43 protein-coding genes, 1 tRNA gene and 3 pseudogenes (1 of these 47 cut by a window edge) are annotated in these 57,671 nt (G+C 45.7%); 16 read left to right on the top strand and 31 right to left on the bottom strand.

Translation table 11 applies throughout. From position 1 onward, the window contains the following. Window positions 1-138 precede the first annotated feature (138 nt). Window positions 139-2,337, top strand: a complete 2,199-nt coding sequence (locus OSC7112_RS09680) for a transglycosylase SLT domain-containing protein (RefSeq protein ID WP_015175729.1) — start codon at window positions 139-141, stop codon at window positions 2,335-2,337. 189 nt (window positions 2,338-2,526) lie between these two features. Here the strand turns inward: OSC7112_RS09680 and OSC7112_RS09675 are convergent, their stop codons facing one another. After that, complete coding sequence (locus tag OSC7112_RS09675) at window positions 2,527-3,024, bottom strand: pentapeptide repeat-containing protein (RefSeq protein ID WP_015175728.1); 498 nt, start codon at window positions 3,022-3,024, stop codon at window positions 2,527-2,529. Between the two features lie 109 nt (window positions 3,025-3,133). Between OSC7112_RS09675 and OSC7112_RS09670 the strand changes: the two genes are divergently transcribed. Further along, window positions 3,134-3,502, top strand: a complete 369-nt coding sequence (locus tag OSC7112_RS09670; protein ID WP_015175727.1) for a phage holin family protein — start codon at window positions 3,134-3,136, stop codon at window positions 3,500-3,502. Between the two features lie 4 nt (window positions 3,503-3,506). Here the strand turns inward: OSC7112_RS09670 and OSC7112_RS09665 are convergent, their stop codons facing one another. Next, entirely contained in the window at window positions 3,507-4,337 is an 831-nt protein-coding gene (locus tag OSC7112_RS09665; RefSeq protein ID WP_015175726.1) for a cobalamin biosynthesis protein, read from the bottom strand. Between the two features lie 563 nt (window positions 4,338-4,900). Continuing rightward, window positions 4,901-5,110 (bottom strand): annotated as a pseudogene (locus tag OSC7112_RS09660) (TetR/AcrR family transcriptional regulator); the annotation flags it as partial. Window positions 5,111-5,185: 75 nt separating this feature from the next. Here OSC7112_RS09660 and OSC7112_RS09655 point away from each other — a divergent pair. After that, complete coding sequence (locus tag OSC7112_RS09655) at window positions 5,186-5,548, top strand: hypothetical protein (RefSeq protein WP_015175725.1); 363 nt, start codon at window positions 5,186-5,188, stop codon at window positions 5,546-5,548. Window positions 5,549-5,556: 8 nt separating this feature from the next. Here OSC7112_RS09655 and OSC7112_RS09650 read toward each other — a convergent pair whose 3' ends face one another. Beyond that, on the bottom strand, window positions 5,557-6,078 hold the full coding sequence (locus tag OSC7112_RS09650) for a GNAT family N-acetyltransferase (protein WP_015175724.1): 522 nt from the start codon (window positions 6,076-6,078) through the stop codon (window positions 5,557-5,559). 24 nt (window positions 6,079-6,102) lie between these two features. Continuing rightward, the gene (locus tag OSC7112_RS09645; RefSeq protein ID WP_015175723.1) at window positions 6,103-6,720 is read right to left on the bottom strand and encodes a TetR/AcrR family transcriptional regulator; all 618 of its coding nucleotides are present in this window, start codon (window positions 6,718-6,720) and stop codon (window positions 6,103-6,105) included. A gap of 388 nt (window positions 6,721-7,108) precedes the next feature. Here OSC7112_RS09645 and OSC7112_RS09640 point away from each other — a divergent pair, with 388 nt between their 5' ends. After that, window positions 7,109-8,704, top strand: a complete 1,596-nt coding sequence (locus tag OSC7112_RS09640) for a M16 family metallopeptidase (RefSeq protein WP_015175722.1) — start codon at window positions 7,109-7,111, stop codon at window positions 8,702-8,704. Window positions 8,705-8,840: 136 nt separating this feature from the next. Further along, window positions 8,841-10,322 carry a M16 family metallopeptidase gene (locus tag OSC7112_RS09635; RefSeq protein WP_015175721.1) on the top strand — a complete coding sequence of 494 codons (1,482 nt, stop codon included), beginning with the start codon at window positions 8,841-8,843 and terminating at the stop codon, window positions 10,320-10,322. Window positions 10,323-10,441: 119 nt separating this feature from the next. On the opposite strand, the gene OSC7112_RS09630 is transcribed toward OSC7112_RS09635, so the two are convergent. The 4 genes from OSC7112_RS09630 to OSC7112_RS09615 all read right to left on the bottom strand — a co-directional run bounded on the left by OSC7112_RS09630 (window position 10,442) and on the right by OSC7112_RS09615 (window position 13,665). Continuing rightward, complete coding sequence (locus tag OSC7112_RS09630) at window positions 10,442-10,795, bottom strand: hypothetical protein (protein ID WP_015175720.1); 354 nt, start codon at window positions 10,793-10,795, stop codon at window positions 10,442-10,444. Window positions 10,796-10,905: 110 nt separating this feature from the next. Then, entirely contained in the window at window positions 10,906-11,652 is a 747-nt protein-coding gene (locus OSC7112_RS09625; RefSeq protein ID WP_015175719.1) for a Uma2 family endonuclease, read from the bottom strand. A gap of 124 nt (window positions 11,653-11,776) precedes the next feature. Beyond that, window positions 11,777-13,168 carry an asparagine--tRNA ligase gene (gene asnS / locus OSC7112_RS09620; RefSeq protein ID WP_015175718.1) on the bottom strand — a complete coding sequence of 464 codons (1,392 nt, stop codon included), beginning with the start codon at window positions 13,166-13,168 and terminating at the stop codon, window positions 11,777-11,779. 131 nt (window positions 13,169-13,299) lie between these two features. After that, complete coding sequence (locus OSC7112_RS09615; protein WP_015175717.1) at window positions 13,300-13,665, bottom strand: sll0565 family protein; 366 nt, start codon at window positions 13,663-13,665, stop codon at window positions 13,300-13,302. 118 nt (window positions 13,666-13,783) lie between these two features. On the opposite strand from OSC7112_RS09615, the gene OSC7112_RS09610 reads away from it, so the two are divergent. Continuing rightward, window positions 13,784-14,059 (top strand): DUF6439 family protein, encoded by a 276-nt coding sequence (locus OSC7112_RS09610; protein WP_015175716.1) that lies wholly within the window; start codon window positions 13,784-13,786, stop codon window positions 14,057-14,059. An 11-nt stretch (window positions 14,060-14,070) separates the two neighbouring features. On the opposite strand, the pseudogene OSC7112_RS09605 reads toward OSC7112_RS09610, so the two are convergent. Both OSC7112_RS09605 and OSC7112_RS09600 read right to left on the bottom strand, forming a co-directional pair. Continuing rightward, window positions 14,071-15,283, bottom strand: a pseudogene (locus tag OSC7112_RS09605) (RNA-guided endonuclease InsQ/TnpB family protein). A gap of 451 nt (window positions 15,284-15,734) precedes the next feature. Further along, window positions 15,735-16,223 (bottom strand): ATP-binding protein, encoded by a 489-nt coding sequence (locus tag OSC7112_RS09600; RefSeq protein ID WP_015175715.1) that lies wholly within the window; start codon window positions 16,221-16,223, stop codon window positions 15,735-15,737. A gap of 697 nt (window positions 16,224-16,920) precedes the next feature. Here OSC7112_RS09600 and OSC7112_RS09595 point away from each other — a divergent pair. Together OSC7112_RS09595 and OSC7112_RS09590 are read left to right on the top strand one after the other, a co-directional pair. After that, window positions 16,921-17,814, top strand: coding sequence for an alpha/beta fold hydrolase (locus tag OSC7112_RS09595; RefSeq protein ID WP_015175714.1), 894 nt, complete (start codon window positions 16,921-16,923; stop codon window positions 17,812-17,814). Window positions 17,815-17,957: 143 nt separating this feature from the next. Next, window positions 17,958-18,944 (top strand): aldo/keto reductase, encoded by a 987-nt coding sequence (locus tag OSC7112_RS09590; RefSeq protein ID WP_015175713.1) that lies wholly within the window; start codon window positions 17,958-17,960, stop codon window positions 18,942-18,944. 539 nt (window positions 18,945-19,483) lie between these two features. On the opposite strand, the gene OSC7112_RS39550 is transcribed toward OSC7112_RS09590, so the two are convergent. Both OSC7112_RS39550 and OSC7112_RS09585 read right to left on the bottom strand, forming a co-directional pair. Beyond that, window positions 19,484-19,624 carry a hypothetical protein gene (locus tag OSC7112_RS39550; protein WP_190274357.1) on the bottom strand — a complete coding sequence of 47 codons (141 nt, stop codon included), beginning with the start codon at window positions 19,622-19,624 and terminating at the stop codon, window positions 19,484-19,486. 122 nt (window positions 19,625-19,746) lie between these two features. Next, window positions 19,747-21,438: a transglutaminase-like domain-containing protein gene (locus OSC7112_RS09585; protein WP_015175712.1), complete on the bottom strand. Its 1,692-nt coding sequence runs from the start codon at window positions 21,436-21,438 to the stop codon at window positions 19,747-19,749. Between the two features lie 422 nt (window positions 21,439-21,860). Between OSC7112_RS09585 and OSC7112_RS09580 the strand changes: the two genes are divergently transcribed. Next, the gene (locus OSC7112_RS09580) at window positions 21,861-22,730 is read left to right on the top strand and encodes a DUF928 domain-containing protein (RefSeq protein WP_015175711.1); all 870 of its coding nucleotides are present in this window, start codon (window positions 21,861-21,863) and stop codon (window positions 22,728-22,730) included. A 303-nt stretch (window positions 22,731-23,033) separates the two neighbouring features. Then, window positions 23,034-25,193: a ShlB/FhaC/HecB family hemolysin secretion/activation protein gene (locus OSC7112_RS09570; RefSeq protein WP_015175710.1), complete on the top strand. Its 2,160-nt coding sequence runs from the start codon at window positions 23,034-23,036 to the stop codon at window positions 25,191-25,193. A gap of 171 nt (window positions 25,194-25,364) precedes the next feature. On the opposite strand, the gene OSC7112_RS09565 is transcribed toward OSC7112_RS09570, so the two are convergent. After that, window positions 25,365-25,763 carry an alr0857 family protein gene (locus OSC7112_RS09565; RefSeq protein ID WP_015175709.1) on the bottom strand — a complete coding sequence of 133 codons (399 nt, stop codon included), beginning with the start codon at window positions 25,761-25,763 and terminating at the stop codon, window positions 25,365-25,367. 260 nt (window positions 25,764-26,023) lie between these two features. Continuing rightward, window positions 26,024-26,581, bottom strand: a complete 558-nt coding sequence (locus OSC7112_RS09560) for an HNH endonuclease (RefSeq protein WP_015175708.1) — start codon at window positions 26,579-26,581, stop codon at window positions 26,024-26,026. A 570-nt stretch (window positions 26,582-27,151) separates the two neighbouring features. On the opposite strand from OSC7112_RS09560, the gene OSC7112_RS09555 reads away from it, so the two are divergent. Together OSC7112_RS09555 and OSC7112_RS09550 are read left to right on the top strand one after the other, a co-directional pair. After that, window positions 27,152-27,487 carry a ribbon-helix-helix domain-containing protein gene (locus OSC7112_RS09555; protein WP_015175707.1) on the top strand — a complete coding sequence of 112 codons (336 nt, stop codon included), beginning with the start codon at window positions 27,152-27,154 and terminating at the stop codon, window positions 27,485-27,487. A 760-nt stretch (window positions 27,488-28,247) separates the two neighbouring features. Beyond that, complete coding sequence (locus OSC7112_RS09550; RefSeq protein ID WP_015175706.1) at window positions 28,248-29,597, top strand: D-alanyl-D-alanine carboxypeptidase; 1,350 nt, start codon at window positions 28,248-28,250, stop codon at window positions 29,595-29,597. A 353-nt stretch (window positions 29,598-29,950) separates the two neighbouring features. On the opposite strand, the gene OSC7112_RS09545 is transcribed toward OSC7112_RS09550, so the two are convergent. Continuing rightward, window positions 29,951-31,057 (bottom strand): N-acetylmuramoyl-L-alanine amidase-like domain-containing protein, encoded by a 1,107-nt coding sequence (locus OSC7112_RS09545; RefSeq protein WP_223300802.1) that lies wholly within the window; start codon window positions 31,055-31,057, stop codon window positions 29,951-29,953. 521 nt (window positions 31,058-31,578) lie between these two features. On the opposite strand from OSC7112_RS09545, the gene OSC7112_RS09540 reads away from it, so the two are divergent. Then, complete coding sequence (locus OSC7112_RS09540; RefSeq protein WP_223300801.1) at window positions 31,579-32,736, top strand: serine hydrolase; 1,158 nt, start codon at window positions 31,579-31,581, stop codon at window positions 32,734-32,736. A gap of 465 nt (window positions 32,737-33,201) precedes the next feature. Here OSC7112_RS09540 and OSC7112_RS09530 read toward each other — a convergent pair. Both OSC7112_RS09530 and OSC7112_RS09525 read right to left on the bottom strand, forming a co-directional pair. After that, a tRNA-Gln gene (locus OSC7112_RS09530) sits at window positions 33,202-33,273 on the bottom strand. A 101-nt stretch (window positions 33,274-33,374) separates the two neighbouring features. After that, window positions 33,375-36,179, bottom strand: a complete 2,805-nt coding sequence (locus OSC7112_RS09525) for a GAF domain-containing protein (protein WP_015175703.1) — start codon at window positions 36,177-36,179, stop codon at window positions 33,375-33,377. Window positions 36,180-36,922: 743 nt separating this feature from the next. On the opposite strand from OSC7112_RS09525, the gene OSC7112_RS09520 reads away from it, so the two are divergent. Continuing rightward, complete coding sequence (locus OSC7112_RS09520) at window positions 36,923-37,309, top strand: response regulator (protein ID WP_015175702.1); 387 nt, start codon at window positions 36,923-36,925, stop codon at window positions 37,307-37,309. Window positions 37,310-37,457: 148 nt separating this feature from the next. Here the strand turns inward: OSC7112_RS09520 and cheB are convergent, their stop codons facing one another. Continuing rightward, a complete protein-coding gene (gene cheB / locus OSC7112_RS09515) occupies window positions 37,458-38,543 on the bottom strand; it encodes a chemotaxis-specific protein-glutamate methyltransferase CheB (RefSeq protein ID WP_015175701.1) in 1,086 nt (361 codons plus the stop codon). Window positions 38,544-38,557: 14 nt separating this feature from the next. Here cheB and OSC7112_RS09510 point away from each other — a divergent pair, with 14 nt between their 5' ends. Next, window positions 38,558-38,788 (top strand): hypothetical protein, encoded by a 231-nt coding sequence (locus OSC7112_RS09510; RefSeq protein ID WP_015175700.1) that lies wholly within the window; start codon window positions 38,558-38,560, stop codon window positions 38,786-38,788. 49 nt (window positions 38,789-38,837) lie between these two features. On the opposite strand, the gene OSC7112_RS09505 is transcribed toward OSC7112_RS09510, so the two are convergent. From OSC7112_RS09505 to OSC7112_RS09465, 9 genes are all read right to left on the bottom strand, one after another. Then, complete coding sequence (locus OSC7112_RS09505) at window positions 38,838-41,333, bottom strand: hybrid sensor histidine kinase/response regulator (protein ID WP_190274421.1); 2,496 nt, start codon at window positions 41,331-41,333, stop codon at window positions 38,838-38,840. 104 nt (window positions 41,334-41,437) lie between these two features. Next, window positions 41,438-43,321 carry a methyl-accepting chemotaxis protein gene (locus OSC7112_RS09500; protein WP_015175698.1) on the bottom strand — a complete coding sequence of 628 codons (1,884 nt, stop codon included), beginning with the start codon at window positions 43,319-43,321 and terminating at the stop codon, window positions 41,438-41,440. Window positions 43,322-43,648: 327 nt separating this feature from the next. Continuing rightward, a complete protein-coding gene (locus OSC7112_RS09495; RefSeq protein ID WP_015175697.1) occupies window positions 43,649-45,109 on the bottom strand; it encodes a methyl-accepting chemotaxis protein in 1,461 nt (486 codons plus the stop codon). Window positions 45,110-45,538: 429 nt separating this feature from the next. Continuing rightward, window positions 45,539-46,669: a chemotaxis protein CheW gene (locus OSC7112_RS09490; RefSeq protein WP_015175696.1), complete on the bottom strand. Its 1,131-nt coding sequence runs from the start codon at window positions 46,667-46,669 to the stop codon at window positions 45,539-45,541. A gap of 3 nt (window positions 46,670-46,672) precedes the next feature. Continuing rightward, complete coding sequence (locus OSC7112_RS09485; RefSeq protein ID WP_223300800.1) at window positions 46,673-48,265, bottom strand: CheR family methyltransferase; 1,593 nt, start codon at window positions 48,263-48,265, stop codon at window positions 46,673-46,675. 473 nt (window positions 48,266-48,738) lie between these two features. Further along, complete coding sequence (locus tag OSC7112_RS09480) at window positions 48,739-50,505, bottom strand: R3H domain-containing nucleic acid-binding protein (RefSeq protein WP_015175694.1); 1,767 nt, start codon at window positions 50,503-50,505, stop codon at window positions 48,739-48,741. A gap of 170 nt (window positions 50,506-50,675) precedes the next feature. Further along, window positions 50,676-51,827, bottom strand: a complete 1,152-nt coding sequence (gene ldpA, locus OSC7112_RS09475) for a circadian clock protein LdpA (protein WP_015175693.1) — start codon at window positions 51,825-51,827, stop codon at window positions 50,676-50,678. A gap of 275 nt (window positions 51,828-52,102) precedes the next feature. Then, window positions 52,103-53,479 (bottom strand): O-antigen ligase family protein, encoded by a 1,377-nt coding sequence (locus tag OSC7112_RS09470; RefSeq protein ID WP_015175692.1) that lies wholly within the window; start codon window positions 53,477-53,479, stop codon window positions 52,103-52,105. A gap of 87 nt (window positions 53,480-53,566) precedes the next feature. Further along, window positions 53,567-53,944 (bottom strand): PEP-CTERM sorting domain-containing protein, encoded by a 378-nt coding sequence (locus OSC7112_RS09465; protein ID WP_223300799.1) that lies wholly within the window; start codon window positions 53,942-53,944, stop codon window positions 53,567-53,569. Between the two features lie 309 nt (window positions 53,945-54,253). Here OSC7112_RS09465 and OSC7112_RS09455 point away from each other — a divergent pair. Then, window positions 54,254-55,320 (top strand): annotated as a pseudogene (locus tag OSC7112_RS09455) (ISKra4 family transposase). A gap of 25 nt (window positions 55,321-55,345) precedes the next feature. On the opposite strand, the gene OSC7112_RS09450 reads toward OSC7112_RS09455, so the two are convergent. The 3 genes from OSC7112_RS09450 to OSC7112_RS40880 form a co-directional block, all read right to left on the bottom strand. Then, window positions 55,346-56,446 (bottom strand): hypothetical protein, encoded by a 1,101-nt coding sequence (locus OSC7112_RS09450; RefSeq protein ID WP_015175691.1) that lies wholly within the window; start codon window positions 56,444-56,446, stop codon window positions 55,346-55,348. 80 nt (window positions 56,447-56,526) lie between these two features. Then, window positions 56,527-57,165 carry a hypothetical protein gene (locus OSC7112_RS34430; protein WP_015175690.1) on the bottom strand — a complete coding sequence of 213 codons (639 nt, stop codon included), beginning with the start codon at window positions 57,163-57,165 and terminating at the stop codon, window positions 56,527-56,529. A gap of 499 nt (window positions 57,166-57,664) precedes the next feature. Continuing rightward, a protein-coding gene (locus OSC7112_RS40880) for a hypothetical protein (protein WP_015175689.1) crosses the window boundary here: on the bottom strand, window positions 57,665-57,671 show its end. 1,604 nt of this gene lie beyond the right edge of the window; only the last 7 of its 1,611 coding nucleotides appear in the window; its start codon lies beyond the right edge, outside the window; it ends in the stop codon at window positions 57,665-57,667.

The following is a 57,671-nucleotide window of genomic DNA, read 5'->3' as shown; positions in this document are numbered from 1 at the left end:
GTCCGTTTTTGCCCCACTATTAACATTTATTTCTCGTTGAACGGGCATCCTGTCTGTGATGGCGTGGAACACCCATCCTGCCTGTGATGGCTTTTGACAAACGATCGGTTATCTATTGTTATTCTCTTAAATTTTCCCATGCTAAAACGACGCCCGGCCCGATTTTCTGTTTTAATCAGCGTTTCAGTTTGCGTTATTGCGATCGGCTCTTTGGTTGCTGCGATGAAATGGATGGGTTTTGGCTCGTTCCAGAAGGCCCAGCAGCCCCTGAATGCAGCGAATTCCGAATCGCAAGTCAAGATGCTGGTATCGCTGTCACCGAGCGAGCGATCGGCGAAATTAGTTGAACTCGCAACCAGTCAGGCTGCAAGTACGAACCCGCAGCAGGAAATCTCCCCTCAAAGCCGCGCCCGCTACCTGCTTGCCAGCGATTTAATCCAGCAAGGAAATGCGGCCAAAGCATTAAAGTTATTGGACAAATTAGAGCAAGAATATCCGGTTTTAGCTGCTCACATTGCCCTAAAAAGGGCCCAAGCTTACCAATTAAGCGGCGACAAAGGCAAAGCCCAAAAAGCTTGGCAGGAACTGCTCAAAAACTATCCGAGCGACCCGGTAGCAGCGGAAGCTTTATATGTTTTAGGCAAGTCAAAACCCGAATATTGGCAACAGGCAATTACTGAATTTCCCGGTCATCCCCGCAGCGTAGAAATTGCCATCCGCAAGTTAAAAGAAAATCCCAATCAGCCGCAGTTGATGCTGCTCGTAGCAAAACACGGTCATTATGTCAAAGATTACGGGACAATTTTGGAACAACTGGTGCAGCGAAACAGCGCCGCTTTGAAACCGGAAGATTGGGAAGAAATTGCCTTTGGCTATTGGGAAAAACAAGATTATGGCAAAGGAGCTATTGCTTACGGGAAAGCTCCCCGCAACGCCAAAAATCTTTACCGCAAAGCTCGCGGTTTGTGGCTGGAGGGAAAAATACCGGAATCGAGAATTGCCTATCAAGAATTAGTGCGCGAGTTTCCCGATGCCGAAGATACTGGTTTGGGTTTAATTCGGCTGTCGCGGCTGAGCGAACCGAAAGAAGCGATCGTTTTGCTCGATCGAGTTATTAGCAAATTCCCCAATTATGCCGCCGAAGCTTTGTTAGATAAATCCCAACTTCTCGACAAAGCACGCAGCGGTCAATCCGCCTCAGAAACCCGGAAGTTGCTCTTGACAAAATACAATAATTCTGATAAAGCAGGCGAATTGCGGTGGACGATCGCCCAGCAGTTTGCCAAAGGCGGAGATTTAAAATCAGCTTGGCAGTGGGCGAGAGAATTAACCACCCACAATCCCGACAGCGAACAAGCTCCAGAAGCAGCATTTTGGGTCGGAAAATGGGCACAGCAACTCGGCCGCCAACAAGACGCCAAGACTGCATTTGAGTACACTATATTACGCTATCCCGAATCATATTTTGCGTGGCGATCGGCTGTACTTCTCGGCTGGCCAGTCGGCGACTTTACCACAGTCCGAGATTTGTCTCCCAATGTAGTGCGGCCGCCTCAGCGCCCCGAACCAACTGCTGGTTCTCCTGCTTTGAAAGAACTCTATCAATTAGGTCAAGATAGAGACGCTTGGACGCTGTGGCAAATAGAATTTATCGACCGCGTAGAACCAAGTATTGCCGAACAGTTTACCGACGGTTTAATGCGAGTAGCAGTCGGAGACAATTTAGACGGTTTGTGGATGGTTGGTAGTTTGCGGCAGCGCGATAAACCAGATGATAGAACCCAATACCTGGAGCTCAGACAGCAACCGATTTATTGGCAAGCACTTTATCCTTTTCCTTACTTAGAAACCATTGTCAAATGGTCGCAAGAACGCAAAATAAATCCAGTATTAGTAACAGCATTAATCCGGCAAGAATCTCGGTTTATGCCCGCCATCAAATCATCAGTTGGCGCCACTGGTTTAATGCAAGTAATGCCGGAAACAGCAGCTTGGGTTGCTGATAAAATCAGTCTCAAAAAGTATTCATTGGAGAATGTGGACGACAACGTTAAACTCGGTACGTGGTATTTGGATCACACTCACGACGAGTACAAGAATAACTCGATGTTAGCTGTGGCGAGTTACAATGCCGGGCCGAATGCAGTATCAGATTGGTTGAAGAGGTTTGATTTTAGTGACCCGGATGCTTTTGCGGAAAAGATTCCGTTTCCTGAAACGAAAGGATACGTGAAATCGGTGTTTGAGAATTACTGGAATTATCTGCGGATTTACAATCCAGAAGTTAATCAGTTAATGAGCGAGCATTATGCGGCTGCTCAGAAAAAAGCCAAGTGAATTATTCGCGGTGTGGGGGCGGGTTTATCTAAATTGCTGGTAATCGTTATATCTTTTTGGTGGAACCCGCCCCTACAAAATATGGTTTCGTAGGGGCGGGTTCCACCAACCATAATCTCCCCAAACAAACAATCTCAAAAACCCGCCCCCACCCAACAAACAATCATCAGTAATTGACCGGAGATGATATCAGCGGCATCCCAAAGAATCGCGAGTAGAAATCCCAGTTTGAGAATTAATCCCGGTTGCCTTTGTACACAATTCTTTAACTTGCGATCCGTCCATAATTGCGTCGGTAAAGTCAGCGCCGGTGATATCAACTCCGTCAAAAGTAGAACGAAGCAAAATCGTTTCCGCTAAAATTGCATCGCTTAAATCGGCATTAGTAAATTTAACTTGATCTATCATTGCATTAGTTAAATTGGCGCCGTGCAAATTCGCCTGAGTCATTACCGAAGCGCTCATAATTGCTCCCCGCAAATCGGCATTAGAAAAATTAGTCAAGTCCATATTAGCGTTAGAAAACTCAGCGGCCCGCAGCATTTGACCGGAAAAATCGCGTCTTGTCAGTTCGGCATTGCTAAAGGACAGCGGAGGAGCGTAATATTTAGATTGAGCCAGGGCTGGCCGCGGGAAGATGAAGATAGTTAACGCGAATAGCAATGCAGCTAGTTGCCGGAGTTTCATAAGTCTGATATTCTTGCAAGGTGGGTATTTCGTAGTGTATCCCGAACTTTGGTCGATCGACTAAACAGTTACAATCTTAATTAAGAGTGATGGAGATGAAAAAAAACATATGCTAAGTTTTTTCTTAACTTGGATAGTAGCAGCGGTTTCGCTGGTCATTACAGCTTACATTGTACCAGGTATTTCGGTGGTGAGCTTTCCGGCGGCGATGCTGGCTGCTGTTGTTATCGGATTGGTGAACGCGGTTGTCAGACCGATTCTTACATTGCTGACGCTGCCTTTGACCATTATTACTTTAGGTTTGTTTTTGTTTGTTGTGAATGCAATTTCGCTTTCCCTGGCTTCGTGGTTGGCGGGTGCGTTCAGTATCGGCTTTGTGGTTAACGGTTTTTGGCCGGCTTTGTTTGGTTCCATTGTGCTGTCATTCGTTTCTGGGTTAATCGGTCGATTTGTGAATGCCAATACTTTGGCTCAGTAATACATTATTCCAGATACTCGATCGGGCAAACTGCAACCGCTACTGTTACCGCAGAACCCGCCCTAACCCCTCCTTTTGAAAGGGGGGGATTTTTGCTGCGAAATATTTGTTTAGGGACTAAAAGCTTTTCACGGGCGGGCAGGATGCCCACCCCACAAGCAGATTCACTCTTCGCTTCACAGGCATCTTGCCTGTTGTTGAGAATTGTGGCACAGGCATCTTGCCTGTTATCGAGCATGGTACAAGATATCAGTTCGATCGCACAAAGTGCTGCGGCTTCTGCTACGCTGGGCGTGCCGACTTCTTTGAGTGCAATATTTGAAGGATTGGGGACTTCTACGGAACTTAAAATGTCAGCCGCAAAGGTTTGTAACGGCCAATTTCGCGCTTGACAAAGTTCCAGCAAGCCGACTTCACCTGCTTTAGTGTCTATTGTAGCAATCCCTGCGATCGCACTTTCCGCTAAATGATAAGCACGGCATACTTGTTTAATCGCAGTTTCGATTAATTCTCGCCCTGTTCCGCGTTCGCAACCTATCCCTATCCACAACACTCTCGGATGCCACTGAACTTTTGGCAAAGCAGATTCCGGCGAAAATCTTCTCTGGGTGAAACTAATCCAAATTCGGGCTTTGATAGTTGATATATTTTCCCCCTCCCAATACAAAGAATGTTTTTCTGGCAGACTGTTTTGCCACAAAGTAGAACCAACTTCTTGAATTACTTCGACAGTTTCCCCTCTAGCAATAGCCGCCGCCACTCCTGTCCAGTCACCTTCGCCCCGCCTCCAACCGCTGGGAATGTCTAGCATATCTAAAGTCAATTCATCGCTCATTATTCAGTTATCTATTCTGTAATTTAACTGCAACCGCAATCTTAAAAAAAGATTAACACTCTGTTTAGTGAAAATTTGGTATAATTTTACACAAAATGCAAAAAAAAACACATTTAAGATAGTAGAACTGCACCAGTTACTATTAGGTTTTGAAAGCAACCTCAAATGGGAAGGAGTGACAAAAAAATAGATATAGCGCCGGGAAGTTGGGTGAGCGATGTGACAGCATCAGTTAATCTGACACATCTAGCATAATAGCTAGTTGAATTGGAATCTAAGTTGCAGTGGTAATCGGGGAATACTCATTAGAAATAGCCTCAGCATCGTTGGTATAAGAATGTCTGGAAGCATCGATTGTTCAATAAGCATCAAGTTTATTGATGGAACTTGAAACCATACAAATTCTGAAGCTGTGACCGAGGAATGGCAGAACTATCTGCTGGATAATTGGTACAGCAAATGCACAAATTTAAGGAGTAGTTTAGACGAGTAAAATCCTTTAGATATGCGTTTCCAGGATCGAATTTTTTCTAATTACTAATGACTAATTGTTCATCTTTAATTCAAACCCCATTCACAAAAATATCAGCGAGTCCTTCAGCCATTACCTGCATTTGCTGCGGTGAAGCGTTCGGTTCCATCATCGTATTTTGGCTGAAGCCCGCGACTGCAAACATTCCCAAAAATATCTGAGCGACAATCTTCGGCTTCATCTTTCGATAAACTCGTTTTTCCATCGCCGTTTCAAAAAAAGCCTCAGCCACATCCCTCATTATCAAGAACCAACAGTCTAAATGAATAAAATTTGTACAAAAATAGCACAAACTGCAAACAAGACCAAATTTCATATGGTAGAACTAAACCAATTACTGTTAGAGTTTCAAGCCCATCTAAGCAGTGACGCAGTGACGGAAGAATGGAAAGAACGTCGCGACTGTTGGATGAGCGAGGTGTCAGCAGCAAGTGACGAAAAACACCTAGCAAAATTGCTAGTTGAATTAGAATCAAATTTTCAGCGAGAAGCGGTACAAAGTCTCTGGAAAATGATCCGTGAAAGTTGGGTAGAAGAATGTCATATAGCATCGACGCTGGAAGAAGTATCAAGTCTATTGCTGGAACTTGAAAGCAATACTACTTGGGAAGTAGTGACGGATGAATGGCAGGATAATCGGGAGAAGTGGGTGCAAAAGATGTACGAATTTATAGAGTAATAATTCACTTAATCAAAATCCACTTTCATGGTGAATGATGTCCCTCCTGTGCGGTTGATTGTCTCGCTGCCATCAATTACTTTAAATCCCGATCGCTCGTACAAACTCAGGGCTCGATTCGAGCTTCTGACACTCAGGGATACCGATCGATAAGAGGCTTTTGCTGCTGACAGCAAACGAGCCAGCAACTGCGTTCCTACACCCTGATTTCTATATTCTGGAAGAACGGCGATCGCCAATTCCGGGGTAGTATCGTCAACCCAGCCAAAGCCCTTGTCATCCTCTGCAAACAAACGCAGCCAGGCGGCTCCTACTGGCTGGCTGCCGTTCAATTCCATTGCTGCGAAGCCCAAATCGCTTGCACGTCCCCAATTCTGAACATATTTCGCAATTAAAGGATGATTGACAACTGCTTGCACCGTTGATTCACCTTCTTCTGCCATGTGCGCCGCTTCATACAGCATTTGCCACAAAAAAGGCTCGTCTTCCTGCGTTAGCGGCCGAATAGAATAGTGCAAAACTTTGCTCATAACAAGTTTTCCCTGTTGCCCTAATTATTCATCTTTCTGTAAAACCCCATTCAGAAAAATATCAGCGAGTCCTTCGGCCATTTCCTGCATTTCCTGCACAGAAGCATTCGGCTCCATAATCGTATTTTGACTGAAACCCGCGACTGCAAACATTCCCAAAAATACCTGAGCGACAATCTTCGGATTCATCTTCCGATAAACTCCTTTTTCCATCGCTGTTTCAAAAAAAGCCTCAGCAACATTGGTCATTTTTCCGATGACTTCCAACTGAATGCGATCGCGCAAATCCGGGTGAAATTGCGCCTCCAAAAAACACACCCGCATCATGTCGCTATTCTCGCGGATATTCAGCATCCGTCGGCGCATCACCTGAGCCACTGCTTTGTAACTGCCCATCTCGCTTAATTCAGTCAGCAAATCCGTCAGCAACTCTACCCATCCTTCCGTCGCCACCTCAATCAAAATCGCTTTTTTATTATCAAAATGCCGAAATAGCGTACCCTCGGCAACCCCCGCCGCGGCTGCTAAATCGCGAGTTGTCGTGCCGTCGTATCCGCTGCGGGCAAACAACCGCTGAGCGGCTTGTAAAATTCGCTTCTTGGTTTCTGTTTCAGAAGGAGGAGACTGATTAAAAATTCGCATGGCTTTGCAATCGGTAATTTGCGACTTGGAACTACGGGTTCGGGACTGAATGGCTAAATAATGTTAAGTTTTAAGTTGTGCGTGACTTTAATCTTAAACTGGAAGTGACGCAACAGATCGCTTATGCCCCCAAAAATCTTGATGCTTAAAAAGCATCTCTTGTGATTCGGCATAAACTTCTTGCCGTTTGACAATCCAAAATCTAAAATCTAAAATCTAAAATCCCATGACCCTTTTTGAGATTTGCTGTATCAGCCTAACATCTGCGGCGCAACAGATCGCTTATGCCTCCAAAAATCTTTATCCTGAGAAAAGAATCCCTGGCTACCGAGCACAAACATTTGTTTGTTTGACAATCCAAAATCTAAAATCTAAAATCTAAAATCGAATGACCCCGCAGTTCCAAAAACCCCGTGAAGCGAAGCTATCCCGTAGGGAATCGCCCGATCGCCAAACTCGATTCATCGCCTCCCTGCTGGCCGCTGTACTGCTGTGGTGGGGCCTTTCTCCCGAAATCGCCCTCGCCCGCCCCAACCCCGCTAGCGGCTCCCAAACAGTCTCTGTTCAACCGTCGCTCGATCGAGTAATCAGCCAAGTCAGCGAATTTAAGCTCGACAACGGCATGACATTCATCGTGCTCGAAAGGCCCAGAGCGCCCGTAGCATCATTTCTGATTCACGCCGATGTGGGTGGGGCAAACGAACCCGACGGCAAAACCGGAGTCGCTCACTATCTCGAACATTTAGCCTTCAAAGGCACGCCAAAAATCGGCACTACCGACTACAAAGCTGAAAAGCCGCTGCTAGAGAAACAAGACCAACTCTTCGAGCAAATGCAAGCAGCCAAGACCAGCGGCAAAACTGAAGAAGTCGCCCAATTAAAAGCAGAATTTGACAAAGTTGAAGCCGAAGCTTCGCAATTTGTCAAGCGCAACGAACTCGGCAAAATAGTCGAACAAGCAGGCGGAGTCGGACTAAATGCCGCTACTACCACCGACGCCACAATGTATTTTTACAGCCTCCCAGCTAACAAATTAGAACTGTGGATGTCGCTGGAATCCGAGCGATTTCTAGAACCAGTATTTCGGGAGTTTTACAAAGAAAAACAGGTAATTTTAGAAGAGCGCAGGCTGCGAACCGAGAATTCTCCGATCGGACAAATGGTTGAAGTTTTTGCCAACAAAGCTTTCTCTGTTCATCCCTACCGCCGCCCGGTAATTGGCTACACTGAAGACATTAAAAACCTCAGCCGCAGCGACGTGCAGAAGTTTTTTGAGACTCACTACGTCCCCAGCAAGCTGACTGTGGCGGTGGTAGGAGACGTGAAAGCTTCGGAGGTGAAGCGACTCGCTCAAATTTATTTCGGCCGTTACAAGGCTTCGCCAGCGCCTGCAGAATTGCAGATTGTCGAACCTCCCCAAACGCAAACTCAGGAAGTCACGCTTAAATTAAAAACTCAACCTTGGTATTTGGAAGGATACCACCGGCCGGCGATGAATCATCCCGACAATGCGATTTATGAAATGATTGGTTCTTTGCTCAGCGATGGCCGCACTTCTCGGCTTTACAAATCTTTGGTAGAACAACAGCAATTGGCGCTCGCGGCTCAAGGTTTCAGCGGTTATCCGGGGGACAAGTATCCGAATTTGATGTTATTTTACGCTCAAACTGCTCCGGGCCGCACGGTTGATGAAGTAGCCTCCGCTTTGAGCAAGGAAATCGATCGCCTGAAAACTGAGCCGGTTTCTGATTTGGAATTGGAGCGAGTGAAAACTCAGGCGAGAGCCGATTTGTTGCGATCGCTCAATTCTAATATGGGCATGGCATTTTCGCTGCTGGACTATCAAGTAAACACCGGTTCGTGGCGAAATTTGTTCAAGGAATTGGATGCGATCGCGGCTGTTACTCCCGCTGACATTCAGCGTGTCTCTCAGGCAACTTTCCGTCCGGAAAATCGCACGATTGGTAAGCTTTTGCCGCTGTAAAGAAGTCAGTTGTCAGTTGTCAGTTGACTGTTGACTGTTGACTGTTGTCAGTTGTCAGTTGTCAGTGGTGAGCAAACAGCAAACAGCCAACAGCGAACAGTCAACATTTGTCAGAATGTATAACTTAGGAGAAAGAATGAAAAGGACTAAATTGAGACTGAAAAAAGTAAAGTTATTTCTGCTATCGCTTTGCTTTTTTACTGTTTCACTGGGCACGTTTAATTTGTTACCTTCCTTGGCGGCGGCACCCAAACACTACGACGAATTAACATTTCCCCCGCTGTCAGAAATTAAACTGCCTAAATACACTCGCTTCGAGCTGAAAAATGGCATCCGGGTGTATCTGATGGAAGACAGGGAACTCCCTTTAGTCGGGGGAACGGCTCTATTTCGCACTGGCGAGCGTTTTGAACCTGCCGATAAAATTGGATTGGGAGGTTTGACGGGAGAAGTCATGCGAACTGGTGGCACTAGCCGGCATACGGCTGATGAATTAAATCAGTTGCTAGAACAGCGAGCAGCTTCGGTAGAAACGGGGATTGATGTTGCTTCTGGTACCGCTAATTTTAGTGCTTTAGCTGAAGATGTGGAACCCGTGTTTGACTTATTTGCGGAAGTGATTCGGGAGCCAATATTTGCTCAGGAAAAGTTGGATTTAGCGAAGAATCAAACTCAAGGTGCGATCGCCCGCCGCAATGACGATCCTAACGGTATTACCGGCCGCGAGTTTCAAAAATTAATTTACGGCGATCGCAGTCCTTACGCGCGCACGGTAGAATACAAAACCCTCGCCAATATTTCCCGCGACGATTTGGTGAGTTTCTACCAGAAATATTTCCACCCCAAGAATATGATTTTGGGTATTTCTGGCGACTTTGACACAGCTAAAATGCGATCGCTCGTCGAGCAAAAATTTGGCAACTGGCAACCGAATCTAAGTGCTGAAGTGCCTGCGCTACCAACCGTATCGCCAGCAAAGGGCGACGGCGTATTTTTGGTAAATCAGCCGCAATTAAGCCAAAGTTACGTGCAGATGGGACATTTGGGCGGAATGCTCAGCAGTCCCGATTACGGTGCTTTGGACGTAATGAACGGGGTTCTCAACGGTTTCGGCGGTCGTTTGTTTAATAACGTGCGATCGCGCCAAGGCTTAGCTTATTCAGTATACGCGGCTTGGAGTCCGAGATATGACTATCCGGGGGTGTTTGTCGCTGGAGGCCAAACGCGATCGGACGCGACAGTACCGTTTATCCAGGCAATTCGCACAGAGATCGATCGTATCCGCACCGAACCAATTACCCCGGAAGAATTAGCTTTTGCTAAAGATTCCACCCTGAATTCTTTCATCTTTAAATTTGAAAATCCCAGTCAAACTTTGTCGCGATTAATTCGCTACGAATACTACGGTTATCCCGAAGATTTCATTTTTCGCTACCGCCGCAGCATCGAAGCAGCAACAATTGCCGACGTGCAGCGCGTAGCCAAGACTTACTTGAAACCGGAGAATTTGATAACATTAGTAGTGGGAAATACTGCGGCAATTCAACCGCCGTTATCGAGTTTAGGAAATTCGGTAAAAGTGCAATCTCTTGATATCACTATTCCCTCGGCGACTTGACGATGATTCGTGTGACGCACCTGACTATTGTGTGGTGCGTCACTGTGAGATTGTCACTCTAATTTGTTAATTTTTGATGGCGACACACCCTACGACTATCTTGCTGAAGAACTCGATTACTAAAGCTCTGGAATCCCAAAACTACCTAACTGACTAGAGTTTGTCACATCAACCCGTACTTGAAATTGAATTATTGAAGGTTTGACTGTAATTTTTTTCGGCATACCAAAATCTTTATTTGGCTGGATTACCTCACACGGAGCGAAACGGACTGCTTCGTGAACATCAATGATCGTTCCTAAAAAATCGCCTTCTGGAGTGTTATAAAATTCAATGGATCGCCCCTCAACAGGAGGATAAGGCATAAGCGTAGAAAATGAACCGAAACCAACCTCTTTATTTACACAAATTAGAATAGACCAAAGGTATACTCCAAACTCAGTCCCACAGATCACTGTATCTGATGAACTCATTATTATCCCCTCATTTAAAATGGACAAGGTAGCAAATATTATATTCTATGCCTACCATCCTAAAGCTGATCGCCCAGTTGAAAAACTCGGCTGACAGATATCCCGCCCTTTCAGGCCAGCCGATCGGGATCGACACCCAACTCCCGCAACTTTGCAGCCAATACCTCCGCCCGCTGGCGTTCCTGTTCTGCCCGCTGGCGTTCCTGTTGGGCCTGTTCCGAACTCCACAGCAGCAAATTTCCCTGCGAATCCCACCAGCGCAGCCAATTCATAGTTTGCCCCAGCCGTTCCCCCGGCCAAATCCCCAGCCACAAATCCAACTCTGGAATCCGCACCCGTCCCTCAGCATCAGCAGCCTGCGTTTCATAGGCTCCATTTTGCAGATACCGCACTTCCAGCTTGGGCTCGTAGGGGTCGTAAGTAACATAGGTGGGCACTTGCAGAATCTGTTCGTAGAAGTAGAGCTTGCCGTAGGGAGGAGTCGATCGCACCGACAGTTCGCCGTAATCTTCATTAGACAAAAACTCCATCACCACCGATACCGGCGCACCCTCCAGATTCGGCGTGTAACTGCGGCGAATCGTGCCCTCTGCGACTCGATGCACTTGCGGCACGTAAAACCAATCCGGTGCTTTGACTACAGTCTGCTTATTTACTGTCGCTACCAGTCCAAAATTGGAACCGATTAGGGCGATCGGCCCAATGCGTCCCGCGGCTCCCAGAGCATCGGTGAGAGCGGCCGCAAGGGGTGGTTGTTGAATATTTTCCACGGGATCGTCCGGTAATACAAAGTCGGCGGGTAAGGCTTCCCAGGTGACAGTTGGTGCTTTGGAACTCGACGGGATTTGAAGAACCATTAGCTCATACCATTTTAGATTTTAGATTTTAGATTTTAGATTGGAAAAGAAGGTGTTTGTAGTGAGGATTAAAGTCCTCCTAAAACTCGCTCGGATTTTAGTCCTCACTACGAACAATATTCAACTAAAAATCTATGCTCAAAGGCGCTCTCGGAAACGGAATCACATCCCGAATATTCCCCATTCCCGTCATAAACTGCACTAACCGCTCAAATCCCAAACCAAACCCAGCGTGAGGCACAGTACCGTAGCGGCGCAAATCCAAATACCACCACAATTCCTCCTTATTCATACCCTGCGCTTCCATGCGCCGCTCCAACACATCCAGCCTTTCTTCCCGCTGCGAACCGCCGATAATTTCCCCAATATTAGGAGCCAAAACATCCATTGCTCGCACCGTTTTCTCGTCCTCGTTTAAACGCATATAAAATGCTTTAATCCCGACGGGATAATCGCTGACAATTGTCGGCTTTTTAAACAAATCCTCAGCCAAGTAACGCTCGTGCTCCGACTGCAAATCCAAGCCCCAACTTACTGGAAAATCAAACTTTTTGTCGGCTTTTTCCAAAAGTGCGATCGCCTCGGTATAAGTAATCCGCTCGAACTGATTGTTAATGATATTTTCAGCAGTCGCCAAAACCGTCTTATCAATGCGCTCGTTGAAAAACTCCATATCTTCCGGGCAATGCTCCAAAACGTATTTAAAAATATACTTTAAAAACGCCTCAGCCAAATCCATATCTCCCTGCAAATCGCAGAAAGCCATTTCCGGTTCAATCATCCAAAACTCAGCTAAATGTCGCGAAGTATTAGAATTTTCGGCTCTGAAAGTCGGGCCAAAAGTGTAAACATTTCCGAAAGCCATCGCCATAACTTCCGCTTCCAACTGGCCGCTAACTGTTAAATAGGCGCGCTTGCCAAAAAAGTCTTTAGCATAATCAACCTCTTGCGAATCAGTGCGCGGCACATTCTTTAAATCAAAGTTGGTAACGGCGAACATTTCCCCCGCCCCTTCGCAGTCGCTAGCCGCAATAATCGGAGTGTGAACCCACAAAAAACCGCGTTCTTGAAAAAATTGGTGTACCGCCGCCGAACAAGCATTGCGGACTCGAAAGACAGCACCGTGGGTGTTTGTGCGCGGCCGCAAATGGGCGATTGTCCGCAAAAATTCAAAGGAATGGCGCTTTTTTTGCAGCGGATAAGTTTGCGGGTCTGCATCGCCGTAAACTTGCACTTGTGAGGCTTTCAACTCAATTCGCTGTCCTTTCGCCGGAGACGCTACCAGCACTCCCGACACTTCTAAAGATGCACCTGTATTCAGTTGTTTGAGTACATTTTCAAAGTCTGGCAAATCTGAATTTATGACTACTTGCAAGTTAGCCATCGCCGAACCGTCGTTCACTTCGACAAAGGCAAATTCTTTCAATTCGCGCTTAGTGCGAACCCAGCCTTGAACAGTTACAGTTTCGTCGGGTTCACCTGCGCGCAAAATTGCTGCTATTCGTTGAGTTGTCATATCCACTCCTGTTTATTTAATATTTTGCACCATATTGATCTCTTTTCTCGGACTCTGCGCCCTCTGTGGAACAGGCGTCCCGCCTGTGAATTTCTGCGGTTCATTAAAAAAATCAAAAATCCCAACATAATTCAACCTGCATAGGATTTCAAAATCCAACCGAGCAAAATGCCAAGCCCCCCAAACCGAACTGCTTGCCAAAAAGGTTGTTTTATGCTTCCCCAAGAAAACAGGCTGCTTTCTAAATTCAACTCGATAGTTTCCAATTCTTGCTCAATTTCCCGCAATTCTTTTTTGAGTTGCGGCAATGGATTTCGGCGTCCCGACTGGCGGATTTCTTCGCGCCGATGGCCGAGTTCGACTTGGCGCTGTCGATCGACCTGAATTTGAGTGTACCGTTCTTTGACTGCGGCGAGCGATCGCTCAACTGCTGCGATCGCTTCAACAAACTCACTTTCTTGCTCTTCCCGATTTAACTCTGACGGCTGTTGAGGCATTTCGATCTGCAAACCTGACAATAATAATCAAAAAAACCGATTTCCAATTAAGTTGTTATTATATGCAGTATATTTTTTAAATTCAGAAACGGCAGCCAAATTCGTATAATTGCCAATTATGCTTGAAACTACACAAACAACCCAAACTGTCAACCTCAACGAGCTGAGCACGGTAGAACTAGCCCAAGCTCTAGCTGCGCGCCTCGCCATCTCCGAAAAAGATTGGCACCGCCTCAAAGCCAACCGTTCCGCGCGGGCCTGCGAGCAAGCTGCGGCCGCTTTGGTCTTTTTGCTCAAACAACAGCCCGAAGAAGCTCTCCCGCGCTTAAACCAAGCAGCAGGATGGCTGGATCGATCGATATCGGCTCCTCCCTGTCCCACCCACGGCAATTGACACTCTCCTGGCTAAAGCCGAGGAGATTCTTGATTCGCAGAATCGACTTGCCGGTGCAGAATTACTTCAACATCGGTAGCGGTCAATTCTCCACAAGCGTTCGGATCTAAGATCCAAGTTCCGACGTGCCCCGCCGTACTCAATCCCCGACTCAGGATATTTTTAGCTGCGTTCCAGTCACGATCTAATACGCATCCACACCGACAAGCGTGGGTTCGCGTTGAGAGACTTTTCTTAACAATTGTTCCGCAACTAGAGCATTCTTGACTTGTTCCGTTAGCTGGTACGGCAATCGTAATTCTTCCGAATACTTTGCCAAAATATTCCAACCAAATTCGGAACGTATACCAAGAAGCGTCGTTAATCGATTTTGCCAGACAGTGATTCTTCACCATATTTTTAATCCTCAAATCTTCGTAGACTACACAGTCGTTAGACTGGATGACGCATCTTGCCAACTTCACGGCAAAATCTTTACGCTGTCTGCTTATTTTGAGGTGGCGCTTCCCTAGAATCGCTCTAGCTTTTTTTCTGTTTTGCGAACCCTTGACTCGTTTTGAAACTCGTTTTTGGGCTTTTTTCAACCTGCGTTCTCCCTGGCGGAGGAAACGCGGGTTATCAACTGCAACGCCATGAGAATCCGTGTAGAACTCTTTGAGTCCCACGTCTAATCCGATGGTCTTTCCGGTAAAACTCAATTTCTTCAGAACGGTCAACTTGCACGCAAAGCTGCACGTAATATCCATCTGCTCGCCTTACCAAGCGTACTCGTTTGATTTGACTGCGCTGGTAGAAATGCAAGTCGCGGGTTCCTTTTAATTTAAGTTTGCCGATTCCTTTTTTATCGGTAAAAGTGATTGATTTCCGGTCGTCTGCCAGACGCCAGCCCGTAGTTTTGTACTCTACCGAGCGGTTGTGTTTCTGGAATTGCGGGAATCCTTTTTTTCCTGGGACTTTCTTTTTACAGTTGTCGTAGAATCGTGAAATCGCCGACCACGCTCTTTCTGAACTCGATTGTCTGGCCATGCTGTTTAAGTCGTCGCAAAACGGGAATTCCTTCGCTAGAATGGCGCTGTATTTATTCAAGTCGTATTTGTTGACTTTTTCGTTTTCCATCCAAAACCGCAGTGCTTTGTTGCGGATGAACTGCACCGTTCTAATTGCTTCGTCTACAGCGTCAAATTGCTGTTTTTTCCCGTATGCCTTGAACTCAAAAACTAACATGACTTCGACCTCATCACGATAGTCTTATGCTACCAGAGTCGGCTTAACATCCCTCTAGTTGTTCACAAAGATTTACATGGTTTTACTTGACAGCGCCATCCTGAGAGCTCAGAAAATAGACTGGGAGGCTAAAGCCTCTTTGTCCCTTTCATCCCCGGACTAAAGTCGCGGGGTTTTCAGGGTATTATTTATAATACGGCCAATAATTTTGAGCGTTGAGTCTTGAGTTGGGACTTAATTAGTGGTTCAAAACTTAGACAATCGCGCCGCTCGATCGAGCAGCGCGATTGTGAGATCAAAAGATTTATACTTTTTGAACTCAAAACTCACATTTTGCATTACGATCAGCTATCAATAGCCAGAGCGTTCAAATTCTCACTCCAAACTTCAGCCCGACAACGAAAAAATTTCCCGGTCTAGCTGAGGTGAAAACTGCTGCCAAATATCGGTGCTAGCGCAAGCGAGGCAGTCGGTAACGACTGGGAAGTTCTTTGCACAGCCGTAACTCTGTACCTTGAGAATTCCACTCTACCCGATCGAATATTTGGTAAAGAATAAACAATCCCCTACCACATTCCTGTTCTACATGGGGTAGTCCAGAGTTATCTGCAACGTCCTCTGCTAGGAGACTGTCGCAATCATCAGTATAAAGGTTGCAACTGCAAGGGGCATTAAAGCCAGAACCTTCATCCGATATCACCCACCAATATTGGTTTTGGACGATCGAAAAACGGACTCCAACAGTTTTACCGGGATCTAATTTGTTTCCATGCTTAGCAGCATTTACCAAAGCTTCTTGAAGCCCCAACCGCAATTCCGCTTGCCAGTAATCTGGCACCTCTGCTAGGAGCAGATCCAAAATAGGACAAAGGTATAGAGTAGAAGCGAAGCTAATCGTAATCCAATTGCGTCCGACGGGACGAGGTGAAATAGCAATCACTCAGAAAACTCCCTAACTTTCAGGTGGATAAAGTTCACACCCTGCATAGTTGGCTCCCTAGTATTCAAAATGCTAATTAATTGAGCTGCGCTGCTCTACTTCTATCTTAGAGTATCAAAGCAGTTAAGAACAGCAAACAACGTCACAAAATATTCTGCGATTCTGAGAAACTGCTGCAGAGAACCATCGGTAATTTTACTTATAACTTCTTCCAGCAGCCAGATTTTTGATGTCGGCTTTTGCCAACTAGCAACCAAACGGCTAGCTGTATCCCCGAAGCCGTCAACACCTGTTTAACAAACGATCCCCACCTGAAACAACTCGAAAATAACTATAAAAAAGTCGATCCCTTTACCTTCGCCAACCAGGTTCGACCCTCGCAGCCCCTGGGCAAGCGCCATCGCCCAGAACTTGCTCAGACCGTTACACAGCAAAATCATCATACCTAGGTATGTTGCAGCCAAAACCCGATTTATTTTCCCAAATGCGATCGGGCAAAATATCTCCCATTGCTGCGCCCCTCACAAAACCAAGATTCGTTACAAAACTTATTAATCCTGAGTGCGGGAGCTCGCGAAATCTCAACTCGCCCAAATAGACCAATCCTTTGCTGGCGAAACTCCGGGGCCTTCGTCAAACTATATAAATCTGAATGTCGCGATACAATAGTTAAAGTAAATAATTATTTCTTTACATTATGCAAACAAGCCCAGCCATCACCGCAGCCCCCATAGCCGGCACTTACTGGCAGTGGCGGGGGCATTCAGTGTACTACGTTAGATCCGGCGATCGGCATCCACAACGCCCTCCCCTGCTGTTAATTCACGGTTTTGGCGCTTCCACAGACCACTGGCGCAAAAATATCAGCGGTCTGAGCAAAGACTTTGAAGTGTGGGCGATCGACCTTTTGGGATTCGGGCGATCGGCAAAACCCGAATTGCAGTACAGCGGCGACCTCTGGCGCGACCAACTCCACGACTTTATCACGAACATCATCGGCCGGCCCGCCGTACTAGCCGGCAACTCCCTCGGAGGCTACGCCGCCTTGTGTGTAGCAGCCGGGCGCCCCGAATCAGCAGCCGGACTCATATTAATCAACAGCGCCGGCCCCTTCAGCGAACCGCAGCCCGCACCCGAAGCCCCGCCCTTGCAAAAAGCTATATCTGCAGTAGCTAAAACCTTATTTCAGCAAGATTGGGCAAGTTTTCTGCTGTTCCAGTACGTGCGCCAGCGATCGACAATTCGGAAAACCCTAGAAAAAGTTTATCTCGACCAAAGCGCCGTCACAGACCAATTAGTAGAAGAAATTTACCTTCCCTCCTGCGATCCCGGTGCCCCCAAAGTATTCGCCTCCGTATTCCGAACACCCCAAGGCGAAAAAATTGACGTATTGCTGAGTCAATTAAACTGCCGGTTGCTAATGCTGTGGGGAGAAGGCGATCCGTGGATGAATTCCACAGAAAGAAGCGCTAAATTTCGCAAACACTATCCGCAGTTGACAGAACACTTTATCAAAGCCGGTCACTGTCCCCACGACGAAGTACCAGAACAGATAAACGAACTGATTCGCGCCTGGATAATTGACCAATAGTCGATCGGCACATAGATCATTTTCCCCCGGCCATCTCCTCCCTTGGATAGGGGGAAATTATCCGATTTGCAGTAAAATTTTATGTATTGTGCCAACACAAACGCGGTTAATTTCTGCTCAAATGTTCTGAGGAGACGGAAACCATGACCGGCAAAAAGACTCGCCGCAATTTTATATTGAGCAGTATAGCCGTTGCCAGCAGCATTGCAGGTGCTAAGGCGATCGAACAGCAGGATCGGGAAATCGCAGCCGCACCCAATAACCAGGCTGCAGCCACAGTAAAAATGCCAGAACGACTGTTAGGCAAAACAGGTGTGAAAGTGCCGATTTTCGGTTTGGGTGGGGCCGGACAAACACCGCTGTCGCAGCCGGGAAGAGAAACAGAAGCGGCGGCGCAAATTGAACGCGCGATCGAACTAGGCATTCGCTATTTTGACACGGCGGCCGAGTACGGGCCCAGCGAAGAAAACTTAGGCAAAGTTTTGCCCAAACATCGATCGCGCATATTCCTAGCCACAAAAACCTCCGCCAGAGACAGAGATGGCGCGTGGAGAGACTTAGAGAAATCGCTCAAAAGATTGAAAACCGATCGGCTAGACTTGTGGCAACTCCACCACGTCTCATTCCAAACAGAATTAGACCAAATTTTCAGTGCCAAAGGAGCAATAAAGGCGATCGAAGAAGCCAAACAGCAAAAAATAATTCGTTTTTCCGGCATCACCGGACATCACGAACCTGCTATCATTGTGCAAGGCTGGGAGCGCTATCCTTTCGACACAACATTAATCTCCCTCAACGCCGCCGAAAAACATCACCCGCGCTCCTTTGTTACCAGCGCTTTACCAATTGCCAAAGCTAAAAACATCGGCGTCATAGCCATGAAAATACCAGCTTACGGCAAATTATTTCAGAACGGTGTTTTAGATGGAATGCACCAAGCAATGGGCTACACGCTTTCACTTCCCGGCGTGCACTGCTGCGTCATCGCCGCCGACTCAATAAAGCAATTAGAAGAAAACTTCAAAGTCGCCCAAGCATTCCAACCCCTGAACACAACAGAAATGGCAGCACTTGAAAAACGCACCGCCGCCGCTTGGCAAGAAAATACCTTTTTCCGACAGTGGACTTAAAATACCAACTCCAAAATCCTTTTTTTCCTGTGTGTTCGTTGTGGTGTGTTTATGGTGGCGCGGGCGTCTCGCCCGTGAATCATCTTATGTGCGATCGAACAAATGCAATCCAATTGTTTGGCAGTGAGGAGTTGAACCCCGATCAAACTACTAGAACTCAAGTCCTCACTGCAAACCTACAACGTTTATGTTACCGAACTTGCTTTTACCTGCGGTGAAAATATAGCAACCGCCAACCCGATTAAGCTGTTCAGTCTTTAAATTGTCTGTCAAAAAAAATCAAAGTCTTGTGGAGTGGGCGTCCCGCCCGCCCTGAATCTACAATTTAAATGCGTAACAGCTTAGGAGATTTTAAATTGCTGAAACCATTGCGATTATTCCTTATTCCTTATTCCTGACATCCGTTACATCCGACGAAAGCGAATCCGTTGCCGAACTTCCTTCTTGCTTCTGCTATATTTAAAATCACAAAACAACGCGACTCAACCAGGTCGCGTTGTTCAATATCATAAGAAATGCACTTTGTCAACAGCAAATAGCTACTTTTTATTGCGTCTAGCCTTATCTAACCGCCTGCGATCGCGCCACTCAACCGCCGTTAAATAAGCGACCCCGCCAGTCACGGTTAGCAGCAGTACAAAGGCCACTAAAACGAGAAAATTAGCAATCGAAAATTCCACAACCCCTCTTCCTCTGATTTTACATTTTCTACTTTCGATTTTAGATTAAAAATGTTAACAATTAACAGTTGAATTTTGACTGCTAACAGTTAAAAATTAACAGTTCACTGTTAACACTCGATTCAAACTGCTGGCAACTCTTCCAAAATTGTAAACCTCACATGATTAATTGCCAGACTCCCCACGGAAACCTCCTCCTTATTTAAAGGAAGACCTCCGCTGGTGAGACTTTGAAACCGAATTCCCTTGCCGATTTCTACGTGATACCAAGCCAAACCCATAAAAAATCGCAACGGATAAGGGCCTCTGTCTTGAATGTCATCAGGATTAGATTCCATCGGCACCCAGCCAAAACCCGGAATGTAAAATTCCAGCCAAACGTGATTGAAATCCGGCTCCAGCGACACCCCTTTTCTGTCAGCAAAAGCCGGGCACTTGTAGCGGCCGATCGTGCGGCAAGCAATCCCGTTTAACCTAGCCAAAGCTAACAAAACTCCCACGTATTCGCCGCAGGAACCGATACCGCGCCTCAGCACAATATCGGGAGTGTCAATGTGAGGCCTAATCCCGTAAGAAAGTTGGTCGTAAACAAAATTGCGAATGCTCAGCAATTGCCTGAGAATGTTAGTTTCCGAGCCAATGGCAGCCACAGCAGCCGATCGCACAATATCCGTATCCATCGCCAAATTATCATTATCCACCAAATACTTAGCTGCAAACTCCGGCGACAGCTTGGGAATCTTTTCGACATCCCGAGGCGACAACTGATACTTAATCGATCGAACTTCTAACAAAGCCTTCCAGCCAAAAATTCGGCGTTCCCCCTTAAGCAGCCGATCGAACTTAAACACCGCCACCCGTTCCCCTTCCTGAATTTCCTCAGTAAAAGGCATTCCGATCGGCGTAACTTTCCTTACCTTTTGCCGGTGAGTTTGCGAAGGCAAAGCAATCCGCCACTCCAAATTTTCGATTTCTACCTCATCGAGGGGAGACAGTTCCTCCACATAAGACATTTCCATCAAAAAACCGTTTGACAGAGCGTAGCGGTCAGCTTCATTGTAGTGAAAAGACAAAGGCTGAATAAAAGTGCGATCGCGCTTCGTCAACTGAAAAGGATCTTCCGAATTCGGGTCGTCCCGGATGTAAAGTTCATCTCCAGCATAAGCCACGTACAGAACCTCCTCCCCAGTTTCCACATCCTTGTGAAAAGCCAAACCAGAAGGCGATTCAAAGGGAGTCAAAACGCTAAATTTAATCTCCCCTGTTCCCCGTTCCAAACAGTAAACAGTTTGCTCAGTCTTATCGCAAACCCAAATTTCCTCATCCCGAACTGTGATATTTTCCACCCCAATACCCGGAGCGTAAAACCGAGTAATTTCGCGACCAGTTTTCAGGTCAAAAACCAGAATCGAGTTTAATCTTTGGCAAGTCACATAAAGCGTAGATTTCCACACAGCAATCCCGTCAGCAGGATAAGAAAGCGAAACAAAATGTTCCGGCTTGAGTTCAGCGATCGCCCCGTCCCGAATTGCGCCCCGACAGCAACAAACATCCTCATCCCGCGCAAACCACAGAGTATCTTCCGAAATAGCCAGCCCCGTTGCGCCGGCAAACTTAGCCGTGTGATAAGGATTCAAAACAGTAGTGTTGTCACTTTCTCGATCGATCTCCAATAGCAGCCCTTCGGCGCGATCGACAGCGAACAACCTATTTCCTAAAAAAGCAATGCCGTGCAGTGCCAAGACTCCGATGGGTCTTACCATCTGCAGCCTCGAAGGCTGTTTGTCCGAAAGAACAGGTGAATCGAGATTCATGCTAAATTTCTTGCCGCTATTGTACAGAAAACCTGATTTGTAACTTGTAGCCGATCGCTTGAGGTTCACCAGCAAAATTGCCGAGTTTCCTGATATCCAGGATTGACGCATCAACCGGGTGTTTTTACGAAAAGACCCGTTGTAGCCTCTTGCTAGAGTTAAAAGACCCCGAATATTAGTCTTTGTCAAAGTTGGCTTTAACAAGCTCAACCCAACCTGCTGTCGTGAATAGAAGTAAGTATAACTACTAAGCTACCACGGACAAACGCGACAGAGAATTCTATGTTGAGCAGAGCGACCCAAATAATCGTATCTGCCTGAAGATATAAATTAAGTACAACAGATTACTATATCCGTCAAAACCTTGGATAGAATAAAACCGTGCGATAAAGTTCCTAGGTTCATCAGAAGGCAGGTTCGTCATGGCTTTGAAGTCTGCTCTAAATATCGGTGCTCTTTCCTTAATTCTGTCTTTAGAGGCAGTTGCCGCCGGTAGTTTTTTAATACCAGCAGAGGCTCTCAACAGCCCCGCAAATATTGTCCAGCGCCCCTCACGACCGCAGCTACCGCTCAACTGGCAAACAGTTCAACCCCCTGAACCCAGCGGAAGCAGACCGAACATTCAGTTAACGGGAGCCGCGTGGAATAGCTTTCAACCGCCGGAGGACGGAGTACCCGGAAGGAGGGAAGGGGGAGGAACCCGCGGCTTAAAATGCCCCGCGGCCACAACTGCCTTAACTGCCTTGATTCCCCAATCAACTATGGGGCAAACCATATCAGCAAAGCCAACATTTTTCTACTATCTTCCCGTAGCCCTCGACAAAACAGTTCAGTTTGAGTTAGCAGACGAAAGGGACAAAACACTATACAAAAAAAGTTTTCGCCTGGTAACTAGCCGTGCAGGTGTAGTTAGCGTCAGCCTCGGCTCCGACGACAACTCGCCAGCCCTGGAAGTTGGCAAAAACTATCAATGGTACTTTACTATCAAATGCAACCCAAAAAATACAACCGATGATGTTCTCGTTTCCGGGTGGATCAACCGCACTGCACTCGCCCCAACCGTGAAAATAGAGTTGGATCGATCGTCCGACAGCCTAGCCAAACTCAGCATATTTGCCCAACAAGGTCTCTGGTACGAGTACCTGGCAACTCTCGCTCAATTGCGTATCGAGTCTCCCAGCGATGCCAGTTTAGCGCTCAAGTGGTCAGCAGTGCTCAACTCAGTCGAACTCGGCAAAATAGCCCAAGAACCCTTAGTCACCAGTGAGTTAACACCCATAACCAAAAAATAATTCGACACCCGTTTCAAACAAGAATGCAACCGTAGCCCCGTGCCCCAAACCCCGATCCCCATAAGTCATTGCCAAATCTAAAATCTAAAATCTAAAATGGTATGACTTCTGGAGCAAGTATCAAAAACCCGGTTTCGATTGCGGTATTTGACAGCGCTACAGATGATTTTTGCCGGCTCCGGGTTTTTTTGTCGATCCTCCTCAATAAATTAAAATTTTTGTGCTCATAAGCCGTTCTGCCTCGCTTGCCTCTTGAGGGCCCGACTGGGGAAATTTTTATTGTTAAATTGCGCTCAATACTAAATGATAAACTGGCAGAGTCAAGCAGCATACCAACTTATTTTAGACAAAATATTAATTATGCGCCCGAGTGCAAATATTGCAATATTTCGGTTGGCGATTTCACTTCTGACTGGGTTGCCGATCGCTTGCTTTTATGCCAATAAAGCTATATCCCAAACTTCCGATATTTCTCAGTTGCCCGTCGCCGCTGACAACTCAGCAGATCCGGGCAATCAAGTATTAGCACTGCAAAAACTGGAAATCAAGCAGGATGAAACAGCAACAAACTTAAATCAGCTTCCCAATGCGATCGAGACCAACCCTGAACCAGAAACACCATCGAACCCCGCCGAGAACAGCCAAGAAGGCTGTTCCACAATCGATGAAACTGCTTGTGGTGCGGGCATCTTGCCCGCAGCCAAAAATCTGGTTGACAGCGATCCCCAATGTCAGAACCCGCTAGATTGTAATTTTTTAGCCCAAAACCCGCAGACGCCGCCGGGAAACCTCCCGCCCGACTTAAACCGCGATCGAGTACCAGATCCGCTGTTACCGTCGCCGCCGACTCAGCCAGATCCAAATCGCGATCGATTTCTGCAACCGGCCCCCCAGCCTTCCCCAGAACCTCCCCAAGTACCGCCAACAGTAGCGCCTAGCCCCCCGTCGCCAGTTCCCCCAACCCTGCCGAATACACCAATTGAGGTGCAGAAAATTCAAGTAGTTGGCAGCACAATTTTAAGCCAAGACGAAATTAATGCCTTAGTCAACCCGTTAGAAGGCCGTTCTACCACCCTACAACAGCTCAAACAAATCGCCGACAAAATTACCGAAATTTACCTCAACCGTGGCTACATCACTTCGAGAGCAGTCTTGCCGCCCCAAACTATCACCGCAGGGGTAGTCCAAATTCAAGTTATCGAAGGCAAGCTAGCCCGAATTGAGGTAGAAGGAACTAAAAGATTGCATCCAAGTTACATCCGCAGCCGGATTCGACTCGGTGCCGGAATGCCTTTAAGCACAGCTTCCTTAGAAGACCAACTCCGGCTGCTGCGAGTCGATCCTTTATTTGACAATGTAGAAGCCAGTCTGCGGGCTGGGGATAGTGAAGGCGAGAGCATTCTGATCGTCCGAGTCTCGGAAGCTAATCCGTTTCAATCTACTTTCAGCATTGACAATTACTCGCCTCCCAGTGTCGGTTCCGAAAGATTGGGAGTTAGTCTGCGCCACCGCAATATAACAGGAAATGGCGACGAACTGGCGGCGGCTTATTACCGATCGCTCGGCGATTCAGACGTGTTTGATTTCAGCTATCGCGTGCCGCTAAATGCGATGAACGGCACTTTGCAATTGAGGGCGGCACCGAACCGCAACAGTATCGTACAACCACCTTTTGACACTTTTGACATTTCGGGAAAATCGCATTTATTTGAAGTTAGTTACCGCCAGCCGCTGCGGAGAACGCCGATCGAAGAATTTGCCTTGTCTGCGGGTTTTACTTATCAGACAGGCAGAACTTTTCTCGGTGGCGACCCGGTTTCTTTTGGCATCCGCCCGGAGTCCAAGGGTGTCAGCACTACGAGCGCAATTAAGCTGGGACAGGACTACATTCGGCGCGACCCGCAGGGGGCTTGGGCAGTGCGATCGCAATTTACGATCGGCACTAGCTTGTTTGATGCTACTCAATACGAAGGTTCCGATCCCGACGGACAATTTTTGAGCTGGCTGGGTCAAGTGCAGCGAGTACAGCGATTGAATGACAAACATTTATTAATTTTGCAGGCAGACTTGCAGTTGTCAGCTAATAGTTTGTTGCCTTCCCAGCAATTTGTAATTGGCGGCGGACAATCTTTGCGAGGCTACCGCCAAAATGTCCGTTCTGGCGATAACGGCTTCAGAGTTTCCCTCGAAGATCGGATTACTTTGCAGCGCGATGCTTCGGGAAATCCTAAACTACAATTAGCTCCATTTTTCGATGCGGGTACTGTATGGAACGTTGCGAACAATCCTAATAAATTAACCAATCAGACATTTTTAGCAGGTGTGGGTTTAGGGTTACTCTGGGAACCGATACAGCGGGTGAACCTGCGCGTAGATTACGCTTTTCCTTTGGTGGGAATTAGCGATCGGGGTGACAATCTGCAAGATAAGGGAATTTACTTCAACATAATTTATACGCCCTAAAACGAGCGATTTGCTGCTCTACTAAACATATAAATTGTCTGTTATGGCAGAGGGGAGATGGGAAGAGTGGGGGAGTGGGAAATGAAGAAAATATTTCCTTCTTCCTTCTTCCTTCTTCCCTCTTCCCTCTTCCCTCTTCCCTCTTTCCTCTTCCTTGTTCAACATCCGATATTAATCGCCGATTTCCCCGACAACCTCCGCAGCAGCCTGAGTTTCGAGCCAGAGTTTGAGCAGCAATAACTCCGCCCGATCGCCCAACACAGTCGCAAACACGCCGTCAGCCCCCTCAGACGTGCTAGAAATCCACGTACCGCGCAGAGTTACTTCTACAAAGTCAGCATCAGCAACACAAAGCTCGATCGCATCGTTGTCGTTTCGGCGGGCCTCGGATTCCAACAGAGGCAGCGCCGGCAAATTCGCGGGCAGCAAAAATGCCGCAGTGCTCGGTTCGACGCTGATGCTTTGACCAACTCGCATAGCCAGCACAACTCGCAGCGCCACTAACTGTTCGGGAGATTGAGCCAAACGCTCGAGGTTAAAGCCCGTTTCAGTGTAAGTCAACTTCAGCATATTGACAGCCCTAAATTTGGAATTAAAAGTTGAAAATTGGTAATTGAAAATTGGTAATCGGGAATTGGGCATCGGGCATTGCGAATTGGGCATCGGGCATTGCGAATTGGGCATCGGGCATTGCGAATTGGGCATCGGGCATTGGGAATCAAAAGTTTGCTATTCCGACCTAAAATCCTTTTCAATTACAGGACTTAATTAGCTATTAACTATTAGCTATTAGCTATTACCAATTACCAATTACCTGTTTGCCCCATGCCCTATTCCCCATGCCCCATGCCGGATGCCCTATTCCCCATGCCCTGTTCCCCAATTTGATATTCGTGCCAAAACAGTTCGGCAAAAGCAACAGTGGGGTGTATGGGGGCCTTCGGCTTAGTTCGCAGAGACATTCCAGCTTCTACGGGAGTTCGATCGCCCTTACGGGAGTTGCACCCTTCGCAAGCAGTCACCACGTTGTCCCAAGTATGCGGGCCGCCCTTCGAGCGAGGCATCACGTGATCCAGCGTCAAATGCCGGCTGCTACCGCAGTATTGGCAAGAATGAGCGTCGCGGCGCAGAACTTCCCGGCGGTTGACCGGGGGCACTTTCCACAGGCGTTCCCTGTTACCAAAAGTCAAGCGGATTTGTTCGGGTACGTGGATGCTGTTGCTGGGCGATCGTACCAGCCAGCCGTTGCCAATGCTAAAATCCAGAGGTTCAGCCTTGCCTGTTACCAAAAGTACGATCGCCCGTTTGATGTTGACACGGCTCATCGGTAGGTAATTCTGAGAAAACACCACCACAGATTGCCTCAATACATCAGTTACTACGGTCACGGCTTGCTCCTCCTCATTTGGATTTTAGATTTTAGATTTGGAATTTGGGATTTGGAATTTTCGATGCAACGCCTGCATTGGCTATATCTAGTTTTTGCCAATTCCCCAAGCCTTTGGGAATTTCTCAAATATCCAATCAAATGCCCCCGCTTCTGTTACGAGAGAAGCGGGGGCTAGAAAAACTGCGTTCATGCAAATTTTCATCCTGTGTTGGTACAGTCGTTTAGCTGTACCTCCCGCTTCGCGTATCTGGATATGGCTGTGCCACTTGCAGACCGTGCCGGCCTACCTCGTTGTCATGAATTTCTGCAATTTGTCCTAATCCACTATAACCGTGTTTATTTAGACCCCGGCCCGCCCACCAGGTCGCTGCGACAGTCGCCAAACCCGTGCTAAAGACGTGCCGTAACGACTCGGAGCGACCTGTGGGGCGATCGCACTTCAGTTTATAGGTGGAGTAAGTGGGGAGAAATTTCAAAGTCGGCAGAAGGTGGTTAAGAGGCTTTCAATCTAGCTGTAAACATACTACACTGATATTACACATATGTCCACCCGTCACGGAGAAAAATTATGCATACCCTACCTAGAACCTCAACCACCGAAATGGAAGTCACCAGCATTCGACTCGAAAGAGAACTCAAAGAGAGACTTAAAGAACTCGCGGGCAATCAAGGCTATCAAGCTTTGATTCGAGATTTGCTCTGGAATTACGTGCAGCAGAAGTCTGGAGAGTATCGGCAGATGTTTTCTCGATCGGATATTCGAGCCAGCATTAATGCCACAGCACAGCAGGAGGAACGCTGCGCGCTTACAGGAGAGTTGATTCGACCGGGCGGGCCGATGTTATTAGGACTGACGGTGCACGGCGAAATGGTGCCGCTGAGTATGGGAAGTATGGCTGGATAAACCAGTTTATCGAAAATTTGTCAGAGCGATCGGCCTGGGGTGAAGGCCCCAGGCGCTGAAGATCGTACTATTTTAGATTTTAGATTTTAGATTTTAGAATTGGGAATGGCTTATAAGATAAGAGTTTGGATCGCTGGTCTAGAGTAGAATTACTTTTGGGAACTGGTATAAAAATACTTCGGACAGTTTTTGATTGCCCACAGTAAAATAAGGGTTTCCAGGCGATGCGGCAATAGAACTACCAACTGACATCATGTCCGGTCGAGCGACCGCGATTTTTGTAGGGGTGGGTTCACCAACAATACCTGCCAACAATCTCCAATCTCAAAAACCCACCCCGACCGGGATATTATGGTTAACCGATCGCAGATGATATGACATCTTGCACCATTTTCAATAAGCTTTTTATGGGCGGGTTCTCCTACCCAACCCTACTCCCCACAAGAAATTGCACTTGCTGTGGAACAGGCCGGAAAGCCTGTTCTTGAGAACGATCCAAGATGCGAGCTACCAACGAAAAATCGAAGGTTTCAGATTACGAACTAAAAACAGTCCGGGCTATTGGTATAAAATCCCGCAGTATTGAAACAACATATATTTAACGAACCACGAAGACGCCAAGAGCACGAAGAAAGATGGAGAAGAAGATAGCTGATGTTAGCGGTTCGCAATTGTGGTAATACAGATGCGGACGCTCCAAAACGCGCGAGAAGAGTGCTAAACTTTCCATCGGGCGTGCCGACAGACGATCGTAAATTTGATGAACAAAATTAAGGTAATGCTGAAAAACCCCTACTTGACTGCTGCGAGTTCGATCGCCCTTCTCACAATTATTGCCGGATGCGCCGCTACTAAATCGCCGGAACTTGTATCTCCCTCTCCTGTAGCTGAATCTTCCCCGCCGCCAGTTAAACCAAGTCAGCCTCAGCCCTTAATAGTCTCTGCTACCAATCCCAAAACCCCCACAAATACCAAAATCCAGCAATATCTCAACGGGTTGGCAGCCCAAGGTTTTGCCAAAGAAAACCAAGGCGTCTGGATGCAATCGGGCAATACTTTGCTAGCCAATCATCAAGGTACCGTTCCTCTGTCAGCAGCTTCTATTACCAAAGTAGCAACATCTCTTGTAGCGCTGCAACAATTCGGGCCGGAACATCAATTTATCACCTTAATTGGTACAACGGGAAAAATTGAAAACGGCGTATTAAAAGGCGATTTAATTGTTGCCGGCAGCGAAGATCCGTTGTTTGTCTGGGAAGAGGCGATCGCCCTCGGTAACGCCTTAAATCAAAAAGGGATAAAGCGAGTCACTGGCAATTTGATAATTGTCGATAAGTTTTACATGAATTTTGAACTCGATCCCCTCAAATCGGGAGAATTGCTCAAGCAAGGATTGAACAGTCAAATCTGGCCCAGCGAAGCCGCCGCCCAGTATCAAACACTGCCTCCAAATACCCCACAACCCCAAATAGCAATTGAGGGTAATGTAAAAGTTTTGTCAGCACCTCCCAATGACGTGCAACCTTTAGTCAAACATTATTCTTTGCCCCTCGCCGAACTGATCAAAAAAATGAATCAGTACAGCAACAATCTCATGGCAGATATGCTAGCGGATACTGTCGGCGGCGCTAAAACAGTCGCGCAAAAAGCAGCAGCAGCAACCGGAGTTCCCCCCGCAGAAATTCAACTCGTCAACGGTTCGGGATTGAGCGAAGAAAATCTCATTTCTCCCCGGGCTGCTTGCGCGTTGTTTATCGCTTTAGAACGCTATCTTAAACCTTACAGCATGACAGTTGCTGATGTCTTAACTGTAGTTGGGAAAGATAAAGGAATACTGTCAGAAAGGCCGCTTCCCCAATTAGCAGTAGTCAAATCTGGCACCTTGGATAATGTTAGCGCTTTGGGTGGAGCGCTGCCCACTCAAAAACAAGAAACTGTGTGGTTTGTGATTATGAATCGCGGGGCAAATGTCGAGACATTTCGCACTCAGCAAGAGGTTTTGCTGAAAAGCTTTTTGAATGAGTGGGGAAGTGTTCAAGTTTCGCCGCCCGAATTAACGCCAAATCCTGCTAGAAATAGTAAGGTATCTCGCAGCGAAATTGTTCAATAAACTGTTGTGCATTTAATTTGTATATTCCGGGCGGGCTAGAAGCCCACCCCACAACAGAGTTTGTAGGGTGCGTCAATCGATTTTAGATTTTAGATTTTAGATTGACTTGCGCGAGATAAATGCTCTTTCTTGAGGATTTTAGATTTGAGATTATCGATTTTAGATTTTAGATTTTAGATTGACTTGCGCGAGATAAATGCTCTTTCTTGAGGATTTTAGATTTTCGATTTGGGATTGATTCCACGGCTCGATCGCGTGGCGGGTACCACCTTTGAAATTCCTGGTCAGCAGAGAAATTTTGAATTTGCAGCTAAAATAATGCAAGCTGATACACCCTAGGAGTAAAAAGTAATTTAATTAGGGGTTTTCGCCCTAGCGACTACAATGCCGATCGCACTTTCGACTCTCCTAATATATCTCTGCAAGTCGTAAGCAACTGTCACCTTCCCAGCAGGCGAAGCGTGAATTAAACCCATATTGCCGTCAGCATTGCGGTAGACTAAACCCGTGTGGGTGACATCCAATCCTTTAATCTCCGTGGCTACCGCTACAATATCGCCCGGTTTTAACTGGGAATAAACACTTTTTATCCGATTTGTCGGGATGTAATTAACAGTAGTTTTGGCTAAGTCTGCTTCTTGGCTGACAATGCACTGATAAGTTGCTTCGTCTTTGACCATTTGCGGGTAACTGCTGCGGTGCTGGCTCATGAAATTTAGTGTTTTATTCATGGGTACTCCGCCCAATTCAGCAGTGATATTTTCCACTGTTTGCCGTTTTTGATTGTCGTTAATCCATTCGGAAAAATAGTGCAACCTGCTGCAATAACCGTTCATTTTACCGTTTAAATACCGCTGTTCTTCTATGCGATTTACAAAATTTTGATAGTCGTAATCTTGTACTGCTACGCCCCGGGCGATCGCCAAAACTGTTTCTACAAACAAAACGCAATCAAATTTATTCAAAGTTACGAGCAACTTTTCTTCGCCGGATTTGTCCAGCAAACCCTCAGCGTAGGGTTTTCCTAGGAAATAATCGGCGATCGCCTGGACGATTTCTCCGATCGAGCGATCGTGCAAATTTTGTCGTTTTGCATACTGTACAACCTTTTCAAAACGTGCTATGTCTTCAGGCTGTGCAGCGGTTTCTCTCTCCGTGTTATTTGAGTCCGATCGTCTCGCCAGCACCTTCAGCAATTCGGAATAAGAAATTTCCGCTAAATTGTTGAAGGGCCAAAACAGACTCGGGAAACTGGAAACAGTTTGCTTGTTTGTTACTTCCCGATTTTCGCTTTCTCCCGTCAAGGAAACCGCTACATCTGCTCCCTGTCCTGCTGTTTGTCGATCGACAACATATTCCGCAGCAGGTTGAGACTGAAATGCCCAAACATCAGGGATCAAAAAATTATTCACGCTGGCGATCGCAAATCCCAAAACAGCCAGACTCAAAAAATTTCTCATGTTTTTCAAAGGATTTTGCTTCAACTGAGTGCTATCCTGAAATTTTTACAATTATTAGAAGTCTCAATCAGCCTAGCAGACCGATAAAATTGGCAACAGCACACTCGATCGACACACTTGTCATTTAGACGCCGCCCTATTATAAACTGATCGTGCGAGTTTGATACCACAACACAATGCAAGTAGAACGCCGACGCAGCCCAATCGGGCCCCAACGCCCAGTCCAGCCCCAACGCCAAAGCAGCGAGCGTCCAGTCAAGTCCCGACGCCAAAGCAGCGAGCGTCCAGTCAAGTCCCGACGCCCAATCCAGACCCGACGCCCAATAGACTTGTTGCAAAAGTCGCTCTCAATTCTTGAAATTATCTGCGTTAATCTGCGTTCATCTGCCTTGTATCTGCGGTTGACCGATCGAGCAAAGATTCATGAAAGAGGTATAATCCAATCCCGACGCCAAAGCAGCCAGCGCCCAGTCGGGCCCCGTCGCCAAAGCAGCGAAGGCCCAGTCCCATCTCGTCGCCGAGTGAGGACGAAATTTTCTCGGTTAAAATACCGTAACATCCTGTGTTTAATTGCCGGGGCGATCGCGATCGGTTGGATTGTCACAATACCGTTCAGAATTCGCCGTCCCCCAGAACCGCCAGTCATCTTGGCTCAACAGCCCGTCTCGCCTCAAGAAACACTCTCGCCTCCGACAATTGAACCATCGGAAAATTTAGCCGCTCGTCAAAGCGAGCCTACCTTTAGCTACAACATCAAAACACCTCCTAATCCTGTTTACTCTCAAGAATTGCAAGGGATTGTTGATGAAGCTGTGAACATTGCAACCAGTAAAGGACTGCCTGCAGAACCGCTATCAATTACCTTATTTGATGTCAGCAATTCCAAAACTCACACTTTTGCCGGATATCAAAATCAAACTCTCCGATTTCCCGCTAGCGTTGCCAAATTATTTTGGATGGCAGCGTTTTACTCAGCCATAGAAAAAGGCCTAATTACGCAAAGAGAATCGACCTTTAAAAACGACCTGGAGCAAATGATTCGCGTCTCCAACAACGATGCTGCTAGCAGGATTTTAGACAAAATCACAGATACAAAATCCGGCGGACGGCTGGCAGGAGAAGAGTTGCAAACATGGCTGAAAAAGCGGACTCAAATTAACACATTTTTCCAGTCTGCCGGCTACAATGATATTCGTATAAGCACCAAAAATTATCCCATATACTATTTAAGGCAAGAAGGTCCAATCGGTCGCGACTTGCAATTGCGGGGCGATGCTTCCCAGCCGATTCGCAATCAAGTAACTACCGACCAAGCCGCCAGATTAATATATGAAATCTATACTAGGCAAGCGGTTTCTAGCGTCGCCAGCCGCAAAATGGCTTACTTGCTGACAAGAGATTTAGACCCCAAGGCATGGAAAAATGACCCTAGCAATTCGATACAAGGATTTCTCGGCGAATCTTTACCAACTAATATTTATTTTGGTTCCAAAGTTGGCTATACTTCCAAATCCCGCAGCGAAGCGGCATTTGTTAGAACTTTAGACGATCGCGCGATTTATATCTTAGTTGTTTTTGCAGACGATCCTGCTTATGCCAAGGACGAAACAGCTTTTCCGGCCATTTCCCGATACGTTTTCGATCGGCTAAATGCTCGTGACCCCAGCACTTTGCAGTGATATCGAGTAGCGCCGGTTGACTGTTGACTGTTGACTGTTGACTGTTGACTAGGGGTCGAAAAACTGAAGGATGGTTGATATCAAATCCGGTAGCATCGGAATTATTCATCTCTCTGTTCTCTTCCTCTGTTTTCTCGGCGTCAAAAGCGGTTTAATCATTCCAATGCAACCGGATTTGATATGAGTGTTGAATGTTGACTCGATTTTACAATTCCGGCGCCGTCAGAAGCTATCTTACGCACAAACAACGGTTTCTGCGAAAAATGGGGACTGGCGACCAAAAAAACGAATGTCTTGACCACAAATCTATGATTTTAGGTAAAACCCGCAGCAAGAAACCCGGTTTCTTATATCCTGTGAGCAAGTCCTAATTAGATTTGTAGTTAGGAAGTTGTTTATCTCTCCTCGGTCGATCGATAACTCTAAACGATGAGTTAAACAATTGATTCACCGGACACCATTTAACTGGGGCGAAAGGATTCGAACCTCTGAATGGCGGGACCAAAACCCGCTGCCTTACCACTTGGCGACGCCCCAACGTCTTAACCTTCAGTATCATAACATTCAAACACGGAAATCTGTCAAGCATTTTGACAATAAAATTTAAAAAATCTTTTTGAAAGCGATCGCCCGCAGCTTTATTCTTTGAGTTCAGGGGGGCGAGCCACCGGGATTTCAATCCTGAAATCCGCTCCCTGTCCCGGTTCCGAGATACACTTCAAACTTCCTCCGTGTTTTTCCACCACTATCTGGTAGCTGATAGACAAGCCGAGCCCCGTACCCTTGCCTACAGGTTTAGTGGTAAAGAAAGGGTCAAACAAGTGGCATTTAGCTTTTTCGGGCAATCCGGGCCCGCTGTCTTGAATCCGAATCACCACAACTTGACCCCTCGACTTTCCTGACTCATCAGCCTCCGAGTCTGGGCCCACCACCGCCGTCGAGATTTTGATCGTCTTGGGTGGGGACTGATTTTCCAAAGAGTCGATCGCATTCGCCAAAATATTCATAAATACTTGGTTGAGTTGTCCGGGATAGCACTCTACCTTCGGCAAGTCGCCGTAGTTTTTAATTACCTCAATTCCCGGCACTAGCCCGTTTGGCTTCAAGCGGCTGTGCAAAATCAGCAGCGTGCTGTCAATCCCTTCGTGAATGTCCACCGGCTTCATCTCGGCTTCGTCGTGCCGCGCGAAGTTTCGCAGAGACAGGACAATTTGGCGGATGCGTTCAGTTCCCATCTCTATGGAAGACAAAATTTTCAGCAAATCCGGCACTATGAAATCAACATCGATTTCTTCGTTTTTGTCGAGAATTTCGGGGCAAGGCTCGGGGTAGTGCTTTTGATACAAGTGCAGCAAATCCAGCAAATTTTTCATGTACTGCTTGCAATAAGTCAAGTTGCCGTAAATAAAATTAACCGGATTGTTAATTTCGTGGGCGACGCCGGCGACCATTTGACCGAGAGAGGACATTTTTTCGTTTTGGATGAGCTGAGCTTCTTTCTGCTGCAACTGCTGCAAAGTTTCCGTCAGTTGGCGGGCTTGAGTTTGAGCGGCTAAGGCTGCCGCCCGGGTTTGGGCGTAGAGTTCGGCTTGGTCGATCGCGATCGCCAGTTGATCCACCACCGCTTGCAGCAATTCCACTTCGCTCGTCGCCCAGGAACGGTGGCTGCTGTAATGGTTGCAAACTACAGCACCCATTTGACCGGAGCGAGTCTTGAGCGGCAGCAGCAGGTTAGAAACAATCCCCATACTGCTCAAAAAAGCTCGCGTGGGCGGTTCGATGCACAGTGCTGTTGCAGCGTCGCCGATCCGGAGCGTTTGGCGGTGGCAAATTTTCTCTGCCAGCAGGGTTACTTGTTCGATCGGGTATTCTGTGAGCCGCTCTTTCAGTTCGGGATTTGCCGCCTCGTGGGTGATTGCAAAGCTTGGCTGCCCGTCTCGCGAGATGGAGTACCACAAAAAGTAGCACTGGTCAACCTGCAACAAGCTGCGAATTTCGTTGACAGCCGTATCTAAAATTTTGTCGAGGTCGAGGGAATTCCGCATCTGGCTGGCGAGGCCGAAGAGCAGGCCTTCCCGGCGGCTCAACAATTCTTCTCGGGCCGCGTGGCGATCGATCGCCACGGCGATGGCGTTAGCCATGCAACTCAGAACTTCTAGCGCTCCCTCGCTTGCCAAAGCGCTACTGCACAGAGCCATCACTCCCACCCAGCGCTCCTCCACAATCAGTGGATAGGCAATGGTGCAAAGAGACGGGTTCGACATTAGGCACACAGGAGCCGTTTGGAGTTTTCCCGATTCGGTTCGCACCCAATCTTCTATTTCCCGTGTCCGCTCTTGGCTGCTAAGTCCTGAATTGGCCTGCAATTCTAACCGCTCTGTCTGCTGGTTGAACGTCCAGATGCTCGCCCCTGTGGCGTCGAGGTACTCTACCATTGCCTCGGTGCAGCGGTGGAGGATGACCGATATTTTCCCGCCTTGTCCGAGGGCTGCACCGACTTTAGCTTGCAGGGTTCCCAAGCGAGCTCGCTCTTGTAGGGACGCTGCCGTTAGTTGGCGATCCGAGGTGTCCCGGGGGCCGGCAACGATTTCTCTGATTTGTTGGGTATCGTCCGCGCGCCCGATGCCCGCTGAAGTTTCCCACACATATTGAGATTTGTCTGTTTCCCCCAGCGTCGGGAGCTTTTTTGTTCCGTATATTGTCCTGCTGCTCTGTGGCGCATGTACCGCACACAAGCTGCAGCGGTTCGAGCCAGAAACTAACTCCGAGATTTGCTGGCCCTTCGAGCTGATATCTTCTACCTCTGGCAACGGTTTCTGAGCTTTGACTAATTGCCAGCGCAGCTCTACCAAACTCGCAACTTGCCGACTCAAAGCTTGCAGAGCTTCTATGGTTTCTTTTGTCAAGTCTCGCGGCACCGAGTCCATGACGGATAGCACTCCCAGCACCTGCCCATCTGAGGTGACGACTGGGATTCCGGCGTAAAATTTCACGAAGGGGTAGGAAACCGTCAGCGGATGCTCGGCAAATCCGACGTTTGTGGAAGCGTCTCGGACAATGGCCGCAGGCGGTTCCTTGAAGGAATTTGCAGGGGGTTCGATCGCAAATTGGGGAGCTACTGGCGGTTTTTGCAGGGAAATTGCCCGGTCAAATTCCGAGTTTGAGTTTGAGCCGACTGCGAACTCTTCGGGAATTTGGTTCAGGGCGCGATCGCAAAAATTCAGGTAACGGTGGGCCAAAGTTCGATCGATACCTAACTGCGATTTCAACCAGTGGCGGTTACCGTCAATCAAGCTCAAGAAAGCAATAGGAGTTCGGCAGATCTGAGCTGCCAAACCGACCAAATTGTCCAAGCAAGCCTCTGGAGCCGAGCCCAGAAGCTGATACAAGTCAATGTTATGGAGCTTGAACACTTTTTTATCAAGAGGAAAGGGTGCTTTCATTATGTGTAACTGCCCGTCTAGTTGCTGGCAACCGCCCTTCTCAATACTTTCGAGAAAAACAAGCTATGAATTGTGTTATGGGAGACTGTGGGCGCAAAGTCGGCGCAGGCTGCTGGCGCCGAATTTAGACTAACCTCTTGACCGATCTGGAAACTTTTGAGTTATGGGAGTTAGAGCACCCCAGATCTAAGACTATATAAATTATACTTCCAGTTGACTATGCTTTTGAATACCTCCGGCTCTCTAAATCTAAGAGCCTCTGTTGGGAGGAAGCACCTTTCCCAAATTTATGACGATTGCTTACCTATAATTTTTTGATCGGTTTAATTGTATTTTAACAGACTTGTCTAATCGTGGGTAGCTGGCTTGCTGGTAGATTTAAATCAGGGGTTTGTGCCACAATACCAGTGTCCTTTACCGAGCTGTGCCTTAGCTTGGACTTCAACTACAGTTAGGAGATGAATTACAAAAGATTGGTAAGATGTTAAACTTTGTAACAATAGTTGTTCAAACTCGACATTTTAGGGTTTATGGGCCCGGATGCACATTTTGCAACTGTTGTAATTGCCGATCGACCACTATCCCAATCCCTTTTTTTGACTTTGAGGTAAAAAAACAGGGGTAAAGTTTCAACTAACACTCCAACGGGGTTGACAATTATTGCGTAGAGGCAACTCTCAAAAAATAACTGCAGGAAGTATGTTTTGTATTTTCAAGAACTATAAATAAACAGGGAGAAGAATATGTCTGCAAGTAGCAGTCAAGTACCAACTATTTTGGCAGTTGATGATAGCGTCGTGATGCAAGGACTTGTTAAACAGGCTTTAAGCAAAGAGTTTCGAGTTCTCGTAACCGACAATGCGGTGGATGCTTTGTCAACGATTTATCACGAACAAATTTCGGTTTTGTTGCTCGATGTTTCGATGCCTGGTATTGACGGATTGGAACTCTGCCGCACGGTGCGGAGCTTGCCTCAGTTTCAGAATTTGCCGATCGTAATGCTGACAGCGCGAGATGGAGCCTTTGATAAGGTACAGGGGCGTTTGGCGGGAGCAACAGAGTATTTAACTAAGCCGTTTGATGCTGATAAGTTGCGCGAGGTAATTGGTAAATTTATCAAAATCAAATAATCGGACTTAGGACAAAAATCAGTTTTGAGTAATTAATGAAGTAATTTGAGTAATTAATGAACTAAAAAGTTGCGATCTCGCTCTCTTATCCTCGACTTCTTTAACAAGTCGGGGGGCGGGGTATTCTGCACTATTTGCGAGGTAAGTGCTAAATTTTTAATTTTGCCAGGAGTAGGGGAGCGATCGCACTGACAGGTAGAACATATTGGGCGGCACCGAGGGCGATCGCCTCCTTGGGCATTCCGAAGACAATGCAGCTAGCTTCGTCTTGGGCGATTGTCAACCCCCCTTGTCTCGCAATAGCCAACATTCCGTCAGCACCATCTCTACCCATTCCTGTCAGCAAAACCCCCGCTGCTGCCCGACTATAAAAATTAGCTACCGACTTAAATGTCACCGTTACAGAAGGGCAGTGTCCCGCAACATGAGCAGCTTCTGAATAAACAAATCTGCCTTGAGAGTCCAATTCTAAATGACGTTTTTCTGGCGGGAAATAAACAGTCCCTGCTTGTGGCAATTCCCCAAAAGAAGCTATCTTAACAGGCAGTTTAGATTCATAACCCAGCCAATCAACTAATCCTTGCAAAAAACCTTCACTGATGTGCTGGACACAAATTATAGGCACGGGAAAACTAGCCGGAAGTTTAGAAATAATCGCGTACAGTGCTTGTGGCCCGCCTGTAGAAGCCCCTATAGCCAATACTTTAATAGTTTGAGCTTTAACATTTTCGTTGGAAAATTTGTAATTAGGAACTGGTGCTTGGTTGATTTTTACAATTTGATTATTATCTTCTGTTGGCGTCTTTTTTGGATGCCGTGTAAATACTTTGACTCCTGAGAGTATTTTAACTTTAGCTATTAATTGAGTTGCTAGGTGAGCGTAATCAGATACCAACCCGCCAATCGGTTTCGGAAAAACATCCAATGCACCAGCCTTTAACAATTGAAATACATTCTGAGTATCATTCGCTTGCACTGAAGCACTAATTACTAAAATTGGTAGCGGATATTTCTTCATTACTTCTTCGGTAAATTCTAACCCGTTCATTGGTGCCATGTTCAAATCCGTACAGATTACTTGGGGCTGAAGTTTGGGGATTAATTCTAGTCCTTCTAATCCGTTGCAAGCGGTTCCTACAACTTGGATTTCTGGCGAGGACTCAAAAATTCGTTTGAGGACGAGCGTAACTACTGGGGAATCTTCAACTAACAATAGTTTAATGGGCGATAACATCAGTTTGCTGGGAAATGGGGAACGGGAAATGGGGAATGGAAAATCGGGAATGGGGAATGGGGAATAGGGCACTTGTACTGCCCTTCGACTTACTTCCCTTCGGCGAAGCTGAGCGGGCAAACCGCGCAGGGCGAGTGGCTGAGCTCAGCACGAGTCGCTCAGTAACCGCGCAGTCAAAGTATTGGGCATTGGGCATCGATGCACTGGTAATGGCGCACTGGGCACTGGATATTGGGCCTTGCTAATTGGTAGTAAATAACAAATGCCTAATAACCAAGGAGTAATGACTAATGACTAAACTAACCTTTTTAGTGTCTCTACCAGCACATCTTGATTGAAAGTACCTTTAGGAATATAAGCATTTGCCCCTGCATCAGCACCTCTTTTTTTATCTTCATCCGATGCCAAAGATGTCACTAAAATTATCGGCAACTCGCTGTATTCTTTTTGCTCCCGAATCTTAATAGTCAGGGCCAAACCGTCTAAATTCGGCATTTGTATGTCAGAAATCACAGCATCAAAATCGCGAGTTTTCAATTTATGGAAAGCATCCAATCCGTCTACCGCCGTCACAACTTCGTAACCCGCACCTTCCAGGATGCGTTTTTCTTGAGTGCGCGTGGCGATCGAGTCTTCTGCTAATAGTATAACTTGTTTTCGGGTGGCAGTCTCAAGTTGGGATCGCGCACCAGAAACCCCACGAGACGAAACTTGCTGGCGTACAGATTTTATCAAATCGTGGGGATTGAGTACCATACAAACCTCCCCAGTACCGAGAATTGTGGCACCCGAAACATTTCGCACCCGTTTCAGCAATTTACTTTGAGGTTTAATCACCACATCCTGTTCGTCTATCAAAGCATCTACAAATAATCCCAATCTTTCCTCCCCTACTTTCAAAACAATACAAGGAATTTTTGAAGAAGTTGAATTGAGGAATTCTTGAGATTTTTTTTTCAGCATTTTGCTCCCTGTTTCCTGTCTAAAATATCGTTTTTTTTGCCACCCTTTTCTATTGTTTAATTCTAGTAAATCTGTTAGATGAGCAACTGATAGAGGCTGACCCTTTGAAAGTATAGTTTCCTTACCTTCTATAGCAAATATCTCAGACTGAGACACCTGTTGTGCCGTGTCTACAAACTCGACTGGCAGAGCATAAGGAATATCTTCAACTAGGACAATTAATACATTTGCTGTAGCTAAAGACGTGCTAATTTGCAGCCTCAAAGTGCATCCTTTTCCCGGTAAAGACTCTACTTGAATACTACCTTTTAGGGCTTCAACATTAGTGCGAACTACATCTAAACCCACCCCGCGTCCCGATACTTCTGTAACAAATTTTTTGGTCGAAAAACCCGGAGTAAAAATTAAAGATTTTACTTGATTTTCGGTCATTTCTGCCAGTTGTTCAATCGTACAAATATTACGTTTGACAGCCGTTTGTTTAATACTCTCTAGATTTAGTCCCCGGCCATCATCAGCAACTTCAATAATAATATTGCTGGCAATATTATAGCCTTTAATTCGGAGAGTAGCCACGGGAGGTTTACCTATTTTTTGCCGCTCATCAACAGTTTCAATACCGTGGTCGATCGCATTTCTAATTATGTGCATTAAAGGGTCTTTCATTTCCTCTAAAATACGTTTATCTGCTGTAGTTTCTCCTCCTTCAATCACTAATGAAACTTGTTTACCTTCCCGTTTTGCTAAGTCTCGAACAGTTCGAGGAAATAAATTAAAAATAGTAGACAAAGGCAGCAGTCTCAGAGTGCGAATTCCTGATTCTAATGCCTCAGCGATTAATTCGAGTCTGGCAGTATCTTCATAAACTCGATTTCTCAAGCGGTTGACTAAAGTTCCGAGACGTTCTAAACGTTCTTCTGTACGTTGATAGTAATCCTGCAATTGGTTAAATTTACCGTTGGCTTTAATACCGTTTTCATCTATTTGCATCCGATCGACAGTCAAGCTCGTTACAAAATATTCTCGGCTCCACTCTTCCCACAAAGTTGTAATTTGTTCGAGCTCTGCAACTCGGTGTCCTAACCGAGTTTTTGTGACAGTAAGTTCCCCTGCTTGAGTCATTAAATCGTCTAAATTTTGAGTAGCAACGCGAATGGTTTCAATGCGGTAAGATGAGGTTGATGATGCACTAACTGCCGACTGCGAAGCCGACTCAGTGGCGGGCCCAGAAGGTGCGGGCAAGTTTTGAGCTGGCAGTATAAATTCTGGCTTGGATTGTAGGGGTAAAAAAGAGGAATTTTTCTCTAAGTTAAGAACTTCAGAAGTTTCAACGTTTGTTTCTAGTTCTTTGGTAGAAGGCTCAGTAAATTGCGCTTCTACCAACGGTTGTTCTGGTACTTGTGAAGATGAGGGATCTACTATTGAGGCAGCAGCCTGTGGCTGTGGCTGGCTAGAAGCACCCATCATGCTAGCGAGGATGTAGAAAGTATTAACGCCGGAATCTTCGCCGGTAACGGCTTCGTGAACGAGTTTCCGCATGGCGTCTAAACCTTGCGAAAGTCGATCGCTAATATCGGAATTCAGTTGAGTTTCTCCCCGCTTGACAGATCCCAAAATATGCTCCATTTGATGAGCTAAAGATGCTACATTTTTTACTCCTAGCATCCCAGCATCACCTTTAAGAGAATGGGTTTCCCGCAACAATTGTTCTAACTTAGCTAAGTCGTCCGGGTGTTGTTCTAAGTACAGCAATCCGTCGTCTAGTTTCTGTAAGTGTTCTTGACTAGCGACTTTAAATACATCTCGAAGTTCTCGATCTTCAATCATCATATATGTTATTAAGTAATAGGTAAGTGAGCAGGTTCGCGGCTAATTGGTAATGATAATTATGTTGACTACTCAGTCGATTATTAATGACTAATGACTCATGATTACACTACTTCTTTAAGATTAAAGGCAGCTTCTGTGAGTTGTTGAGTACCGATTTTAACTTGATCGATGCCGCTGACTGTTTGAGACGCGGATTCCTTCATAGAAATCATGGCATCACCTACTTGCTGAATTGCGATCGCCTGGTGTTTAACATTAAATGAAATTTGCTGGTTGCTAGCAAACACCAGATTGCAAGCTTCCCTCACACCCGTAAAAGCTTCTGCCGTATCTTGTGCTGTTTTCACCCCTTCTGCAACCGTTTTGCGACTATCTTCAGTTGCTTTCAAAGTTGAGTCGATCGCACTCTTAATTTCTGGAATAATACCATTAATTTTCTGTGCGGCTTGTTGGCTTTCATCTGCTAACTTACGAATTTCGCTTGCTACCACCGCAAAACCTTTACCGTACTCGCCGGCTCTGACTGCTTCCACAGCGGCGTTGAGAGCCAGCATATTAGTTTGGCTGGCTAAATCACTAACCAAACTTGCGAGAGTCGATATATTGCCAATCTGACTCGTGCTGTCGTCGAGTCGATGATTTTGCTTAGAAATTGCCACCACAGCTTCTCTAAGATTGAGCATTTGATTGAGAGTTTGATCTACCTTTTTAGTACCTTCTTCGGCTAGATTTAAAGCTTGGCGAGCGGCAACGGCAACAGACTCAGCTTGCTCGGCTGTTTGCTGAGAAGATCTGCCCAAATTTTCTAGAGTTATTGTTGTTTGATTAACCGAGAGAAATTGCCTATTTGCTATTTGCTCTTGCCTGTTCATATTAGATTCTATTTGCAGAGAAAATGACGATACTTGGTAAATCATCCCCCGAATCAGAGCCACAATTTTTTGCAAAAAAAACCATCCAAATCCCAGCACCACAGCCAGGGAAACAATAGCAATTAGTGCGGCTATTTTTTGTAGATAATCAATAGAATAAAATAGCAATTTTTTGGGTGAAGCCTCCACAATTACTAAAAAAATATTTGTATTTTCTTTGCTGGGAAAAACTGTATTGTAGCTAATCACTAAATCCCTATTATCAATATTTCCCTTGCCACCTGAGAGTATTTTAGCAACAATATCTCCTGAATAATCATTTTTGACATTTTCCTTAGTTTTGAGTTCAAATCCCCATGCTTTTTTAGGATTGGGATGAGCCAGATAATACCCATCTTGATTTAAGATAAAAGATTGGTCTGATAGTTCATGATTGAATTTTTTAACTATATCGATCAGAGTGCTACCCAGAGCATTGCTAATCAAAATACCTTGTCTTTCCCCTTTGGGATTAAAAATTGGAGTTGCGTAGCGAATTGTTGGCTTGTAAGGAATTTCTATTTTCCCCCTTTCCTGATTCAGCTCTAAAGAAGACACATAGACTTCTCCTGATTTTAGCTTCATAGTTGCCCGAAAGTAATCTCTGTCTGCTTTATTTTGTAGTTGAGAATCTGGAATAACTTGGATATTTTTGCCGTCAGAATCTACGCGCACGATCTCCTTGCCACTGTTATCTATGTAACGTAATTGCATATAATATGGCTTAGCTTCCATCATGGCTAAAAATGTGAGTTGCATTCGATAAACCCAATCTTTATAAGTTGAATTAGTTTTTTTGTCTACTCCATTTCCTTCTTTAGCTCTAATCATTCCCTGAACAGGGGGAGTTTTGGGGAGAAACAAAATATCGGCTCTCAGGTTTTCCAATTTATTAATCATTTGATTGGCGGTGGAATTAACACTGTCACTAAGGGTTATTAATGCCAATTTTTGCAGGGCTTCTGTTGAAGAAGAAATTCCATACCAACCAACAATAGATACTGGAATCAAGGTACTTAAAATTAGGAGGATGAGCAGCCGGTGCTGCATTTTTTGGAAAAATTTGTTCATCATTGGTTACTGGGAATTGGTTACTGGGAACTTGTACGCTCGCGTAGCAGAAGTATGGGGAATGGGCAACTTGTACGATCGTCGCGTAGCCGAAGTATAGGAAATGGGGAATTGGTAGTAAATAAAAAATAACAGATCCCAAATAATAACTCACAAATCACAACTAACTACACTGCTGACTTGAGATTAGGTTCTGATTTGCCCAGAAACAAGTTATTACTCCCGTTAATATCGCTGGAATTGTAACGAGGCCGATCGCCAAAGCAATTGATTTAATTTTTAAGGATATATTTGGCATTTTTTGGGAACTACTCATAATTCATCCCTCTCCTACAAAACTGCTTTCAAATCTAAGGCTGCTTCATTCAATTTTTGAGTGCCGACTTTAGTTTGACTGATACCGCAAGCGGTTTGGGCTGCGGCTTGATTCAGAGAGTTCATAGCTTGCACTACCTGTTCGATCGCGATCGATTGCTGTTTGGCATTCAGCGAAATTTGTTGAGAACTCAAAACCACATTGTTAATGGCATTGGCAACTCCTGCAAATGCCGCTGCGGTTTCTGAGGCAATATTCACGCCCGATTCCACTGTTTTAGTCCCTTCTTCTGTCACCATTACTGTTGAGTTAATCGCCCTTTGAATATCAGCCACTAATAGATTAATTTGCGATCCTGATTTTTTACTGCGATCGGCAAGTTTGCGAATTTCTGACGCCACCACGCCAAAACCCTTGCCGTGTTCTCCCGCCCGCACTGCCTCAACAGCGGCATTGAGTGCTAACATATTAGTTTGATTGGCCAAATCGCTAACTACAGTTGAGATATTACCAATGTGATCTGTTTGTTCGCTCAACTCTATAATTTGTCCTTGGATATCCTGAACTTTAGTTTTTAAAGTTGCCATTGCTTCTAAAGTTTGTTCTACAGCTTTTGTGCCACCTCCAGCTAAATTCAAAGCTTGCATTGCTTGAACCACTGCTGTTTCTATCTGCTGTGATGTCGCCCTGGAAGATGCTCCCAATTCGTCCATTGTAGTAGTAGTTTGATTTACTGAAGCTGCCTGCTGACTTGCCATCCGTTCCTGTTCTTCCACGGTGGCTGCAATCTCAGTGGAAGAAGCGGCGATCGAGCTAATTGCGCGATCGATAGTTTGGGCAATTCCGGACGAAATCAGCCAAGCTATAACCGCACCTAACACCAATAAAAACACAGAACCAAATACCAATGCCGAGAGCAAGAAAACTAAAGATTGCTTCGTTCTTTCTGTAGCTTGATTAATAGCTTTTACTTCTATTTCGCGAAATTGCTTATTTAGGGTCACAAATTCTTCCACAAATTTTGTCTGTTTTCCTGTGTTAAATATAGCCAATGCTTCGGCTCTCTTATTTTGTTGTACTAAAACAACTATTTGGTTAGAACCATCATAATATTCTTGGCAGAGATCTAACATCCTCTCTAAACGACTTCTCTGTTCCGGATTTTCGATTTTCAAATCCGCACTCTTACCCGACTGAAGAGCTAATTCCCTCCCTGCTTGAAAATCCTGTAAAAACTTCGGATTTTTATTAATGAAATACCCCCGCATTCCCCGTACCATTTGTTCAGCACCTGTGGACATATCATTGGCGTATCTGATAACATTTTCGATTCTTTCTACTTCTTGAAAATTATTCAATACCTGATTAGTAGTTGTATAAACTAGCATAGGAAAACCCAAGTATATAGTTGCTGGTGCTACATAGGCAAGCAGCATTCTATTTCTAATATTTAATTTGATTAACTTAGAAAACATATTTTTCTCCTTAATTTAAGTACGTGCATACACGAATTAGATTGCTCAGTCACATCTCGCTGGAAAAGCGGATTTGGTATAACCCAATACCCTTGGGTTAAAACTATTTATTCCTCAGAGTTCCCCCTCGCATCCCCCGCATCGTTGCGAGGACTTTGAGTAAGTTCTTGTCCCCCCCTTTGTAGGGGCGGTGCCCCCGTGCCCGCCCTTGGCTTGGCTAGGGGAGAGCGAGCTTCACTCAACCGTATTGTGGTATAACTAACTTCTTTAGTCCTGGACGCATTTCAAGATAATTCTCTCATGGTGAGTCCCAATCCTTATCAGTCCGGATCTCTGCGTTGGATCGGGATTGCGAAGGAAATGAAGCATCAAGCGAGATGCTTCACTGGACTCATGGCACATAGGCGTTGCGTAAGTCCTGTTCTTGATTCAAACCTCTTCATCAACAACTACTCCTCCTTTTGTCAGCAGTTTTTGCAAGTTCAGAATAGCCAGAATTTTTTCCCCGTAAATAGCTGTCCCCCGTAGATATTCGCGGTTGGCAGAATGCAGTGCTGCCGGAACAGCAGCAATTTCCGACACATTTAAGTATATAATATCTAATATTTCGTCAACCACTATACCAGTGACTAAATCCCCAACTTCAACAACGATCGCCTTAGAGAGATAATTTGCAGCATCCGAAATATTTAAAGACATATTTAAAACAGTGCGAATATCAATTAGCGTCAAAATTTCTCCCCGTAAATTCATATTTCCCACTATGCGATCGGGAGTGCAAGGAACCGGAGTTACTTGGTTAATATCAGTAAATTCGCGCACTACATCCAAAGGAATACCAAAGTATTCACCATTCAAAACCAACACCGCCAGGGACATATTAATTACAGCATCATATTCCCCCTCGCCTTGCAGCCTCAAATTATTAGCCCGCGATTTAAAAATTGCCTTTTCTTCCGGAGTAGCCTGCGGGCAAAAAACGTGACGATTGCTCAAAATTTTAGAATTTTTTCCTAACAATTTTGCATTTATTTGCCCCTGTAAACTTTCCGTATCCGACTCACCTGCTGTTTCTTGATTACCTGCATTGCTTGGAGAAACAGGCCAGCTTCCTTCTAACTTTTCGGGAGAAGATCGAATTAAGCGATCGATATTCAGCAGCATGATAATATCGGCTTCGCAGCGGGCAAATCCAGCTACAAAATGATGAGAGGCTTCGGAATTGTCTCGCCCGTAAGATAGCTGCGAAGTGATGGCATCTTCTGAGAGTTCCTTAACTTCGCGAACTTGATTGACAATTATACCGACTTTCGATTCTTGCCACTCGATGACGATCGTACTATCTGTCACAGAATACTCTTGCCAAGCGTATCCAAAACGGAGATTCAGATCCATCACGGGCAGAATTTCGCCCCGAAGGTCGATCGCCCCAACAATATCTTGAGGTGCTTCTGCAATTGCTGTCAACTCCGGCAGAAAGAAAATTTCCCGAACGTAGCAGGCTTCTATACCGCAGAGAAAACCGTTCTGTTCAAAGATAAGATACGGTTTAGTTTCCATATTTTAGCGTACAGTTTCTTTACTGTATAATTTTAACAATTTTTTTTTTACATTCATCAGCACTTGACTTGCTGTCATTTTACCCTGTGAATCTATGGGAGTGTTTGGCGGTAGTGCTTTCAGAATTTCACAAGATGAATTGTACATTTTAAGAGCTCTTTTTAGTTGACCTTCTTTATGGTATATATTGCCGAGTTCTATATAAGCTGAAACAAAAGATGGACACATATAAATAGTCCTCTTTAATAAATTCTTTGCTGTTTCCAATTGCCCCTGTTCTTCAGCAATTTGAGCTTGTAAATAATCAGTATATACCGATCCAGGCTCTACTTTTCTAGCTCGTTTACAGTATTCTATTGCCTGAGAATAATTGCCGGAATTTGCCTGAACTTGAGCGATTAAAAAATAAGCATCAAAATTATGCCCCTGCAAGTCTATTGCCTCTTGTGCCTTGTTGATTGCCTCAGCATAATCTTTATTATTAAATGATTTTTTAGCCTCTAAAATTAGCATTTGAGGCGTTTTGTTTTGAGTATTTTCTGCTATTATTTGTTGTGTAACTGACACGTCATTGTTCGGCAAGCCGTCCTCCAGATAGCGAGAGGGCAGTATCTTCCCCAGCGGATTACTTATTTTTAATACGGGCGGCATCTCTATCTCTGGAAAATTGCTGTTAGTAGTAAAACTAGGTGGCATCGTTTCCCCTGTTAGCAATTCACCACTCTCATCGCCCATAGTATCTGCTTTCGGGAATTCCCGAAATGCCGAGTTGGCTTCCCCTACCGTCGCAACCCTAGACTCTATTTGACAGCCTTCCTCCGGTACTGAATCCCGACGCTGATACACCACCGACTCCGGGAAAATCTTGGGTTCAAACTCGTTCATAATTTGACCGTAAACTTCAGCGTGACCGGTCATTAAATATCCTCCAGGTCTCAGGGTATTGGAAAATTTTTTCAGTACCAGTGAAATATACTTATGTTCAAAATACACAAAAACGTTTCTACACAAAATTAAGTCTATGTTATAAATATTTTGATAAATATTAGGAAACTCATCTGTGATTAAGTTTAAACAGCTAAAGTTGACACTTTCGCGCAATTCTAGATTAATTTCCCAATCATTTTGCCTCTGATGAAAATACTGCTGTTGTATCTGGGGTTCAACCAAGCGAAACGACCAATGACTGTAAACTCCCTGGGGCGCTTTTTTGATTACTTTTTCATTGATATCTGTACCTAAAATTAATATTTTCCATTGCTCCCAATCGGGAATCAACTGTTTTAAAACAATAGCTAAAGAATAAGGTTCTTCACCGGTGGAGCAGCCCGCACTCCAGATTCGCAGTGTCGGCTGCATTCCCAAGGTCTTGTGCAAGTTTCTTTTCTGCTCTATCAATTCAGGAAAAATTACTCTTTTCAACAGAGCGAACTGTCCTTTATCTCGCATAAAATAACTTTCAATTGTTGTTAATAGCAATACTAATTCTGCCCATTCATTTTTACTTTCAAAATTTTTTGCGGTTAAAAGTTGATAATATTTTTCGGGTTCTGCGATTTTTTTTGCTCTCATTCTAGTCATAATTTTATGAGACAAACCCGCTCGATCTTGGGATCTAATTCGCACACCAATCTCCGCAGTAATTAAGTTGATAAATAGCTGAACTATGGAATCATTCATGTCAACTCAGGTAGATTAATTTAATAATTTTGGAAGTAGCAACTTTTACCGATCTGGTGCTGAGTTTGTGCTGAGGATAGCTCCAAGGCAGCGGCTCGTCCGTTCGCGAAGCCGAAGGGAGCCGAAGGGAAGTGCGTAGCCGAACTATTGGGAATTGGGGAACTTGTAAGCTCGTGTAGTCGAAGTATTGGTAATTGGAAATTGGGGAATTGGAAATTAGAAATTGGGAATTTTGCCGATCGCATTAACAAGAACACTGTTACAGAACATCATATCAGAAACTTGCCAGCTACTTACAGGAAAAAGGCAAAAGGTAAAAGACAGAAGTCAGGAAAAAATTATCCCTTCTGCCTTCTACCTTCTGCCTTCAAAGGCACTACTCTCCAACTTTAAGCTGGATATATCCGCAAGCGGCGATTGGGTTCTTCCCCAAAACTGTGGGATTTCAGGTGATAGTGTTCCACAAGTTCGTGCTGCATTTTGCGGACGTTGGGAGAACGAGGCAGGAGTTCCACCGGCTGTCCCTTGGGAATGACAATTTGCTCGACTGCTAAGCGCGTTTCTTCGAGAGCTTCGAGCTCGTCAGAAGAACCGCTGCGGGCGAATAAGGCGAGGTCTGCCACTTCCGGCGTGCCCGGGTCATCCATGTCCAACAGGCGCCGCAAAGCTCTCGCTACGTGGGGAATAGTGCCGGCCTTAATTGTGTGCAGGGGAACTTGGCGAGTTTTGGCCAAGTGCCTCAATTTCGACTGGTTCCGAACGTTCGATCGCAAAGCCAAAACCACGTCAGCGCTCTCAATATCCTTTGTCAGCAGTACCGGCAGGTTCAGCGTCGAAATCACCTGTTCGAGCTGGTGGCGAGCTATGCCGTAAGGATAAACGTGGAGGGGCAAATCTTCGCCGTTAGGGCCGACATTTTGGGAAAAACGTCCCGGCTTAGGTACCGGCTCGACGGACAGGGATTCTTCGAGCAGTTGCTCGAAATACCGAGTCTCAGCAACCGGCGCGCTCTTAGCAGCGAAGTTCTGGCTGGGAGCGGGCATCGGCACCATTTTGCCAGCACTCCGCCACCCAGAGAGCGGTGTGACGGGCCGGATTGCCGATACCGCAGCCGTGCTGCCGGAAGCTGCGATTCCCGGAAACCGGGCGGGGGGAGTTGCCGACTCCTGCTCGATAATTACTTCTCCAGTCTCGCTAACGCTTCTGATTTGCTGGTTGGGTTCCCGTCCCCGCAGCAGAGTGTCGATCGAATCTGCAACTCGCTCGTGTATTACCCAGCGCTGGCGTTCCAGCATTTCGACGGCTATTTCAAAAGTTGGCGGTGATTTGCGCTCCAAAACCGTCTTTTGAGAACCGCGGCGCCTTGCTTCGTCATCTCCCAGCGTCACCGCTTGGATGCCCCCAATTAAATCGGCCAGAGTCGGGTTTTTCATCAAGTTTTCGAGCCGGTTCCCGTGGGCGGTACCGACCAACTGCACGCCCCTTTCGGCGATCGTCCGAGCCGCCAAAGCTTCGAGTTCCGTGCCGATTTCGTCAATCACGATCACTTCCGGCATATGGTTTTCCACTGCTTCGATCATGACTTGGTGCTGGAGTTCGGGACGGGAAACTTGCATTCTGCGAGCTCTGCCGATCGCCGGGTGCGGGATATCTCCATCCCCGGCGATTTCGTTGGAGGTGTCGATAATTACCACCCGTTTTTCCAAGTCATCGGCGAGCACGCGGGCAATTTCCCGCAGGGCCGTAGTTTTGCCGACTCCGGGGCGGCCGAGCATCAAAATTGACTGACCGGTTTCCACCAAATCGCGGATAATGCCGATCGTCCCGAACACAGCGCGGCCCACCCTCAAAGTCAAGCCGATAATCTCGCCGCTGCGGTTGCGTAGGGCGCTAATTCGGTGCAGGGTTTGCTCGATACCGGCTCGGTTGTCGCCGCCGAAGTGGCCGACTCGCTCGATGCAATAGTTGAGGTCTGCCTTGGAAACCGGCGTTTGGGAAAGAGGTTCGGCCAAGGATGGAAAACGAGCTTCAGGTTGGCGGCCCAAATCCATGACAATCTCAATGAGATTGTTGCGCTGCGGGTGCTGCTCTAAGGGCTGCCGGATCTCATCTGGCACGATGTCTAATAATCTGTTGAGGTCGTCTGTAATCTGCATTCGCCTCGATGTGTTCGGTGACTTTTTCAACTTTTTAGTCAGTTGTTATTGGTCAGTTGTCAGTTGTCAGTTGTTATTTGTTATTTGTTATTTGTTGTTGGAATTAACTACTAACTACTAACCACTAACTACTAACTACTAACTACTAACTACTAACCACTAACTAATGACTAAAATTCTTTGAGCTGGGAAACTAGAGAACAAGCTAAACTCACGGCCTGTGAGAGAAGTTCTGGGACGGCTTCGAGCTGAGGTAGCCGAGATGTTTGAACTCCGGCTCCCGGCCGCGCGACTGCCACCGGAACGGCATAGGCTCGATCGGTCTGCATTGTTTCTAACTGTTCTAAAATTGGCGATAGCAAAACCCTGGCATAGCTGCCGTAAGCTACACCTGCAATGTATGGGACAGGGGGAACTGACAAATTTTTCCCGCCATCCAACAGCAGTCCCTCGGCTCTGAGCTTGCTGACAGTGTGAGCATTAGTGCCGCCTGCAAGTTGCACGTATCCCGGCAACTGGGCAGCCAAAACTTTTTGACCGAGTTTGACTGCGGCTCTAGTAGTTCCTGTTCCGATATCTCCGCTCATTGGCCTACCGTCGGTTTGCCAAATTAGCGGACAAGGAAGGGGGGAAATTATTTGATACAGTGTCCGCAAATAATCAATCAAACCGTCTCCATCGGGGCAACTAATTGCTATTACCTTGAGTTGAGCGACCCAGGGAGCTATGCTCGACCAAAGTCGCGCAAAATCTGCCTCTCTGCCTACTTGCGTGTGGATTTCTAGGGCGTCCGCACCGGATTGCAAGATTAAAGGTGCGATCGCGGCGGGAGCAGACACGTAAGAACGAGTATAAATTAGTTGGCTCGGACAAATCGGCAGACAGCGACCGCAGCCATAGCACTGCTGGTCTATCACCCCGGAAAAACCACTGCCAGCACTCTGAAAAACTATTGCTTCGGCTGGACATATTTTTTCGCACGGCCGCCAGCAGTCCGCCGGACAATCGGCTGGGTTGAATTCGGCTTTGCGAAAATGCGGGTCTTCCCCATCGTTTAAACTCACCATCAGCAACGGCAACCCTTTGCCGCCAAACCTGCGGTTATGAGTTCTTGCCTGTAATTCGCTGGCCACTTGTAGGGCTTCTTTCGCTGCGGCGACGGCGGCGGGATCGGCCGCGACATCGATACAGTCAGCGCCTGCTAAGGTGTAAGCCAAGGTGAGATTCCGTACAGCAGGCAGGTGTTGAAAGCTCGCCCCACAGATCAGCTTGAACCAATGGCCATCTTTTAATGAGTTTAGGGGATGATAATGTTCTGTCACCCTTATATGTTAATCCTTTCAGCTAAAAATTACGAGGCAAAAATTTGTACTGAGTTTTCCGACTCAGCCAGATACAAGTATCAAAACGCTACCGATAGGAGTGGGACTTGGGGGGTCAGCCCTAGATGTGGAGTATCGAGCATGACTTTTTTGGCAATCTAATTTTTTAAATAGTTTTTGTTACGGGTTCGATTTTTAATTTTTGGCTGAGGTTTTAATTGCAGACTCATAATAATATCATTTGTTAGCGGTGGGTGCAAGATAAAAGCCGACTATTATTCCAGGATTGAGAGTTTTGGACTCGGAAAACTCGATTCGGAGCCATCTAGCGCTAACCAAAGCACCTGCGCGTATTGAGCGCACTCAAACCAAGGCAGAATGAAAGTTAAATAGCCGATCGCCACTGCTGATAAATCGGTATTTAGCGAGACGATCGCACCGTGCAAGCAATATCCCCACAAAGCAAAACTAGCGATCGCACCCATAATGCCTGTAGAAATAGCAGTATCTAAAATCCAATTGTGAGCTTTATAACTCGGTATTATTTCAGTGCGAACCTGTCCGTTTGGGGCAACATAATCATAAGAAAAATGACCTAAATTCACAATTTCAGGAACCTTATTGGGATTGGCGACGAAAGGATAGGCGATGCCAAATCCGTTAAAACCCCAGCCAAAGAGAGGCCGTTTTTGAATCCCGCGCACAGCGAGTTCCCACAGGGGCGATCGGCTGGACATTACTTGTGCAACAGATACTCGATTCCAGTCCAGAGGTCTAGTAAAAGTCATCGCACTAATGGCCAGCAAACCAATAAAAATACCCGGAATTAATTGTTTGTAATATTGCCGTCCCAACAAGTAAGATAGTGATATAATTAAAGATAAAACTGCTGTGCGAGTGTTGGTAAATAGCAAAGCGGGGAGAATCAGAAATAAAGCGAGAGTGGCAGTGCGATCGCTAATTAATTTCCACTTCCAAGCTACCGCACAAATAACGGCTGTCAGAGTCAATACTATAGCTGCGTGGCCGCGGTGCGAGAAAAGTGCGATCCTCTTCGAGGGCTGCGCTAACGGCTGCTGTCCCCGAAAAATCGTGCTCGCCAAAACATCATGTGCGATAAGCTGACCGTTCGTTGCTGTATAATCAATTTGCCAGTTGACAACTTGCGGAAAAACGCTAACAGCTACAACCGCACCTCCTATCAGCAAACCCCGCATTTGACAGCGAAACAATTCTGGATGCAGTTTTAACAGCAGCCTATTGGTGAGGCTAAAAATAGAAATTAACAGCCAGTACAGCCAGCCGTCTCCCATTTGGTTTTGTCCCCAAAAAGAACGCTCCGGGAAAGGACTGTTTAGGGTAGAAATCGCTCCCACCGTCAAAAAAACTCCCCACAAAATCAGGCAGACTTTCCACTGCCGGGAAAAAGTTAAAAGTTTCCTTTCTTCCCATAAGAATGATAAATTTGAAAGCACAATCAGCAGGACAACAAAAACTTTAGGTTGCGTCCAAATTTCGCCGCGGCTGCCTCCCCAGGGGTTGATGAGAATGAGGCTGAAAGCATATAGCAGAGTGTAAAGATTTTTCATCGGAAAGATAGTTGTGTCACTGTTCGGGCTAGCATCGCGATCGCAGAATCTATGTTTCATCATTTCGATCGGAAAGATAGTTATGTCACTGTTTAAAAACCTCGCTGTCAACTGTCAACTGTCAACTGCCAACTGCCAACTGCCAACTGTTTAACCAGCCTGTCGCTTTTTCCGCAAAATATAGCGCATCCCAGCGAACCATAACAGCATTCCCTTAGCCGCCAAAATACTCCCCGGTTCCGGTACAGCTTCCGCATCAATGGGCTTGGGAATTTGCCGCATCTTGAAACTTCCTTCCCGTTCCTTAAAAGCTAATTGAATTGGAAATGCTGTTTCTGCTGTCGGGCCAAATAATGAATCAATCCCAGTGATTCTAAAATTATCTACTGGATAACCCAACAAAGAAATAAAGTCTAATTTATCTCCCGGACTGAAATTACCGAGAATCGAGTCTCCCACTGCAACAGTAAATTCCTGGTCATCGCCCACAGGGAAATCAAGAATTTCAGTAAATAAAGTGTCTTCCAAAGATTGGAATTCAAAGCCGTAAGTAGTTGGGGGGTCAAACCAGCGGCAGCCGGGAACTTTGTTGAAGACTTGCCAGCCATTTTGGAGAGAATTGGGCAGGATGGGGTTTTGCTGTGTCAGGCCGCGCTTTTCTTTTCCGAAGCCGCCGCCGCCGCTAGTTGCTACGCTAAAATCTGGCGATTCTTGTGGGTCGTAAACATCAACAAACAGCTCGTAATTGCCGGGTGCATCTCACTTTTGCGAATGTGTCAAAAAAGAGTTAAAATGAAAAAGCTAGTAAAATCGTCAAATAAAGATGAGGTAAATAAAATGACACCCTCAGACCAACAACAACTAAAAGCCCACTTAAAAGCGGTAGCAAAAATTCTTTACAGAAATACAGAGCCAACCGAGTTAAAAAGTTTTGAAAGTATAGAAAAATCAGTCCGTCAGAAAATGTTATCAGAAGTTGGTCCAGAAATAGGTAACTTTTTTTTTTCAGCAGTATCAGGAATTCAAACAGGAAAACCCCGAAAAATAAAATCAATAATCGGCTCGCTCGACATTACAGATAATCAGGCAAAATATTTTGGCTTAAAAGCTTACAGTCAATTGAGTCCACTGATGGAAAATTGCTGTCTTTTAATCACTGCTAACGAATCTTATCAAAGCGCCGAAAAAGATTTGGAAAAATTTACGGGGATCAAAATTTCTCACAGTACATTACAGAGATTAGTCAAAAGACAAGAATTGGAATTGCCTACATCTCAACAAGGAGTCAAAGAAATTACATTGGATGGCGGTAAAAGTCAGACTACGCAACGCAACCAAGGGCGAGAGCTGTTACTGGAAAGACTATAAAGCCGTGTGTTTAGATAATATTTATGCGGGAGCGTTTTTCAAAATAATCAAGATTTAATTGATTGGACTAATAGCCAAAATTACTACACCCTATGTATTGTCTAGGAGATGGTCATGCCGGGATTTGGAACATCTTTAAAGAAATTGGAGATAATGAACAAAGACAAGAAATTTTAGATTGGTATCATCTCAAAGAAAATCTCTACAAGGTAGGGGGTTCAATAAAACGATTGAAATTAGCAGAAAGTATGTTATGGCAAGGCAAAGTTGATGAAGTTAGAAATTTATTTAAAGACTTTAAAAGTCAAGCATTTAAAACGTTTTGCAATTATTTAGAGACCCATCGCTGCCGAATAGTGAATTACCAATACTACAAAGAAGAGTCCATAAGTTCGATTGGTTCGGGAACAGTGGAATCAACAATAAAACGCATTGGATTAAGGGTGAAAATATCGGGAGCGCAATGGAATATTGAGAACGTTTCCTCAATCCTGGCTCTTCGCTGTGCTTATCTCAACGGTCAACTTTCAATTTGATGTATGTGCCAAAGTGAGATGCACCCTAATTGCCTGTGTCTTGACCGCGAGCACCTCCACCAGCAGCACGGACATCGAGGTTGATATTCCCACTACTGCCCACAGTACCAGTTAGTGCGGAGGCAAAGCCATTTCCTACAGGGCTACTGTCGTCGTCAAATCCTAGCTGAAAACCTGAGTCATTGTCAGTGCTTAAGAATGTGTTGGGGTTGCAGCGGTTGGAGGGGAGGTCGTTGTTTGTCCAGGCTCTATATTTGGAACCTGGAGTAAGGTCAGAGAGGTTAAAACGGTCTACTTCCAAACCGGAGGCGAGGCTGTCGGAGAACTTTTTAGTGGTTTTAGGACGAGTGAATGTGTTTGTCCATCCCCATGAGATTCCGTTGTAAATTGTGACTTCTTGGTTTGGTCTGAGATAAGCTAGATAAAGTTCAAAATTCCAGTCATGATTATAGATATAACTTGGGTTGGAATTTGTCCCTAAAACGTAAGGCACGTCTAGAAAAGAGTATGATGGTAGATTTGTTTGAGGATTAAACCTACCCAGATAATCAGCCGCTAGATAGAAAGGAGTATTAGAGGATAGATTATCGATTAGATTAAAAGACGTAGCTGTCATCCCATAAGCAGATACAGGCTGTCCGCCCGTATTAACATTTACCCTTTGAATCCAATAAGTTTGACCAAATTTTGGTTCATCATTCGGGTCGGCTTCATAATCTATCCAAATACTAGCTCCAAGGCCCATTTGTTTTCCACTAGGAGGAATACCAAGTTCAGGAAAAATAGACATTTCCTTACCACACTGAGTTATAGGAGCGCAGGGATAGTAAGAAATCACATTAAAAGCCCCTCCTAAGTTACCACCTTGTTTAAATTTCCAACCTTGCTGCTGATAAGGTCTTAACAAATCCAGAAGTGCATCGCTTCCACCTCGTTTTATTTCTTTGATATCTTTTGTTGTAACAGTAATTTTACCGCTGTCGCCAGTGTCGGGAATTGTCACATAGGTTTCCTGAGAAGAACTTGCTGTTGTACCTCTAAGCTGGAATGCAAATACAGGCTCTGTAATTAGAGCTATCGGAACCATTGATGCGAACCAAACTTTAGGTAGAAGTAGAAATTGCATTTTTATAAATCCTCCACATATTAAAAAAAAAGAAAAATTTTATTTGTGATGCGATTGCGGCAATTATTAAGCAAAATAGGTTAGGGTAGTACAAAGCTAAACTGTGTCCACGGACTAGATAAATTACCTGTCAACACTCCCATCAATTGCTTGCGTTCTGCCTTTTCACGATCCCGATACCATCTCTGGGCCTCAGCATTGGTGTAGGTAAACCGAACCTTAGAAATACCCGGTTTGAATCCTCTAAAAAACCAGAGATTACTATATTTGTCAGGTATTTGAAGGTAAATATTTTGAGCGCCCCAATAAAATTTCCCCTCCCAGAAAAGGTTAAGGCTTTCTCCCGCTCTAACTAATGGAAAATCTGATTCAGTCCGAAATACCAGACTAACTTGAATTTTACCTGCATAAAAATTTTCACCATCCACCGCCATAAATTCAGGTGTCAAAGAATCCAAAGAAACGCGAAAGGCTGTTAGGGTATTGTTAGTAATACGAACTCCAAATTGTATAGGAGTATAATTACTAGGTTCATTTTGGGGAATTGTCAATACTCTTTCCGGGACTAGAGTTTCAAGCTTAATACTACTATCAGAGGGCGTTGTCGCTCCTGCGGACCTATGGCTCAGTGCCATTACACCCAAAAGGATTAAAGCCAATAAAAATAAGCCCAAATGCTTCATCACATCAATCAGCTTTGCTTTCTTAAAGTGACTCATCAACTACTTGGTTATATATTAGGACTAATTCATAAATATTTTAACCGTAAAAATACTGATTTTTTACGTGATATTTTTTTGCTGCTACAATTAAAAATACTAAACTTCGATCGCCTGCAAAAAAAAGTATCTTACACTACAATATATAATTTATCAATAAAGTTTCGTATGTTCATCAACTTACCAAGTGTAAGTCCACAAAAGGCATCGCTATCCAACCAGTCCAGACTTTTTCTAATACCTGTTCTTTGATGTTAGTTGCTCTTTGTGCGGAAACGTGGTATATAAGTCCAAGATGATATGTACCGGGCTTGAGGTAATAAAAATAAATGTAGTTGTGTAATTGCGAGCTTTGTGTCAGTGCGCGACGAGAGAGCAATCGCAGAATCTTCAGTTCATTCGATAGTGATTCCTGTAGGGGCGGATTCACCAACAATATCTGCCAACAATCTCCAATCTCAAAAACCCGCCCCGGTCGGGATATTAGGCCCTGTAAAAATTATCCA

The sequence above is a fragment of the Oscillatoria nigro-viridis PCC 7112 genome, from assembly GCF_000317475.1.
Lineage (GTDB): Bacteria > Cyanobacteriota > Cyanobacteriia > Cyanobacteriales > Microcoleaceae > Microcoleus > Microcoleus nigroviridis.
This window is presented reverse-complemented; position numbering and strand designations above follow the sequence as displayed.

Excerpts from the sequence above, each read along its gene's own strand:
- OSC7112_RS09680 (WP_015175729.1), top strand. The coding sequence starts at position 139 with ATGCTAAAACGACGCCCGGCCCGATTTTCTGTTTTAATCAGCGTTTCA.
- OSC7112_RS09675 (WP_015175728.1), bottom strand. The coding sequence starts at position 3,024 with ATGAAACTCCGGCAACTAGCTGCATTGCTATTCGCGTTAACTATCTTC.
- OSC7112_RS09670 (WP_015175727.1), top strand. The coding sequence starts at position 3,134 with ATGCTAAGTTTTTTCTTAACTTGGATAGTAGCAGCGGTTTCGCTGGTC.
- OSC7112_RS09665 (WP_015175726.1), bottom strand. The coding sequence starts at position 4,337 with ATGAGCGATGAATTGACTTTAGATATGCTAGACATTCCCAGCGGTTGG.
- OSC7112_RS09655 (WP_015175725.1), top strand. The coding sequence starts at position 5,186 with ATGGTAGAACTAAACCAATTACTGTTAGAGTTTCAAGCCCATCTAAGC.
- OSC7112_RS09650 (WP_015175724.1), bottom strand. The coding sequence starts at position 6,078 with ATGAGCAAAGTTTTGCACTATTCTATTCGGCCGCTAACGCAGGAAGAC.
- OSC7112_RS09645 (WP_015175723.1), bottom strand. The coding sequence starts at position 6,720 with ATGCGAATTTTTAATCAGTCTCCTCCTTCTGAAACAGAAACCAAGAAG.
- OSC7112_RS09640 (WP_015175722.1), top strand. The coding sequence starts at position 7,109 with ATGACCCCGCAGTTCCAAAAACCCCGTGAAGCGAAGCTATCCCGTAGG.
- OSC7112_RS09635 (WP_015175721.1), top strand. The coding sequence starts at position 8,841 with ATGAAAAGGACTAAATTGAGACTGAAAAAAGTAAAGTTATTTCTGCTA.
- OSC7112_RS09630 (WP_015175720.1), bottom strand. The coding sequence starts at position 10,795 with ATGAGTTCATCAGATACAGTGATCTGTGGGACTGAGTTTGGAGTATAC.
- OSC7112_RS09625 (WP_015175719.1), bottom strand. The coding sequence starts at position 11,652 with ATGGTTCTTCAAATCCCGTCGAGTTCCAAAGCACCAACTGTCACCTGG.
- asnS (WP_015175718.1), bottom strand. The coding sequence starts at position 13,168 with ATGACAACTCAACGAATAGCAGCAATTTTGCGCGCAGGTGAACCCGAC.
- OSC7112_RS09615 (WP_015175717.1), bottom strand. The coding sequence starts at position 13,665 with ATGCCTCAACAGCCGTCAGAGTTAAATCGGGAAGAGCAAGAAAGTGAG.
- OSC7112_RS09610 (WP_015175716.1), top strand. The coding sequence starts at position 13,784 with ATGCTTGAAACTACACAAACAACCCAAACTGTCAACCTCAACGAGCTG.
- OSC7112_RS09595 (WP_015175714.1), top strand. The coding sequence starts at position 16,921 with ATGCAAACAAGCCCAGCCATCACCGCAGCCCCCATAGCCGGCACTTAC.
- OSC7112_RS09590 (WP_015175713.1), top strand. The coding sequence starts at position 17,958 with ATGACCGGCAAAAAGACTCGCCGCAATTTTATATTGAGCAGTATAGCC.
- OSC7112_RS09585 (WP_015175712.1), bottom strand. The coding sequence starts at position 21,438 with ATGAATCTCGATTCACCTGTTCTTTCGGACAAACAGCCTTCGAGGCTG.
- OSC7112_RS09580 (WP_015175711.1), top strand. The coding sequence starts at position 21,861 with ATGGCTTTGAAGTCTGCTCTAAATATCGGTGCTCTTTCCTTAATTCTG.
- OSC7112_RS09570 (WP_015175710.1), top strand. The coding sequence starts at position 23,034 with ATGATAAACTGGCAGAGTCAAGCAGCATACCAACTTATTTTAGACAAA.
- OSC7112_RS09565 (WP_015175709.1), bottom strand. The coding sequence starts at position 25,763 with ATGCTGAAGTTGACTTACACTGAAACGGGCTTTAACCTCGAGCGTTTG.
- OSC7112_RS09555 (WP_015175707.1), top strand. The coding sequence starts at position 27,152 with ATGCATACCCTACCTAGAACCTCAACCACCGAAATGGAAGTCACCAGC.
- OSC7112_RS09550 (WP_015175706.1), top strand. The coding sequence starts at position 28,248 with ATGAACAAAATTAAGGTAATGCTGAAAAACCCCTACTTGACTGCTGCG.
- OSC7112_RS09545 (WP_223300802.1), bottom strand. The coding sequence starts at position 31,057 with ATGAGAAATTTTTTGAGTCTGGCTGTTTTGGGATTTGCGATCGCCAGC.
- OSC7112_RS09525 (WP_015175703.1), bottom strand. The coding sequence starts at position 36,179 with ATGAAAGCACCCTTTCCTCTTGATAAAAAAGTGTTCAAGCTCCATAAC.
- OSC7112_RS09520 (WP_015175702.1), top strand. The coding sequence starts at position 36,923 with ATGTCTGCAAGTAGCAGTCAAGTACCAACTATTTTGGCAGTTGATGAT.
- cheB (WP_015175701.1), bottom strand. The coding sequence starts at position 38,543 with ATGTTATCGCCCATTAAACTATTGTTAGTTGAAGATTCCCCAGTAGTT.
- OSC7112_RS09510 (WP_015175700.1), top strand. The coding sequence starts at position 38,558 with ATGGGGAACGGGAAATGGGGAATGGAAAATCGGGAATGGGGAATGGGG.
- OSC7112_RS09505 (WP_190274421.1), bottom strand. The coding sequence starts at position 41,333 with ATGATTGAAGATCGAGAACTTCGAGATGTATTTAAAGTCGCTAGTCAA.
- OSC7112_RS09500 (WP_015175698.1), bottom strand. The coding sequence starts at position 43,321 with ATGATGAACAAATTTTTCCAAAAAATGCAGCACCGGCTGCTCATCCTC.
- OSC7112_RS09495 (WP_015175697.1), bottom strand. The coding sequence starts at position 45,109 with ATGTTTTCTAAGTTAATCAAATTAAATATTAGAAATAGAATGCTGCTT.
- OSC7112_RS09490 (WP_015175696.1), bottom strand. The coding sequence starts at position 46,669 with ATGGAAACTAAACCGTATCTTATCTTTGAACAGAACGGTTTTCTCTGC.
- OSC7112_RS09480 (WP_015175694.1), bottom strand. The coding sequence starts at position 50,505 with ATGCAGATTACAGACGACCTCAACAGATTATTAGACATCGTGCCAGAT.
- OSC7112_RS09470 (WP_015175692.1), bottom strand. The coding sequence starts at position 53,479 with ATGATGAAACATAGATTCTGCGATCGCGATGCTAGCCCGAACAGTGAC.
- OSC7112_RS09450 (WP_015175691.1), bottom strand. The coding sequence starts at position 56,446 with ATGCAATTTCTACTTCTACCTAAAGTTTGGTTCGCATCAATGGTTCCG.
- OSC7112_RS34430 (WP_015175690.1), bottom strand. The coding sequence starts at position 57,165 with ATGAGTCACTTTAAGAAAGCAAAGCTGATTGATGTGATGAAGCATTTG.